Consider the following 44,523-nt stretch of genomic DNA (forward strand, 5'->3'; position numbering starts at 1 on the left):
CTGCTCGGCGGGGGTCTGCGGGGTGGAGGCGGAGTTGTCCGGCTGGTCGGCGACCTGTTCGCGCGGCCTGGACGGCTTCGTCGGCTCCGTGCTCTCGGTCGGCTCCTCGGCGACCTCCTCCTCGTCCTCGACGGGCGTGTCCTCGGGGAACGCCGACTCGGAGGGTGCGCTCACCTCCCCGACGCTCGCGCACCGGCCGCCCGCGCAGGGGTCGTCGGCGGAGGTGCCGGTGAGCATCCAGCCGACGCCCACGCCGACCGCCACCACCGCGGCCGCGGCGACCAGCAGCGTCCTGGTACGGCGGCGCACCTCACGCTCGCCGCGCGGGTGCTCCTCGTAGGAGTCGTCGGACCAGCCCGAGCCCAGGAACCCGCGGCGGGGCCGGTCGTCGTCATCGGCGTCGTAGCCGCGGTCGAGCGGGAGGTAGTGCGGCTCACCCTCCACCGGGTACGCCCCGCTGTCCTCGTCGCGCCGCCCGGACTCGCGGGAGTCGCCGGGGTCGTGGCCCGCGCCCGGCATCATGCTCGTGCCGAGCACGTCGTCGTTCCCCGCGCCCCGCACGTCATGGGGCCCGCTCGGCCCGTCATGAGCTCCGCCGGCGCCGCCCAGGACGTCATGGGACGGGTTCCCTCCGCTCAGCACGTCGGGAGAGGAGCTCGCACCGCTCAGCACGTCGTGAGAGGAATTGCCACCGCCCAGGACGTCATGCGACGCGCTCCCGCCGCCCAGCACGTCGTGGGACGAACTTCCGCCCCCCAGCACGTCGTACGGCGCCGGGCCGTCGAGCACGTCGCGCACACCCTCACCCGGACGCGGCTCGGCCGGCTTGTCCGGCGGCAGGATGTAGGTCTCGTTGCCGGAGACCTGGATGGCGGGCTGCTCGTCGGTGTCCTCGGTGCTCCACCGCGGCGACAGCACGTCCCCCGTCATGTCGGGGTTCGACGACCTACCCTGCCCATCCTCGTACGACCTGTCGTTCTCGTCGCGCGCCACGATGGAACCTCTCTCACACGTATTCGGACAGCGCCCTTTCCTAGCAGAATCAACCACACATTGTCCGGAATTTTCACTTGTTTCCCTAAAGTCACTCTCCGTAACACACGCCCCAATGGCATGGGTTTCGTGTGGCATGACGGAGACGTGCCCGATCAGCGCCCCGCGACCGAGGTCACAGGCAGGGATTGGTGCTGGTGTCGACGACCTTGTCCTTGAGCGAGTCGGGGATCGCCGACTGCACCCGCACGCCCGGCCAGTCGGCGCCGATGACGAGCTGGACGACCGGCCCGCCGGGCGCCTTGGCCGCCTTCGCCCCGTACGGCTCCATGGTGAGCGGCTTGATCTTGCCCTCCACCGGCGTGCGCTTGTCCTTCGACAGCCGCGCCGCCACCGCGTCGCCGTACGCGGGCCCGTCCTGGGCGTCCTTCTTGGCGTAGCGGATCGTCGTGGTCGCGGCCGGGGCGGCGTTGCCCACGTGGGTGACGACGAAGCCCTGGGCGGCCAGTTCCTCGGCCACCTGCCCGGCCTTGCCCTGCTCGCCGGTGGCGTTGAGGACCTGCACCCGCACCTGGCTGTGCTCGATCTTGGGCGCGGCGGACTTGCCGGGGACCGGGGCGGCGGTGACCTCGACGTCGTTGCGCACGTTCTCGAAGAAGTTGTCGGCGGCCGGCTGCGCGAACTGCACCCGGTCGGTGTCCGGCGGGTACGGCTCGACGGGCACCGTGATGCCCTTGAGCTCCTTGGCGGTCAGGCCGCGGACGCTGTTGGCGATCTCCAGCATGCGGTCGACCGTGAGCTCCTCGTCCACGGTGACGGCCCCGATGGCGGCCTGGAGGAAGCCGTTCAGCCTGACGGGGTCGGTGAGCAGGCCGCCGTCGGTGACCTTCTCGGCCACCTTGGTGAGAAAGACCTGCTGGCGCTGGATCCGGCTCAGGTCGCTGCCGTCGCCGAGGGAGTAGCGGGTACGGACGTAGCCGAGCGCCTGCTCGCCGTTGACCACGTGCTTGCCGGCGGCGAGCTGGAGCTTGGCCTGCGGGTCGTTGACCGCCTTGGGCAGGCAGATCTCGATGCCGCCGATGGCGTCGATGATCGACTTGAAGCCGGTGAAGTCGACCTTCACGAAATGGTTGATCTTGATGTTGGTGAGCGACTCGAGGGTCTTGATCGTGCAGTTGATGCCGCCGTCGTTGAAGGCGGAGTTGATCTGCCGGATGCCGGCCGGCAGCACGGCGCCGCTCCGGCCCTCGCACTCGGGGATCTGCACCATGGTGTCGCGGGGGAAGCTGATGACCGTGGCGTTGTCGCGGTTGGGGGCGATGTGCAGCAGCATGATCGTGTCGGTGCGCTCGCCCGTGCCCTGTGACTTGGCGCCGTACACCTTGTTGTCGCCGTCGCGGGAGTCGGAGCCGACGAGCAGCACGTTGAGCGCGCCGGTCTCGGGCGGACGGTTCGAGCCCGGCTCGATCGGCACGGTGACCAGGCCGCTCAGGAGGTAGCGGTAGTAGCCGTACGCGCCGAGCAGGCCGGCCACCAGCACGACCGTCATCACCACGCTCACCCACCCGAGCGGGGTCAGCCGGTTGCGCGGCGGCCCGGGTCGGCCTCTGCCCCGTCGCTCCGGCGGCGCAGGCGGTGGAGCGACCCGGCGGCCGAGGTCCGCGTCGTCCCGCTGCCCTCTCACGCTGTCCACTCCTCGAACCATGATCGCGAAGCATACTCACCGGCCGGAGCGCGCGAGGGCGACTCCGGCGACAAAGCCGGCCCGCCGCTCCGTCATCACCAGGAACGTGGCTGCCCGGACACCCCTCCGTCACCAGGTCCGAAGGGAAGTCCCCCCGCGCCGATGGTAGACGCGCGCCGCGCGATCAGCGAGGGCTCCATGCAAAGCCGACGAATTCCAGGCGCCATGACACACGGTGACGTCATCATGACGTTCATGCTGTTGACCGAGATGACGCCCCTCCCCGGCGCCCGCGACGTCGCCGGCCTGCGGGCCGGGGCCGACGCCGCCCGCCGCCGAGCCTTCGTCGCCGTCATCGCCTCGATCGCGCTGCTGGCCACCACCCAGTTACTGGCCGAGCGGGCCCCGACCAGGGAGCAGACGCTGCCGCTGGCCGTGCTGGCGCTGGCCGTCTTCGCCGCCGCGCTCCCGGCGCTGGCCGTCACCCAGTACGTCTGGGGCCTGCGCGCCCGCCGGGTCCGGCGGCGCGAACACGAGCTGTACGGCATGGCCCGTTCGGGCCGGGCCCGCCCGCTGACCCGGCTGGCCGTCGCCTGCGGCTGGACGGTGACGCTGCTGCTCGGCTGGACCCTGCCGCGCTTCTTCCACGAGTCCGCCCTGCACACCTTCGCCGACGCGCTGAGCTGGGCCGTCGAGGCCCTGTCGGTCGTCAGCGTCGGCGCGGGGGTGTCGTTCGCGCTGTGGTGGGCACGGGACGTCGTGGGGATACTGGCGCGTGCCGTGCGCTCGGACGGATCACCTGGCGATCCGTGGGATCCGGGTCGCGGCGCGCGCCCCCGCGTGGGCCCGGCACTCAGGACGGGCGCGGTCCTCGTGGTCGCGGCCCTGGTCGCGGCCCGCGCGCACCTCTGGGAGCCGGCCTCGTGGCTGGTCTACCTGCTGGTCACGGCGGCCCTCGTCTGCGCGGTAGTTACCGACGAGTAGCATTGGGCGCGGAACCACATCCAGCAACGAGGAGCGAATCCGTGCCTTCCTCTCGTGACGTCGTGTTCGTCGACGGCGTTCGCACGCCTTTCGGCAGGTCGGGGCCGAAGGGGCTGTACGCCGAGACCCGCGCCGACGACCTGGTCGTCCGGGTCATCCGCGAGCTCATCCGGCGTAACCCCAACCTGCCGCCCGAGCGGGTGGACGAGGTCGCCATCGCCGCGACCACCCAGATCGGCGACCAGGGACTGACCATCGGACGCTCGGCGGCGGTGCTGGCCGGGCTGCCCAAGACCGTGCCCGGCTACGCCATCGACCGCATGTGCGCGGGCGCGATGACCGCCGTCACCACGGTCGCGGGCGGCATCGCGTTCGGCGCGTACGACGTCGCCATCGCGGGCGGCGTCGAGCACATGGGCCGCCACCCGATGGGCGAGGGCGTCGACCCCAACCCGCGCTTCCTGTCGGAGAAGCTCGTCGACCCGAGCGCGCTGGTCATGGGCATGACCGCGGAGAACCTGCACGACCGCTACCCGCAGATCACCAAGGAGCGCGCGGACGCGTACGCGGTGCTGTCGCAGGAGAGGGCGGCCAAGGCGTACGCCGACGGCAAGATCCAGCCGGACCTGGTGCCGACCGCGATCCGGACGGCCGAGAAGGGCTGGGGTCTGGCGGTCGAGGACGAGGCGCCGCGACCCGGCACCACGATGGAGGCGCTGAGCGGGCTGAAGACGCCGTTCCGGCCGCACGGCCACGTCACGGCGGGCAACTCCTCGGGCATCAACGACGGCGCCACCGGCTGCGTCGTGGCCGCCGCCGACGTCGCGGCCGAACTGGGCCTCACGCCGAAGATGCGGCTGGTGTCGTACGCGTTCGCGGGCGTGGACCCGGAGGTCATGGGCGTGGGGCCGATCCCGTCCACGGAGCGGGCGCTCCGCCTGGCGGGTCTTGATATTTCGGATATCGGGCTGTTCGAGATCAACGAGGCGTTCGCCGTTCAGGTGCTGGCATTCCTCGACCACTTCGGCATCGCCGAGGACGACCCCCGCGTCAACCCGTACGGCGGCGCGATCGCCTACGGCCACCCGCTCGCCTCCTCCGGCGTGCGGCTGATGACGCAGCTCGCCCGGCAGTTCGGCGAGCGTCCCGACGTGCGCTACGGCATCACCACCATGTGCGTCGGCATGGGCATGGGCGGCACTGTGATCTGGGAGAACCTGGCATGAGCGGTATCGAGACCTGGCGCGCGCTGCTCGGCGAGCGCAACCCCGACGAAGTCGTCACCACGGCGCTGGTGCGCGACGTGCAGCTGCCCGGCGGGGCCGGCACGATGGCGCTGATCACGCTGGACAACGGCTTCGACCACACCAAGCCCAACACGTTCGGCACGCGCGGTCTGCTCGCGCTGAACGGCGCGCTGTCGGAGATCGCCACCCGCACCGACCTGGCCGCGGTCGGCGTGACGGGCAAGCCGTTCGTCTTCGCCGTCGGCGCCGACCTCAAGGGCGCGGCCGAGGTGACCTCCCGCGAGGAGGCGCTGGCCATCGCGCAGCTCGGCCACCATGTGTTCCGGCGGCTGGGCGAGCTGCCGATCCCGTCGTTCGCGTTCGTCAACGGCGCGGCCATGGGCGGCGGCCTGGAGGTCGCGCTGCACTGCGCGTACCGGACGATCTCCTCGGGCGTGCCGGCGCTGGCGCTGCCGGAGTGCTCGCTCGGCCTGGTGCCGGGCTGGGGAGGCACGCAGCTGCTGCCCCGCCTGATCGGCCCGGCGAACGCGATCAAGCTGATCATCGAGAACCCGCTGGCGCAGAACCGCATGATCAAGGGCGCGCAGGCGTACGAGCTGGGCATCGCCGACGCGATGTTCGAGCCGGCCGACTTCCTGGAGGAGTCGCTGCGCTGGGCCGCCCGGGTGCTCAAGGGCGAGGTGAGCGTCGAGCGGCCGTCCCACGACGGGTGGGAGAAGGCGGTCGCCGACGCCCGTTTCCTGGTGGACATGAAGCTGCACGGGGCCGCGCCGGCGCCGTACCGGGCGCTCGACCTCATCGCGCTGGCCGAGACCGCCACCCCTGACGAGGGCTTCGCCGCCGAGGACGAGGCGCTGGCCGACCTGCTCATGAGCGACGAGCTGCGGGCCGGGCTCTACGCCTTCGACCTGGTGCAGCGCCGCGCCAAGCGGCCGGTGGGCGCGCCGGACAGGTCGCTGGCCCGCAAGGTCGGCAAGGTCGGCGTGGTGGGCGCGGGCCTGATGGCCTCGCAGATGGCGCTGCTGTTCGCCCGCCGGCTGGAGGTCCCGGTCGTGCTGACCGACCTCGACCAGGCCCGGCTCGACAAGGGCGTCGGCTACGTGCACGCCGAGGTCGACAAGCTGCTGGCCAAGGGCCGCGTCTCGGCCGACCAGGCCAACCGGCTCAAGGCGCTGGTGACCGGCTCGCTGACAAAGGACGCCTTCGCCGACGCCGACTTCGTCATCGAGGCCGTCTTCGAGGACATGGCGGTCAAGAAGCAGGTGTTCGCCGAGGTCGAGGCGGTGGTGTCGGCGGAGTGCGTGCTCGCCACCAACACCTCCTCGTTGTCGCTCACCGAGATGGGCGCCGACCTCGCCCGCCCGGAACGGCTCGTCGGCTTCCACTTCTTCAACCCGGTCGCCGTCATGCCGCTGCTGGAGATCATCCGCGGCGCCGCGACCGACGACGCCACGCTGGCCACGGCGTTCGCGGTCGGCAAGTCGCTGAAGAAGTCGTCGGTGCTGGTCAAGGACGCCCCGGCGTTCGTGGTGAACCGGCTGCTGACCCGCTTCATGGGCGAGGTCATCAGCGCCGTGGACGAGGGCACTCCGCTGGAGACGGCCGAGCACGCGCTCGACGGGCTCGGGCTGCCGATGACGCCGTTCGCGCTGCTGCAGCTCGTCGGCCCGGCGGTCGGCCTGCACGTGGCCGAGACGCTGCACGAGGCGTTCCCCGACCGCTTCGGCCTGTCGGAGAACCTCGCCAAGCTGGTCGCGGCGGGCAAGCCGGGCGTCTACCGGCCGGACTTCACGCTCGACCCGGAGGCGGTGGCGCTGTTCGAGGGCGGCGCGGCCCCGTCCACCGCCGAGCAGGTGCGCGAGCGGGTGCTGCGCGCGCTGGCCACGGAGATCCGCATCATGCTGGACGAAGGCGTAGTGGCCGCGCCGGAGGACATCGACCTGTGCATGATCCTCGGCGCCGGCTGGCCGTTCCACCTGGGCGGGATCACGCCGTACCTGGACAGGACGGGCATCTCCCAGCCCCGTTTCCTCGCGCCCGGGGTGGCGTCCGTCCCCGCCTGATCTGGGGCTCCCGGTTTTGGAGGCTCGCGCGGCGGGCCTCCGCTCCGGGTTGTGTACTCTCTCGTAGCGTTCCGTGCCGACCTACGAACGGAGAGTAACCATGCTGAGAGCAGCCGGTGCGATCGCGATCTGCGGAGCCGTCCTGCTGGGCTCGTCCCCCGCCCTGGCCGCGCCGCCGCCGAAGGTGCAGGTCAAGGTCGTCTACGCGGTCAAGGGCGGGGAGACCAAGTCGGTCTGGCTGCACTGCGGGCCCACCGGCGGCGACCACCCCCACGCCCGCGCGGCCTGCCGTCTGCTGGAGAAGGTCAAGGGCCAGCCGGGCGAGCTCAACCTCAAGACGGCCGCGGCCTGCAAGAAGGAGCTCAAGCCGCACGCCGCCGCGGTCGTCGGCCGGTGGAACGGCCAGGTGCTGAAGTGGGGCAAGGTCTACGCCAACGCCTGCCACATGCGGGCGGCCACCGGGGCGCTCTTCGCGCTCTGACGCGGGCCGGGCGCCCCCCGGTTCTCCCCCCGGGGCGGGCGCCGGCCCGTCGTCATGAGCACGGCGTCATGAGCACGGCGTCATGAGCACGGCGTCATGGGCACGGCGTCATGAGCGCGTCTTCTGCCACGGCATCGCCGTCCGGCTGTGCCAGTAGCCGTAGGTGAAGTAGAGCACCACGCCGATGACCATCCACACGAGGAACCTCACCCACGTCTGCGCCGGCAGGTTGAGCATCAGATAGAGGCAGGCCAGCACCGACAGGATCGGCAGCAGCGGCACCAGCGGCGCCTTGAACGCCCGCGGCAGGTCGGGGCGCGTCTTCCGCAACACGATCACCCCCGCCGAGACCACCACGAACGCGAACAACGTCCCGATGTTGACCAGCTCGGCGAGCTCCCCGAACGACACGAACCCGGCCAGCGCCATGGTGACCGCCCCGATGATGATCGTGAGGCGGGCCGGGGTGCCGAAGCGCGGGTTGACGGTGGCCAGCGAGCGCGGCAGCAGCCCGTCGCGGCACATCGCGAACAACACCCGGGTCTGGCCGAGCAGCAGCACCAGCACCACGGTCGTCAGACCCGCGATCGCGCCGACGCTGATGATCGTGGCCAGCCAGGCGTGGCCCACCGCGGTGAACGCGTCCGACAGCGGCGCGGACGTGCTCAGCTCGGTGTAGCGCTGCATGCCGACGACGACGAGGGAGACGGCGACGTACAGGACGGTGCAGATGGCCAGGGAGCCGAGGATGCCGCGCGGCACGTCACGCTGCGGCTCGATGGTCTCCTCCGCGGCCGTGGCCACGATGTCGAAGCCGATGAACGCGAAGAACACGATCGCGGCGGCGGAGAAGATGCCGATGACGCCGAACGCGACCGGCGTGATGCCGAACAGCAGCTGGATGAGCGGCGCCTTGAGGCCCTCCACGCGCTGCGTGGCCACCGCCTCGGGGATGAACGGGGTGTAGTTGGCGGCCTTGACGAAGAACAGGCCGGCGACGATGACCAGCAGCACCACCGCGATCTTCGTGATCACCAGGATGAGGTTGACCCGCGAGGACAGCTTGATCCCGGCCACCAGGATCACGGTGAGGGCGAGCACGATCAGCATGGCCGGCACGTTGACGACCGGGTTCTCGCCCGCGATGGAGGCGGGCAGGTCGAGGCCGATGGACGACAACATGGAGGCGACGTAGCCGGACCAGCCGACCGACACCACGGCGGCGGCCAGCGCCAGCTCCAGCAGCAGGTCCCAGCCGATGATCCAGGCGGGGAACTCGCCCAGCGTGGCGAAGGAGAAGGTGTAGGCGGAACCGGCGACGGGGATGGTGGAGGCGAATTCCGCGTAGCACAGGGCGGCCAGCCCGCACACGACGCCGGCGACGATGAACGAGATCGCCACGGCGGGCCCGGCCAGCTCTTTGGCGACCTGCCCCGTGAGCACGAAGATTCCGGTGCCGACGATCACACCGATGCCGAAGACGGTGAGGTCGGTGGCGGTCAGGCGCTTTCGCAGCTGGTGCTCGGGGTCTTCTGTGTCGCGGATCGACTGTTCGACGGTCTTCGTGCGAAAGATGTCCACGCTCGGCGATCCTTCCCACACCGGGGGTGATCATTCCCTTGGGAGCGCGGGATTCCCTTGTCTCTCGGGGATCCGAGACCGGGACCGGTCGGACCGGCCCCGGCTGGTTCGTCAGCTGCGGGCGGGCTCCACGGGGGAGGTGCGCTTGGCGACGGCCTCGGTGATCTGACGGGCGAGGTCCTGCCCGGTCAGCCCGATGCGGCCGAGGATCGCGGCCCGCTTGGCGTGGTCGAGGAAGCGCTGCGGGATGCCGAAGGTGCGCACGGGCACGTCGACGTCGGCGTCGCGCAGCAGGCGGGCCACCGCGTCGCCCACGCCGCCCACGCGGCCGTTGTCCTCCACCACGGCCACCAGCTTGTGGGCTCCGGCGGCCAGGGCGAGCGCGTCGTCGAGCGGCTTGACCCAGCGCGGGTCGACCACGGTGGCGGCGATGCCCTGGGCGTCGAGCAGGACCGCGGCGTCCATGCAGACCTGCGCCATGGGGCCGACGCCCACCAGCAGCACGTCGGGCTCGGCCTCGGCGGCGCGCAGGAGGTCCATCTCCCCCAGCTTGCCGACGGCCTCGAGAGGCTCGCCGACGGGGCCCTTGGGGAAGCGCACGACGGTCGGGCCGTCGGAGACCGCCACGGCCTCGCGCAGCAGCTCGGTCAGCCGGTCGCCGTCGCGCGGCACCGCGATCTTGAGCCCCGGCACGACCTGGAGGATCGACAGGTCCCACATGCCGTTGTGGCTGGCGCCGTCGTCGCCCGTGACGCCGGCCCGGTCGAGCACCACCGTGACGGGCAGCCGGTGCAGGGCGACGTCCATCAGCAGCTGGTCGAAGGCGCGGTTGAGGAACGTGGCGTAGACGCCGACGACCGGGTGCATGCCGCCGAGGGCGAGCCCGGCGGCGCTGGTCAGCGCGTGCTGCTCGGCGATGCCGACGTCGTAGATGCGATCGGGGAACGCCTCGGCGAACGCGTTGAGGCCGGTCGGGTGGAGCATGGCGGCGGTGATCGCCACGAGGTCGTCGCGCTCCTTGCCGAGCCGGACGAGCTCCTCGCTGAAGACGTTGGTCCAGCTGCGGCCCTTGGGCTTCTCCGCCCCGGTGGCGCGGTCGAAGGCGCCCGGGGAGTGGAACTGGTCCTCGTCGTGGTTCTCGGCGGGCGTGTAGCCGCGACCCTTCTGGGTGAGGGCGTGCACGATGACGGGGCCGCGGAAGTCGCGGGCCTTGCGCAGCGCCGCCTCCATCGCCTGCTCGTCGTGGCCGTCGATGGGGCCGACGTATTTGAGCCCGAGGTCCTCGAACATCACCTGCGGCGCCAGGACGTCCTTGACGCCCTTCTTGAAGCCGTGCAGGGCGTCGTAGATGACGGGGACGTTGCCGAGCTTGTCCTTGACGTACTCGAGGACGTCCTCGTAGCGGCGGTTGACGCGCAGGGAGGACAGGTGGGAGGCCAGGCCGCCGATCGTGGGCGAGTAGGAGCGGCCGTTGTCGTTGACGACGATGACGACGGGCAGGTCCTTGATCGCGGCGATGTTGTTGAGCGCCTCCCAGGCCATGCCGCCGGTCAGGGCGCCGTCGCCGATGATCGCGACGACCGTGCGGTCGCGCTCGCCGCGCAGCTTGTAGGCCTTGGCCAGGCCGTCGGCGTAGGACAGCGCGGTGGAGGCGTGGGAGTTCTCGACGAAGTCGTGCTCGGACTCGGCCTGGCTCGGGTAGCCGGACAGGCCGCCCTCCTGCTTGAGCGCCTCGAAGCCGGCGGCGCGGCCGGTGAGCAGCTTGTGCACGTACGCCTGGTGGCCGGTGTCCCACACGACGGGGTCGTACGGCGAGTCGAAGACGCGGTGGACGGCGATGGTGAGCTCCACCACGCCGAGGTTGGGCCCCAGGTGGCCGCCGAACCTGGCGCAGGAGTCGACGAGCAGGTCACGGATCTCCCCCGCGAGCCGCGGCAACTCCTCGACAGTCAGCCGTTTGACGTCCTGCGGTCCCTTGATCGAGCCCAGCAACCCGCTCACGGATCCGACTCCCCTCTGCTCTTGTTCGCCGACCTCCCAGAGTCTAGTTCGCAAAGACCCCGTTGACTCCATCGCGTCAAAGTGCGCACACGTATGTCCGATCTTGACCTAGTCTTGCGGACCATATGAATTCCGTCACCAAGGGCAAACTGGCAGCAATCGTGGCCGCCGTCGCGGCTCTGGCCGTGGCGTCGGCCGCCCTGGTGGTGGTGCTGGCCGACGTGATGGCCAACGGGGCCACGACCTCGGCCGCGGGCCCGTCGGCCGCGGCCGGGCAGTCCGCCGCACCGCCCCCGCAGCACCCGGCGGGGCAGAGGCAGGGGGGCGGCGCCGCGCAGGGCGCGCAGGTCGCGAAGGCGAACCCCCTCTACCGGACCGGCCGGCTCACGGACGTGAACTGCCGGCCGGGCGACCTGCCGGCCGGCAGCATGACGGCGTACCGGCGGTTCCTGACCCGGGTGACGCAGTGCCTGAACAAGGCGTGGGGCGCGCAGTTCCGCAAGGCCGGGCTGCCGTTCACCAAGCCGAAGCTGCGCATCATCACCAGCCGGGTCAGGACGCTCTGCGGGACGTGGAACACCGGCGCCGACGGCGTCTACTGCTCCACCGACCGCACGATCTACCTGATGATCGGCAAGGACCAGTTACGCAACCCCTTCCCGCTCGGCATCAGCCGCCTGGTCGCCCACGAGTACGGCCACCACGTGCAGCAGGTCTCCGGCATCTGGGGCTACTACTGGGCCGCGCGCACGATCGCCGGCAAGGCCAGGCGGCTGCAGCTGTCGCGCAACTCCGAGCTGCAGGCCGAGTGCTTCTCGGCGGTCTTCATGAGCACCATGAAGGGCACGCCGCTGGTCACCGACGCCGACTGGGCGTACACGGTCGACTGGTTCAGGAAGAACGGCGCCAAGGGCTGGCCGCAGAACGACCACGGCAAGGGCCCCACGCAGGCGGCGTGGATGACGCGCGGCTTCAACCGGGGCACGCCCGGCGCCTGCAACACCTGGGCCGCCAGCCCCCGCAACGTGACGTGAGCCGCCCGCTCCACGATCGGCCGGGAAACGTCTAAGATCCGCGATCGTGCGCACCTTCCTCCTGGCGCCGCTCCTGTGCCGATCCGCGACCTTGGGCGCGATCCTGTCGGTGATCTTGAGCGTGACCGTGCCCGCGCCGGCCCTGGCGGCCCCCGGGCCCGGGCGCGGCGGCGGGCTGATGGGCGTGATGGGCGGGGAGGTGGTCCCGCAGGACTGCGCGGTCCCCGCGATCCGGGCGGGCCGGATGACCTCGCTCCGGTCCTTCCACCGGGCGATGGCCGAGTGCGCCGACCGTTTCTGGGCGGGGCGGTTCGCCGCGGCCGGGCTGGCGTACACGCCGCCCGCGGTGCAGATCACGACCGGGGACGACTCGGTCTGCGGGGCGATCACCGGCAGCGGCGCGCAGTACTGCCCGCAGCAGCGCACGATCGTGATCCGCGTCACCGAGGAGGACGTGCGCGAGCCGTTCAGGATGAACCTGGCGCATTCGGTCGCCCACGAGTGGGGCCACCACGTGCAGGGCCTCATCGGGGTGTTGTCCGCGCAGAGCGCCCTGTACGGCGCCGCCTCCGACGACGCCCGCCGGCTGCTGAACCACCGGCTGGAGATGCAGGCCGAGTGCTTCGCCGGCGTCTTCTACAGTGCCGCGCTCGACTCGATCGACCCCGGCATCGGGTGGGAGGCGTGGATGGACGCGGTCCGCCTGGCCGACGAGAGCGACATCCACGGCAAGCCGCGCAACCTGGCGTTCTGGCAGAACCGCGGCTACCGGGGCGGTGCCACGGGCTTCTGCAACACGTGGACGGCCGGCCGCGACAAGATCACCTGAGATCTCAGGCGTGCGCCCGCGCCAGCACCTCCAGCGGGTCGGACAGCACGTTGGAGAAGGCCAGCTCGGCGGCGCCCACGAGGGTGGCGGCGTCGCCCAGCGAGGAGGTGCGCAGGCGCAGGCGCTCGCGCTGCGGCGCCATCGCGTGCAGAGCCAGCTGGCTGCGGACCTGGGCCGCCGAGCCGAGGTAGATCTCCCGCAGCATGCCCCCGAAGACGACCATCTCGGGGTTGAAGATGTTCACCAGGTTCGCCACCCCGAGGCCGAGCCACTCGCCGACCCGGTTGAGCGCCTCCTGGGCCACGATGTCGCCGCGGTCGGCGGCCTCCACGACGGCCCGGACGGCGTCGCGGCCCTGCTGCCGGCCGAAGCGGCCGGCCGACTCCAGCAGCGCCCGCTCCCCCACCTCGGCCTCCAGGCAGCCGTGGGAGCCGCAGCCGCAGGCCCGGCCGCCGGGGTTGACCACCATGTGGCCGACCTCGCCGCCGTAGCCCTCGTGTCCGCCGAGCAGGTGGCCGCCCGCGATGATGCCGCCGCCGATGCCCACGTCGCCGTGCAGGTAGATGAGGTCGCGCACGGCCGCCCCGACGCCGCGGCTGTGCTCGGCCAGGGCGCCCAGGTTGGCGTCGTTGCCGACGCTGACCGGCAGGCCGAGGCCGAGCCGGCGGGCGAGCTCCTCCCCGAACGGCACCTCCTCGGCCTTCAGGTTGGGCCCGAACCGCACCACGCCGTCGCCCTTGCGGACCCCGCCCGACACGGCGGCCGCCGCGCCCACGCAGACGGTGTCGGCGGTGGTCTTGCGCCGCATCTGGCGGGCGAAGCCGGCCAGCACCTCGGTCAGCTCGTCCAGCTCGAACGCGCCCCGCTCGCGCACGGCCTCGCGGCGGTCGAGGATCACCCCGCCGAGCCCGACGCGGGCGGCGGCCAGCCGGTCGGGGCCCACGTCGAAGGCGAACACGTAGACCCGGGCCGACTCCGGGCGCACCACGAGCGAGGGCCGCCCGGCGCGGCCCGTCTCGCGCGGCAGCTCCTCGCGCACCAGCCCGGCGGCGGTGAGGTCGGAGGTCAGCGCCATGATCGTGCTGCGGTTGAGCCCCATCCGGTTGGTCAGCTCGGAGCGCGAGATCGGCCCGCCGAGGTGGACATGGCGGAGCAGAGCGCCGAGATTGTGGCGCCTGATGTCCTCCTGCGAGGGGCCGGCACGCATGGTCTGGGGTTCCTTGAAGGGCCGTGGGTCGCTGATCACCTTAGCCCGGCGGCGGACGCCCGTTTGCGCGCCAGGGCGTCGACGCCCGCGGCGAGCAGCAGGACCGACCCGGTGACCAGGTATTTCACGCTGGCACCGTACCCCATGAGGCCCATGCCGTTCTCGATGACGGCCACCACGGCGCCGCCCATCACGGCGTCGAGCACCCGGCCCTTGCCGCCGAACAGGCTCGTGCCGCCGATGACGGCCGCGCCGACGGCGTACAGCAGGACGGAGCTGCCGCCGGTGTTCGGGTCGACGGAGCTGGCCCTGGAGGCGGCCACGATGCCGCCGATCGCGGCCATCGAGGAGCAGATCACGAACGCCATGATCTTGATCCGGTCCACCGGGATGCCCGCCCGGCGGGCCGCCTCGGTGTTGCCGCCCACCGCGTACAGATGACGGCCGAACGAGGTGCGGCGCAGCACCACCGTCCACAGGACCAGCAGCGCCAGGATGATCGGCACCACGATCGGCACGCCGGTCAGCGAGACGAGGTTGGGGTTGCGGCTGCGCTCGAGGTTGAGCGCGGCGACCGCGAGCCCGGCGATGAGCGCCAGCGCGCCGACGCGGACGCCGATCAGCCACGGCGGGTCGGCCACCAGCCCCCGCCTGGTACGGCTCCTGGCGCGGCGGAGCTGGACGGCGGCGTAGATCGCCACGCAGACGAGGTAGAGCGCCCAGCCGAGCCAGGGCGGCAGGTTCCTGTTGGCGATGGCGACGATCATCTCGTCGCGGATGGAGATGTTCGTGCCCTCGTCCACCAGCACCAGCACCAGGCCCTGGAAGGCGAGGAAGGCGGCCAGCGTGACGACGAACGACGGGATGCCGACCTTGGCGACCAGCGTGCCCAGCACGGTGCCGATGACGACGCCGGTGAGGACGGCGGCCAGCATGCACACGTACCAGGGCAGGCCGGCGCTGGTGAGCGTGACGGCGAGCACCGCCGCGCAGACGCCGCTGGCGAAGCCGGCCGACAGGTCGATCTCGCCGATCAGCAGCACGAACACCAGGCCCATGGCGATGAGCGTGACCGCGGCGCCCTGCGTGAACAGGTTGGCGAAGTTGATCGCGGTGAAGAAGGACGGCCGGGCCGTGGTGAAGACCGCGCAGAGCACGACCAGGCCGAGCACGGCCGGCAGCGCTCCCATGTCGCCGCCGCGCACCCGCTGGACGTACGCGACGACGGTGTTCCTGACCGAGGGGGCCTGCGTCGCGGCGACGATGGCCTCACCGGGGAGTTCCTTGACCTTGCTCATGGGGTGACCCCGTTCTTGAGGCCCAGGTCGCCGCTCCGGCCGGAGGTGATGAGCTCGACCACCTGCGCGTGCGTCACGTCGGCGGTCCTGACCTGCGCGGCCATCCTGCCGAGGTAGAGCGCCGCGATCCGGTCGGAGACGGCGAACACGTCGTTCATGTTGTGCGAGATGAGGACCACGGCCAGGCCGGTGTCGGCCAGCCTGCGCACCAGCTCCAGGACCTGCGCGGTCTGGGCGACGCCGAGCGCCGCGGTGGGCTCGTCGAGGATGACGACCTTGCTGTTCCACAGCACGGCCTTGGCGATGGCCACGGTCTGCCGCTGCCCGCCGGACAGGCTGGAGACCTGCTGCCTGATGGACTTGACCGTGCGCACGGACAGCCCGCTGAGGGTGCGCTCGGCCAGCTCCTCCATGGTGTCCTCGTCGAGGAGGAGGCCGTTCTTGCGTTCGCGGCCGAGGAACATGTTCTGGACGATGTCGAGGTTGTCGCACAGGGCGAGGTCCTGGTAGACGATCTCGATGCCCAGCTCGGCCGCGTCGCGCGGGCTGTGCACGTGGACCTCGCGGCCGTCGAAGAACAGCCGGCCCGCGTCGATCGGGTAGATGCCGCCGACGCACTTGACCAGCGTCGACTTGCCCGCGCCGTTGTCGCCGACGAGCGCGGTGACCTCGCCGGCGTAGGCGGAGAACCCGACGTCGTGCAGGACCTTCACCGGACCGAAGCTCTTGTCGATCCCGCGCAGTTCAAGGAGGGGGGTCATGTGGCTCCCTAAACAATGGGTACGGCCCCGCTCGTGGCGCGGGCCGTACCCATGACTGTCATTGAATTCCCGCCTCGGTGCACATCTCGGCGAACTCACCCGTGCACAGTTCCTCCTTGGTGACGTAACCGTCGGCCACCACGTCCTTGACGTTGTCGGCGTAGATGGCCTGCGGCTCCATCAGCTCGGCCGGCACGTCCTGTCCCGTCTCCGGGTCCTTGACGCTGCTGGACGCCGCCGGCTTCTCGCCCTTGGCCAGCGCCACCGCGAGCTTGGCCGCGGCGTCGGCCTCCTTCTTGATCGCCTTGTAGACGGTCATGCACTGGTCGCCCGCGAGGATGTTCTGCAGGCCCTGGACGGTGGCGTCCTGGCCGGTGACCGGGATCTTGCCGTTCAGGTTGTTCTTCTTCAGCACCGTGATGGCGGCGTTGCCGAGGCCGTCGTTGGCGGCCAGCACCCCGGCGATGTCGGGCTCCTCGGTCAGCATCTGCTCGAAGATGGTGCCGGCCTGGGTGTTGTCCCAGTCGGGCACGGACTGCTCGGGGCCCTTGACGTACTCGCCGGCGTCGAACTTCGGCTTGAGCACGCCGTCGTAGCCGTTCTTGAACAGGGTGGCGTTGTTGTCGGTCGGCGAGCCGTTCAGGTAGGCCACGATCGGCTTGTCGGCGTTCTTGTCGGTCAGGCACTTGACCAGGCCCTCGCCCTGGAGCTGGCCGACCTTGGTGTTGTCGAAGCTGACGTAGTACTCGGCGCCGCCGCCGAGCGTCAGGCGGTCGTAGTCGATCGTGGCCACGCCCTGCGACCTGGCCTTGTCGATGACGGTCTTGCCGGTGCCGCTGTCCAGGTTCACGATCATCAGCACCGTGGCGCCGTTCGTGATCATCTGGTCGGCGATGGTCTGGAACTGCGTCTTGTCGTTCTGCGCGTTCTGGATGTCGTATTCCACACCGGCGGCTTCGAAGGCCTCCTGGAGGTACTTGCGGTCCGCCGTCTCCCACCGGTCGGAGGACTTGCTGTCCGGCAGGATGACGCCGACCTTGCCCACCGGCGCCGAGGCCGGGGCGGACGAGGTCGTTGTCGTGGTCTGACCGCTTTCGCCCCCGCAGGCGGTGAGACCGAGGGCGAGCGCTGCCGCCGCGGCGGTCGTGCTGAGGATCCCCTTGCGCATGGTGCAGGGTCCTTTCTTCCGGAGGGGCCCGGATGAATGTTGTTTGCGGCAACGTATTCCGGGACGGCCTCCTTGGGAAGGGCGCCTTTTGTTGTTTCGGGTAACAATCCAGAAACGTCGCCTCAACCTGCGTGACTCGGGCGTTCTGTGACGACGAAGCCCGTGCGCGGGGATGGTGGATCGGGTACCGGCGGGTCAGGCGTGCTCGGAGGTCCGCCCGGCGCTCTCCTCGCGCGAGGCACGAGTCGCCCAGAGGTAGACCAGCGCGCCGAGGAACAGCACGATCGAGGTCCACTGGTTGATCCGCAGCCCGAGGACGGTCACCGCGTGGTCCACCCCGCCGACCGGGTCGATCCGCAGCCCCTCGATCCAGAACCGCCCGAACGTGTAACCGGCGACGTAGACGGCGAACAGGCGGCCGTGGCCCAGCGAGAATCGCCGGCCGGCCAGGATCAGCGCGAACCCGAGCGCCGCGGTCCACAACGACTCGTACAGGAACGTCGGGTGGTAGAGCACGCCCGGCTCGCCGCCGTGCGCCTGGTCGATCTCCAGGCCCCACGGCAACGTGGTCGGGCTGCCGTACAGCTCCTGGTTGAACCAGTTGCCCCAGCGGGCGATCGCCTGGCCGAACGCGATGCCGGGCGCGACCGTGTCGGCCACGGCGCCGAGGGACAGCCGCCGGCGGCGGCAGGCCAGCCACACGCCCACGCCGCCCAGGGCGACCGCGCCCCAGATGCTGAGCCCGCCCTCCCAGATGAACAGCGCCTGGTAGGGCTCCTTGATCGCGCGCGGGCCGAAGTAGGTCTGCCAGTCGGTGATGACGTGGTAGAGGCGAGCGCCGATCAGGCCGAAGACGACCGCGGGGACCGCGATGTCGCTGATCACGCCCTTCTCGCCGCCGCGGGCGCGCCAGCGGCGCTCGCTGAGCCAGACGCCGAAGACGATCGCGACGATGAAGCACAGCGCGTAGGCCCGGATGGGGATGAAGCCGAGATGCCAGACCGCTTCGGAAGGGCTGGGAATCGCGGCAAGGGCCATGCGGGTGAGGCTAGCCGACGCGCGGCCGCCCGGCCGGCTTCGTGACCCGATCGGGACGGGACGGCGGCCCCGGTGACGCAGGTGGTTCAGCCGCGGTCGAGCAGGGCGCGGGCGACCTCGACGTCGGTGATGAGGATGTTGACCCAGCCGCCGCGGACCGCTCCCCGGATCGCGGCGATCTTCGACTCGCCCCCGGCGACGCCGATCCGCCGCTCGACCGCGCGGAGCTGGTCGGGCGAGATGCCGATGAGGCGGTTGTTGAAGTCGGCCTCGACGGGCCGGCCGTCGGCGTCGAAGTAGCGGGTGCACACGTCGCCGACCGCGCCGAGCTCCTCCAGCTGACGCTGGTCCGCGGGTGCTATCGCGTTGCCGGAACGGCGCAGCAGGGGCGAGGGCTCCAGCGTGCCGATGCCGAGCAGGGCCAGGGTGAGCCGTGACCACGACTTCATCACCTCGGCCATGGCCGGTTCCTTCGACAGCAGGTCGCGCAGCTCGCGGCTGTGCACCAGGGCGGCCGACGGCGCGAACACCGGCCGCGCCCCGGTGAGCTCGGCGAGCCTGCTGGTGAGGCGGGTCGCGTGCAGCTGCACCTCGGGGCTGCCCGACCCGCCGACGATCTGCACGACCTCCTCGGCGACCGGGACCGTCTTGGCGCGCATGGCGTTGACCGCCTCCAGGAGCGTCGCGCTCCAGGAGGAGATGCCGATGACGTCGCCGCCTTTGAGGGTGGCGTCGAGATAGGTGGCCGTCGCGGCGGCGAGGGCGGGGATGACGTCGGGGCCGACGCCGTCGGTGTCGACCACCACGGCGTCGCGCAGGCCGTACTGCTCGACCAGCGCCTCCTCCATCTCGGCGTGCACGCCATCGGGAGAGACCACGACGGTGCGCACGACGCCGCGGGCGACGGCCTCCTTGAGCAGACGCGAGACCCGGGGCTGGGACAGGTTGAGCTGCGAGGCGATCTCCGGCTGGCGCAGGCCGCGCTCGTGGTACATGCGGGCCACCTTGACCAGCAGCCGCAGATGGTCGGGGCTGGGAGTCGAAGCGATCGCCACGGGTTCGTCCTGTCTCCTCTTGCTCCGGCGGACGCCCCCGAAGGCACCCGTGGAGCGTCCGGTCTGCATGGTAGACGGTGGAACGGCCGAGGGGAGACGCGGGCGTCCTGCCTCACCCCCTCGGCCGTCACGGCTCACAGCTTCGCGAAGACGCCGTACTGGTCGGCATTGTCCTTCGTGATGAGCTCGCAGTCGATGGCCTGCTTCTCCGGCTGGCCCGTGGAGCCCGTCTTGATGAACTTGTCGGCCTGCTCGACGGCGCGTTCGGCGCCCAGGGCGGCCGGTTGCAGCGCGGTCGCCAGCATGGTCCCCGCCTTGATCTGGGCGATGGCGTCGGGGCTGCCGTCGAAGCCGACCACGATGACGTCGGTCTTCTTGGCGGCCTTGAGCGCCGCGACGGCGCCGAGGGCCATCGTGTCGTTGCCCGCGATCACGCCCTGGATGTCGGGGTTGCGCTGCAGGATCGTCTCCATCTTGGAGAAGGCCTCCTGCTGGTCCCAGTTCGCGGTCTGCACCGCGACCTTCTTCATGTCGGGGTACTGCGAGATGACGTCGTTGAACCCCTTGGACCGCACGCCCGCGTTGGTGTCGGACTCCTTTCCGGTGAGCTCGACGTAGTTGCCCTTGCCGTCCATGCCCTTCACGAACTCCTGGGCGGCCAGCTGCGCGCCCTGGGAGTTGTTGGAGACGATCTGGGCCTTGGCGATGCCGGTCTGGTTGATCTCCCGGTCGATGAGGAAGACCGGGACGCCCGCGTCGGTGGCCTTCTTCACCGGGCCGATGGAGGCGTCGGCGCCGGCGTTGTCGAGGATGATCGCCGCGGCCTTGCGCGAGATGGCGGCGTCGATGAGCTCGCTCTGCTTGTTGGGGTCGTCGTCGTGCGAGGCGACCGAGGTCTCGTAGCCGAGGCTCTCGGCCTTCTTCTTGGCGGCGTCGGCCTCGGCCTTGAAGAACGGGTTGTCCGGCGACGGCGTGATGATGGCGATCAGATTGCTGCCGGCCGAGGAGCCGCCGGCCGAGGCCGAGGCCCCCTCCGGCGCCTCGGACGAGGATGATCCGCACGCGGTGAGCGACAGCATTCCTGCTGCCATGACCGCTACGGCCTGGACGACCAGGCGACGGCCGGGGTGGTTCATCGTTACCTCCATTGGGTGCCTCGCCGTCGGCTCGGCAAGGGGATCAGGCTGGGCATGGAACGTGCCGGTGAAGGGACGGGGTCAGCGGTCGGATCTCGCCGCGGCGGCCGGTTCCGGCTCGGCCGCGGCGGCCACGGCGACCGCCGACGCGGCGGCTCCGCGCCGCTGGAAGCGCTGCTGGCTCTGGTCGAGGATGACGGCGACCACGATGACCGTGCCCTTGATGACGATCTGCCAGAACGTCGAAACGCCCAGGATGACCAGGCCGTCGGCGAGGAAGCCGATCACGAAGGCGCCGACCAGCGTGCCGCGCACGGTGCCCCGCCCACCCGACAGGGCGGCGCCGCCGATCACCACGGCCGCGATGGCGTTCAGCTCGAAGCTGTCGCCCGCCTGCGGCGCGGCCGAGGTGAGCTCGGAGGCGATGATCAGGCCGGACATCGCGGCGCAGGCGCCGGAGACCATGTAAACGATCGTCTTGACCCGCTGCACGGGGACGCCGCTGAGCTGGGTGGCCCGCTCGTTGCCACCGGTGGCGTACAGCCAGCGGCCGAAGGCCGTCGAGCGGAGCAGCACGGCGATCAGCACCGCCAGGATGATCATGATCCAGATCGCCACCGGCAGACCCAGCGGCCGGCCGCCGCCGATCCAGTCGAAGCCGGTGTTGTGCGTGCTGGGATCGCCCGCGAGATCCGGGTACGTCGTGCCGCCCGAGATCAGCAGGGCCGCGCCGCGGGCGACGTACAACATGCCGAGGGTCGCGATGAAGGGCGCGACGTTCAGGCGGGTGACGAGGATCCCGTTGACCGTGCCGACCACGGCCCCGGCCGCGACGCACAGGATGACCACGGCCCACACCGGTGGGTAGGCGATGACGCCGAAGAGGCTCAGGTGCACGCCCTGGAGCAGCTCGCCGGCGATCACCCCCGACAGGCCGACGATGGAGCCGACCGACAGGTCGATGCCGCCCTTGAGGATCACCAGCAGCATGCCGAGCGCGAGCACCGCGTTGATGGCCACGTGCTTGGTCATCGTGATCAGGTTGTCGACCGTCAGGAACGAGTCCGACAACAGGGAGAACACGATGATCAGGACGCCGAGCGCGATGAACGCGCGCAGCTCGAAGATGGTGTTGAGGGTCTTGAGCCGGCGGGCCTCGGCGGCCGCCTGCCGGCGTTGACCCGCCAGGGCCGCGTGGTCGTTGGTCAGTGTGTCAGACATGGCTGGTCTCTTCGCTGGTGTCGGCGCCGTCGGCCAGGCTCATCAGCCGGTCGCGGGTGATCTCGCCCGCCCGCAGGTCGGCGACCAGACGGCCGCGGACCAGGACGAGCAGGCGGTCGGGAATGTGCAGGGCCTCTTCGGCCTCTGAGGTGGTGAACAGGACGGCCAGGCCGCGCTCGGCCTGCCGCGCCATCAGCTCGAAGACGTCGGCCTTGGCGGCGACGTCCACGCCGCGGGACGGCTCGTCGAGCAGCAGCACGCGGGGGCCGGTCATCAGCGCCTTGCCGATGACCACCTTCTGCTGGTTGCCTCCGCTGAGCGAGCCGATCGGGGCGTCCGGCCCCGCCGTCTTCACCGTGACGTCGGAGATCATCGACTGCACGGCCTGGCGCTCACCGCCGCGGTCGACGATGAGCCGCCGGACGAACCTGGTCACCGCGGCCAGGGACAGGTTCTGGCCGACGCTCATGGTCTGCACCAGACCGTCGCGCTGGCGGTCCTCCGGCACCAGGGCGAGCCCGGCCCGGATGCGCTGCCGGACGCTGCCCGTGACCGGCTCGCCATGCAGGCGGACCTCGCCGGACGCGGCCGGCAGCCGCCCGGCCAGGCATTCCATGAGCTCGGTACGGCCGCTGCCCATCAGCCCGTAGACGCCGACCGTCTCCCCCGCCCGCACGGTCAGCGAGACGCCGTCGACGGCCAGCCGGTCGGGGTTGGCCGGGTCGGCGACCGACAGCTCGACGGTCTCCAGCGCCACCGGCCCGAGCTTGGGGTCGCGGACGGGGAAGAGGTCGTCCTGCTCGCGCCCGACCATCTTGCGGACCACCCAGGCCAGGTCCACGTCGGCGGCCCGGGCCGTCGCCACCATGGACCCGTCGCGCAGCACCGCCACGTCGTCGGCGATGTCGAGCGCCTCCTCCAGGTGGTGGGAGATGTAGACGATCGCCACACCGTGCGCCTTGAGCTCGTGGATGACCTGGAAGAGCACCTCCACCTCGGGCGCGCTGAGCGCCGACGTGGGCTCGTCCATGATCAGGATCCGGGCGTTCTGCAGCAGCGCCCGGGCGATCTCGACCAGCTGCTGCTGGCCGAGGCGCAGCTCGCTGACCGGCAGGTCGGGGTTGAGCGCGTCGTCGAGCCGGCCGAGCACCTGCGCGGCGGCCGAGCGCTGTGCCCGCCGGTCGACGAAGAGGCCGCGATGGGTGCGCTCGCGGCCCAGGAACAGGTTGTCCTGGATGCTGAGGTTGGGGCAGAGGCTGAGCTCCTGATGGATGATGGAGATCCCCCGGTCGGCCGCGTCGCGCGCGCTGCCGAACTCCACCACCTGCCCGTCGAGCTGCACCTGGCCGGTCGTGGGCGACTCCACGGCGCTGAGGATCTTCATGAGCGTGGACTTGCCGGCGCCGTTCTCGCCGAACAGCACGGTGACCCGGCCGGGCAGGATGTCGAGCGAGACGCCCTTGAGCGCCTGCGTCCCGCCGTACACCTTGGTGACGTCGACGGCGCGCAGGACGGGGGCGGGCGGGGCGGTCACGAGGCGGCCTCGATCGAGATCGGGGTCACCGTCAGCACGTCGGCGGTCAGCGGCGTCATCGCGCCCACCACGGTGACCTTCTTCCCCTCCAGCGCGTCGGGGTCGAGCGAGGCCAGCACCTTGGCCTTGACCTGGTTGTTCAGGGCCGTGGCGGCGTCGGCGTACTCGACCTGGTTGGTGAACTGGCCGAACTTGATGAAGCCGACGGCGTCGCGCAGCGCCGTGCCGTTGATCGCGGGGCCGATCTGCACCGACACCCTGGTGTCGTCGTCCAGCTCGGGCACCTTGACCTCCAGCAGGCCGCTCTCCGGCTTGCCGGCGGTGCCGGTCAGCGAGACCGCGAAGCTGTAGGGGCCGGTGCCGTCGCGGGCGCCGTACTTCTGGCCGGCCGCGTCGGGGTCGGCGGCGATCGCCTTCTGCAGCGTGACGATGTCGACGGCCTTCTCCTGGATCGCCGGCACCACCTTCGGCTCGTACGTCTGCGCGCCGTACTTCGCCGGGTCGAACTTGGCCTGCTCGCCCGCCCGCGGCGCGGTGTCCGGCCGGTACGTCGTGCTCGTCAGGATCGCGATGATCACGAGGACGAGCACGATGAGGCTGACGCGGCCGAGGGTGATCGGGCCGCGGCGGGCGGGGGCGCTCCAGCCGGGTGGCTGATCCTGCGCAATTGTCATGACGTACTCCCGTTAGCTCCCGTTAGCGCGTGCGCCCAGGTCTCTGGCGACCGTGAGGCGCTGGTGCCACCTCGCGACGGCGCGCTCTCTCCGCTCGTCGTCCCAGGCAGGGGTGAAGACCTCCAGGTCGCGGTCGGCTCGCGCCTCCAGGTCGGCGATGCTCCACAGGCCCAGGCCGAGCCCGGCCAGCCCGGCCGCGCCGGCGGCGGACAGCTCGGGATGCGCGGTGCGGGCCACCTCGACGCCGGTGAGGTCGGCTTGCAGCTGCATGAGGGCGGCGCTGCGGGTCAGACCGCCGTCGGCGACCAGCCTGCGCAGCCCGGGAAGGGCGGCCAGCACGTCGGCGACCTGGTGGGCCACCGACTCCAGAGCGGCCCGCGCGAGCTGCGCGCGCGAGGTCCCGAGGTCGAAACCGGCGATCAGCGGCACCGCCCCGGGGTCCCACCAGGGCGCTCCGAGCCCGCCGAAGGCCGGCACCAGGGTCACGTCTCCCGCCTCGGAGCCGGCCGCGAGGTCGACGATCCGGTCGGCGGGAACGTCGAGCAGATCGGCCAGCCAGGTCAGGGTCCGCCCGCTGGAGCGGATGTTGGCCTCCAGGGCGAACGACGGGCTCCCGTCCGACCAGGCGATCGTGTCGCACAGGGCGCCCGCCGGCCCGCCCGGTTCGGCGACCGTCATCACCGACGACCCGGTGCCGTAGGTGGCCTTGACCACCCCCGGCCGCCAGCCCGCGTGCGCGAACAACGCGGCGTGCGAGTCGCCGAGCACCGCCGTCACCGGGACCCCGTCGGACAACGGCCCGAGGCCACGGATCTCGCCGAAGGGGCCGGTGGAGGCCACGACCCGGCCCAGCGCGGCCCGCGGCACGTCGAAGAGGTCGAGCAGCTCGTCGTCCCAGTCGCCGGTCGCGAGGTCCAGCAGCTGGGTGCGGGAGGCGTTGCCGACCTCCGTGACGAACTGCCCGGTCAGCGAGTCCAGCAGCCACGCGTCGACGGTGCCGAGCCGCAGCTCGCCACGGCGGCTGCGGCGGCGCGCCGGGTCGTGCCGGTCGAGCAGGGCCGCCATCTTCGACGCCGAGAACATCGGGTCGAGCGGGAGGCCGGTACGGCGCCTGACCAGGTCGCCGTACCCCTTCTCGGCCAGTCCGGCGGTCAGCGCCGCGCCCCGCTGGTCCTGCCAGCCGGCCAGCGGCGCGACCGGCAGGCCGGTCCTCGCCTCCCACAACACCACCGACTCGCGCTGGGTGCTCAGCCCGACGCCGCGCACCGCGACCGGGCCGGCCTCGCGCAGGCAGCCGGCCACCGCGTCGCGGACGCTATCGAGCAGCTCGGCGGCGTCCTGCTCGGCCAGCCCGGGGCCGGGATGGGTCTGGGACAGCGGCGCGCTCGCCCGGGCGACGATCGCGCCCGAGGCGTTGACCAGCAGCGCCTTCGTGGAACTCGTGCCCTGGTCGACGGCGAGGACGAGCGGTTCCATCAGGACCGTCCCAGGGCCTCGCGGGCAGCCTTGGCGATGCCGTCGGCGTTCAGACCGAAGTGGTCGAGCAGGAAGGACGTGCTGCCGGTCGGCGCGAACGTGGGCACGCCCACCATGCGCACGGGCACGGGCCGGTGCTCGGCGACGACCTTGGCCACGGCGGCGCCCAGGCCGCCTGAGAGGAGGCCCTCCTCGGCCGTGACGATCACGCCGGTCTCCTCGGCGGCGGCCACGACCTCGGCCACGTCGAGCGGCTCGACGAACGTCATGTTGACCACGCGGGCCTCGACGCCCTGCTCGCGCAGCAACGCCGCGGCGTCCAGGGCGCGCGAGACCATGGTGCCGACGGCGATCACGGTCAGGTCGCCGCCCTCGGCCAGCCTCGTCGCCCGGCCCGTTTCGAAGACGGCGCCGGCGGGGGTCACCGCGGGGACCTTGAAGCGGGGGATGCGCAGGTAGGCGGGGCGTCCCGACGCGGCGGCCCAGCGGACGGCGGCGCGGGTCTGGGCCGGGTCGGCGGGCACCACGACCGGCAGGCCGGGGACGGCCCGCATCCACGAGATGTCCTCGATGGAGTGGTGGGTCGGGCCCAGCTCGCCGTACGCCATGCCGGGGCTCTGCCCGCACAGCACCACGTGCCGGTCGCTGTAGGCGACGTCGGCCTTGATCTGCTCCAGCGCCCGGCCGGTGAGGAACGGCGCGGCGGCCGACACGAACGGGATGAAACCGGCGTTGGCCAGACCGGCCGCGACGCCGACGAGATCCTGCTCGGCGATGCCGACGTTGACCAGGCGGTGCGGGAACTCCTCGCGGAACTTGACGAGGTTGCTGGACCCCACCGAGTCGTTGCACACGGCCACGATGCGCTCGTCGGCGCGGGCCAGCGTGATCAGCTCGTCGGCGAAGTCGATCCGGCAGTCGAAGGTGGGGGTCTGCTCGGCCACGGCGGTCATCGGCTCAGCTCTTCGAGTGCGAGGCGGACCTGCTCGTCCGTGGGCACCTTGTGGTGCCACTCGACGCGGTCTTCCATGAACGAGACTCCCTTGCCCTTGACGGTGTTGGCGACGACGGCCACGGGCCGGCCGGTCGTCGACGGCGCGTACGCCTCCTTGATCGCCTGGTGGTCGTGTCCGTCGATGACGCGCACCTCCCACCCGAACGCCGCCCACTTGTCGTCGAGCGGTTCGAGCTTCTTGGTGTCCTCGGTGCGGGCGCCCTGCTGCAGGCGGTTGCGGTCGACCACGGCGGTGAGGTTGTCCAGGCCGTAGTGCGCGGCCGTCATGGCGGCCTCCCAGTTGCTGCCCTCCTGCATCTCGCCGTCGCCGAGCACGACGATGGTGCGCCAGGTCTCCCCGCGCAGCTTCGCGCCGAGCGCGCACCCGGTGGCGACCGGGAACCCGTGCCCGAGCGGACCGGTGTTGGTCTCCACGCCGGGCACCTTGACGCGGTTGGGGTGGCCGTTCAGCGGTGACAGGGGCGCCATGAACTCCGACAGCCGTTCGCGGGAGAAGAAGCCGCAGGAGGCGAGCGTCGAGTAGAGAGCGGCGGCGCAGTGGCCCTTGCTGAGGATGAACCTGTCGCGTCCGGGGTTGGCCGGGTCGAACGGATCCAGTTCGAGCGTCCCCCACATGGCGGTGACGAGCAGGTCGGTCACCGAAAGGTCGCCGCCGACGTGGCCCATCCGGGCCGCCTGGATGGTGGTCAGGACGTCACGGCGGATGCCGGTGGCGATCGTCGCGAGTTCGGGGGCCGCCTCGGCCGGAGTGGCCGCGCGCAGGCGTGCGCCACGCTCGACGTAGGCGCGGGCGGCGGCCTCGTCGAGTTCGAGCGGCCGAGGGGCGATGTCCAGGGCGGTCATGCGGATTCGCTCTCGGCGAGCGCGCGGTAGAGGGCGCGCTTGGCGACCCGCTGGGCGGCCAGCGCGTCCTGGGCGGACTGGGCGGCGGCCAGCTCGTCGCGGTCGAGGTAGTCGAGCGCGTGGTGGAAGGCGCGCATCGTGCGGATGCCGGCGCGGGCGGCCTCGACGGAGTCCTCCCTGAACGGGAACTGGTCGAGCTGCCAGACGCCCTGCCAGCCGGCGTCGCGCAGGGCGAAGAAGAACTCGAAGGTCTCCAGCAGGTGCACGGAACCGACGACCATGTCGTCGTCCCAGCCGCGGAAGTTGTCGTTGACGTCGATCGCGAAGAGCTTGCCGCGGCTCATCGCCATCTTCGCGGCCTCGGCCGGGGTCTCGCCGCCGTACAGCGAGTGGCCGAAGTCGAGCAGGACGCCGACGTTGTCGACGCCCATGTCCTCGATCGCGAGGAGAGTGCGGGCCACGGAGGAGAACACCATGCGGTTGCGCGGTTCGCGCGGTTTGTACTCGATGGCGAACTTGAGGTCGGGGAATGCCTGGGCCAGCTCCCTGACCGCGTCGACGGACTTGTCCCAAAGATCGGAGTAGTCGGCCTGGAAGGGGTAGTCGTAGCCGTCCTGGCCGGGCCACAGCTTGACGTAGTCGATGCCCAGCTCACGGCCCACCTCGGCGGCGGCGGCGACCAGCTCGATGGCGTCGCGGCGGAGCGCCGGGTCGGGGTTGGTGAAGCCGCCCTTCATGAACTTGCCGGTGTAGAACTCCGGCGTCACGGCGATCGCCCGCAGGTTCTGCTCGGCCAGCGCGTCCTTCACCTCGGCGGTGCTGATGCCGCCGGGCGGGAACGGCCAGTTGAGGTCCACGACGGACAGGTCCCCCACGGCCCCCGCCAGCTTGATCGCGTCAAGGACGGTCCGGGGCTCGCCGTACCCGTCGGTGGCGTACCGGTCGACGTAGGTGGCGAAGTGCCAGATGCCCGCACCGTAGATCGGCTCATCGTGGGAGTGAATGTTTATGCGATGACGATCAGACATGCATGCACGTTAAGGGAGGATTAATTCGAGTGTCAATGGCCACTCAGCCCGGTACGGGGCCTGGCCACGGCCGGGACCGCCTCCGTGGCCCTTGATGCCGCTCGACGCCTGGCGATCTGTCACATTTTGGAAACCTTGACGAGATCCTCCGGTAAAGCGGATACTCCCCTTCAGTTCAGTCGCTAGCGAATAAATATGCACAGAAGGGTTGCCGTGCCTCCAACCAAGCCCTCAGTCCCCTGGCGCCGGCGCACCGGCGTACTCGCCTGTGCGATCGCGGCCCTGGCCGGGATGCTCAGCGTGACCGGCGGCGCGCTTCCCGCCGCGGCCGACTCCCGGGGAGACGACCGGCCGCGAACGGTCGTCACCACGGACATGGAGCAGGACGACTACGCCTCGCTCATCCGCTACCTGCTCTACACCGACGAGCTCGACACCCAGGGCATCGTCTACACCAGCAGCAAATTCCACTGGTCGGGGGACGGCAAGGGCACGGAGTTCTTCCTGCCCGACCGCGAGTACTCCACGCCGCAGACGTCGTGGCGGTGGACCGGCACGCGGACCATCCAGGACCAGGCCCTGAGCGCGTACGCCGAGGTCTATCCCAATCTGCGCAGGCACGACCCGCACTACCCCGCCCCGGACGAGCTGCTGTCCAAGGTCAAGATCGGCAACATCGAGTTCGAGGGCGAGATGGCCGAGGACACCGAGGGGTCGGACCTGATCCGCGACCTGCTGCTCGACCGTGACGCCCGCCCCCTCTACCTCCAGGCGTGGGGCGGCACCAACACCATCGCCCGTGCCCTCAAGTCGATCGAGGAGCGGTTCGCCGGCACGGAGCAGTGGCCCCGCGTCAAGGACCAGGTGTCCAGGAAGGCGGTGATCCTCGCCAGTGGCCTCCAGGACGAGACCTACGCGAAATACATCGCCCCCGTCTGGCCGGACATCCGCGTGCAGAACATGGCGGCCGGTTACGCCACCTGGGGCTACAACTGTTCACGGGGGCAGGGCAACGTCCGAGGTCTCCCGGCCGACCGCGTCTACTTCAGCGGCGCGTGGATCAAGCAGAACATCCAGATCGGGCCGCTGGGCTCGCTCTACCGATCCTGGCTCGACGGTCAGTCGATGCCGGGCGACCCGCTCGACATCTTCGGCGACCCCGAGCGCGCCCCGTCCGGCTGGTGCAAGCCGCTGGAGCCGTACGACTTCCTCTCCGAGGGCGACAACGTCGCCTTCAACCCCCTGCTCGACACCGGCATCCAGGACCCGGACAACCCGCTGCTCGGCAGCTGGGGCGGCCGGGCGACCCGGACCAGCACCACGCCCAACCTGTGGACCATGGTGGACACGGAGAAGGACGGCGCCGGCGACGACGCCAGCGACTACACGACGCTGCGGTGGGCCGGGGCCGCGCAGAACGACTTCGCGGCCCGCATGCGCTGGACCCTGACCCCCAGGTACGGGGACGGAGACCACGCCCCCACCGTGCAGATCCTCGGCGGCGACACGGTCCGGGCACGCCCCGGCTCCACGGTCGCCCTCACCGGCCGCGCCGGTGATCCCGACCGCACCCCCGTGCGGCTCAGCTGGTGGCAGTACCGGGAGGAAGGCACCTATCCCGGCACCGTGACCATCACCGACCGCGGCCACGGCCGAGCCGCCGTCACCGTCCCGTCGGACGCCACACCGGGCCAGACCATCTCGGTCATCCTCCAGGGCACCGACCAGGGTACGTTCCCCCTTACGCGGTACGACCGGGTCATCATCCGGGTCGTCTGACACCACACGACACCACCCGGCGGGCGTGACGGTTCGCCGGGTGGTGTCACGCTTCAGCAGAGGATCAACGTCATGGAATACCGTCAACTAGGCCGGTCAGGCCTGCGGATATCGGTGCTCACGATGGGCACCATGAGCTTCGGCGGCACGGGCAAGTTCGCCTACGTCGGCACCACCGGTGTGGAGGAGGCGCGCCGCCAGATCGACCTGTGCATGGACGCCGGGGTGAACCTCATCGACACGGCCGATGTCTACTCCGCCGGCCTGTCCGAGGAGATCGTCGGCAAGGCGATCGAGGGGCGCCGCGACGAGGTGCTGCTCGCCACCAAGGTGCGCATGTCGATGGGCGACGGCCCCAACGACGCCGGGCTGTCCCGGCACCACGTCATCACCGGCGCCGAGGCGAGCCTGCGCCGTCTCGGCACCGACCACATCGACCTCTACCAGGTGCACGAGTGGGACGGCAGCACCCCGCTGGAGGAGACCCTGGCCGCCCTGGACCACCTGGTGACCTCCGGCAAGGTCCGTTACGTGGGCGTCTCCAACTACGCCGGCTGGCAGCTCATGAAGGCGCTGGGCATCGCCGACAGGCTCGGCCTGCCGCGCTTCGTCAGCCAGCAGATCTACTACTCCCTGCAGGCCCGCGACGCCGAGTACGAGCTGATCCCGGCCGCCGTCGACCAGGGCCTCGGCGTGCTGGTGTGGAGCCCGCTGGCCGGGGGCCTGCTGTCCGGCCGCTACCGCCGGGGCGTGCGACCGGCCGAAGGCCGCCAGCTCACCGACTGGAACGAACCGCCGGTCCGCGACGAGGAGCAGCTCTACGACACGGTGGAGGTGCTGCTCGACATCGCGGCGGGACACGGCGTCTCGGCGGCGCAGGTGGCGCTGGCGTACCTGCTGGGCAGACCGGCGGTCACCTCGCTGGTGATCGGCGCCCGCACCACGGAGCAGTTGGCCGACAACCTGGCCGCGGCCGACCTGAAGCTGTCGGACGAGGAGCGCGCCCGGCTGGACGAGGTCAGCCGCCAGCCGCTGCTCTACCCCTACTGGCACCAGGCGGCGACCGCGTCCGACCGCCTCTCACCGGCCGACCTCACGCTGCTCCAGCCGCACCTGTAGCGGGGGCACTCCTCATCCCTTGGTGGCGCCGGCGGTCAGGCCGGCGACGATCCACCGCTGGAGCAGGGTGTACGCGAGGAGGATCGGCACGACCGCGATGAGGATCCCCGCGGCCAGGCCGGTGGTGTTGTTGGAGAACTGGCCCTGGAAGTTGAGCAGCCCGACGGGAAGGGTCTTGTTCGCGTCGGAGTTCAGCAGGATCAAGGCGAACAGGAACTCGTTCCACGTGGCCACGGCGTCCAGGATCAGCACCGTGACGAGGGCGGGCGCGGACAGCGGCAGCACGACGGTCCAGAAGATCCGCCAGTCGCCCGCCCCGTCCACGCGCGCCGCCTCGATGATCTCGTTCGGGATCTGCCGGAAGAACGACTGCAGGACGAGGACCTCGAACGGGATGCCGAAGGCGAGGTAGGGGCCGATCAGGCCGATGACGCTGTCGGTCGCGCCGGCGGTGCGCATCATGATGAACACCGGGACGATCGCGATGTAGATCGGGATCGTCAGCCCGAGGAAGACCGAGAACATCACGGTCCGGCGGAATTTCATCCGGAGCTTCGCCAGGGCGAATCCGAGCATGGCCGAGATCAGCACGCCGAGCGGCACCTTGAGGATCAGCAGCAGGGCGCTGTTGCCGTACGTGGTGGCGAAGTTCCCGATGTCCCAGGCGTCGGAGAAGTTCTCCCAGGTGAACGCCGACGGCCAGGAGAGCGGGCCGTTGCCGATGAAGTCCGGCAGCGGCCGGATCGCGGTCACGACGAGCAACGCCAGCGGCGAGATCCAGAAGACGGCCACCAGGCCCGTCACGACCGTCAGGACGAGGCCGCCTCTGACGGTGTCCTTGGCGGTGTCCTTAGAGGGGCGCGCCGTCTTCGACGGGGCGGCGGCCGGGGTCGTGGTGATGGGGGTGACCGAGGTCATGTCGCACGCTCCCGGGTCTGCGACCGCACGTAGGGGATGCCCACCGCGATCGCGATGAGGGTGATCACGACGGCGATGGCCGTGCCGTAACCGGCCTGGTAGTACTGGAAGACGTTCGCGTACATCCAGGTCCCCATCACCTGGGTGGCCGTGCCGGGGCCGCCGTACGTCATGGCGTAGATCATGTCGAAGACCTTGAAGGAGTCGATCAGGGACAGCGCCAGCACGATGTAGTGCGCTGAACGCAGGCTCGGCATGGTGACGTGCCAGAACTGCCGCCACCGGCTCGCCCCGTCCACCCGCGCCGCCTCGTACAGCTCCGCGGGGATGCTCTGCAGGGCGGCGATGTAGAGCAACATCGGGAACCCCGTCCGCAGCCACACCGCCGGCACCATCACGGCCCACAGCGCGGTGGAGTCCTGCCCGAGCCACGGCTGGGCCAGGTCACCGAGGCCGATCAGGCTCAGGAAGGAGTTGATGGCGCCGTACTGGGGGTTGTAGAGCCACCCCCAGATCGAGGCGATCGAGACCAGCGGGAGCACGCCCGGCGCGTAGAAGACCAGCCGGAGCACGGGCTTGGCGCGGACCTTCCCGTTCAGCAGCAACGCCAGCGCCAGGCCGAGGGTCACCGGGAAGACGATCGTCACCAACGACCAGATCAGGTTGTTCTTCCCCGCGGTCAGCACCACCGGGTCCTCGAGCATGCGCGCGTAGTTGTCCAGCCCGACGACGTTGTACGCCGGGCTGAGTCCGTCCCAGTCGGTGAAGCTGAACCACAGGGATGACACGGCCGGATAGACGAGGAAGACGACATAGACCGTCAACGCGGGCAGGGCGAACAACCATGGCCGCCATCGCCCGCCCCGACGCCGAGGTGAGAGGGATGTCATGAGCCCGCCCGTGTCAGTTGCCGGCCCAGGCGGCGACGATCTCCTGCATCTTCTCGGCCGCCGCGGCCGGCGTCATCGAGCCCTGGAGAAGATCGCTCTGGATGCTGAAGTACTGGTCCGCCTCCTTCTTGGGGAAGGCCTGGTCCTGGATCGTGTAGAACGGGCTGTCGCCGTATTTCTCCGCCCATTCCGCCGCCAGCGGCGTCGTCGCGGGGTCGGGCTCGGCGCCCTTGACCGTGGACGAGCCGATCTGCATGGCCTTCTGGCTCTCCGGTGTCAGCAGGAAGTCGAGCAGGGCCGCGGCCTTGTCCTTGTTGCCCGAATTGGCGTTGATCATGTAGCCCTCGACGAACCCGGAGTGCCGGGCCGGGGACTGGTCGGTCGGCAGTTGGAAGACCCCGAAGTCCTTGGGGTCCTTGTCGGCCGCCAGGATGGCCGCCGTCTCCGTCCACTGCCCCTCGATGTCGTAGGCGACCTTGCCCTGCACGTACCAGGTGCCGACGTCGGCGGGGTCGAGGCCGAGCGCGCCCTCGGGCAGCCACTTCTTGTCCTGCCACTTCTTGAACAGGGTGAACGCCTCGACGACCTCCGGCCGGTCCCAGCTGTCCTGGCCGAGCAGCAGCCGGTCGTGGAGCTCGGGGCCCGCGGTGTGCTCCAGCAGGTACTCGAACAGGCGCATGATGTGCCAGCCGTACTTGCCGCCCAGCCCGCACGGCGTGATGCCGGCGGCCACGAGCTTGTCGTTCATCTCCTCGAGCTCGGCGTACGTCGTGGGCACGTCGGTGACGCCGGCCTTGGCCAGCAGTTCCTTGTTGTACCAGGCGCCCAGCGCGCGTGCGGTGAACGGGACACCGGCCTTGACGCCGTCGAAGGTCATGCCCTGCACGGCCGCGGTGTTGATGGAGGAGTCCCAGCCGTACTTCTGGTAGTACGGCGCGAGATCCGCCGCCTGCTTCGCCTTCGCGAACGGCGCACCGATCTGCCCGCCCCAAATGCGCCAGACGTCGGGGCCGCTGCCGCCCAGCAGTTCCGTCCGGAGCTTGTCGGGATACTGGGCGGCGCCCGATCCGGGGAGGCTGTCGATCGTGGTGGTCGTGCCGTTCTGCTCGTCGAACTTCTTCACCTGGGCCTTCAGCGACCCGATGGTCGTGTCGTCCTCGTAGGTGAACAGGCGCAGCTTGTTCGACGCGGGCGCGGTCGCGCCCCCACCGCTGATGGACGCCCCGGTGCAGGCGCTGATCCCCAGCCCGGTGACCGCGACGGAGGAAAGGGCGAGGAATCCCCGACGGGTGTACGACCTGCCAGTCATGTCGATCTCCTTTGTCAGCAGGACAGCTGATTCCCCCGAGGAACGTGTGCGTCAGCGGTGCTCGCGTCCGAAGGCCCGGATCTTGGCGAACATGTCCGCCAGGAGGAACCGCACGTCGACCTCCTCGCAAACCCGGATCGGGTGGTTGGAACCGGGCAGGTAGGAGCCGTCCGCGCCGAAGCGGGGAGCGGGTCGCACGCGCAGGTTTCCGCTCTGCGGGAAGAGCATCAGCGCGATGGCCGGCGAGTCGCCCAGCGAGCGCGACTCGATCGGCTCGGGGTGGTGGGCGGCGTTCCACTCGCGCAGCTGCTCGATCAGGTAGCGGCCCAGCGGGCCGGCGTCGCCGATCTCCTCCTCCAGCTCGGCATAGCTCACCGAGACCTTGGTGTAGACGTCCCTGGGCACCTGCCAGACGGTGATGCCGGAGCCGAACACGAGGTTGGCGGCGTGGATGTCGTTGGAGAGGTTGAACTCGACCTGCGGGCCCTCGGCGTAGCCGCGGTATCCCGGGCCGCCGATCCAGATCACGACCACCGGCCGCCGGACGAGCTCGGGGTCGAGGAGGATCGCGGAGGCCATGTCGGTCAGCGGCCCGAGGAAGGCCACATGGAGCGGATCGTCCTGGCTCGCTAGCTTCGACTCCTCCATGATCAGCCGTGCGCCCGGTGAGTCCACCGGGGTGTGCTCGTCCGGCAGTGCCGTCGGCGCGCCGTCGGCGACGGGGACGGAGCCGGTCATCCCGAGCAGGTCGAGCAGGAGGTCGATCTCCTCGCGGGACTCCTCCATGCTCCGCTTCGTCCGCCGGGTGCCGAAGTGGGCCGGGATCAGCCCCCGCAGGTCGAAGGTGGGCGACAGTAATCCGTGGACGATGGCGAACTGGTCGTCGGCCTCGTTCTTGGCATCGGTGTTGATGATCACTCTGCGTCGGCGCATCACAGCCTCCAACTGCATAATTATGCGATGCCGCATAATCCGTGCCCGTAGATTGGCCGATCCGCGCAGTGCTGTCAATAACTTCGCGCGACGTTCGGCGTGAGGAGTGCTTCTCGCGCGCGTACGACGGTGTGAGGGCGGGGCGGCCGAGCGGACATTCGGGCCGCGCGAGGAACGACACCGCCATGGACAATGTGGTGCGACGGGATTCCGCGACGGTGAAGAGGACGGGGCCTGATGACTGTGCACGCGAGCGGCGCCGGCCGGTCCGTCTCCGACGGGCGGGTACGGCTGATCACCAAGGTCGCGCACATGTACTACGAACAAGGCATTCGCCAGGCCGACATCGCGGACGCGCTGCACATCTCGCAGACGAAGGTGTCCCGGCTGCTCAAGCGGGCGAGCGAGATCGGCATCGTGCGGACGGTGGTCATCGCCACCCAAGGGGTGCACCTGGCACTCGAACAGGCGCTGGAGAGCCGATACGGCCTGCAGGAGGCCGTCGTCGTGGACGTCGACGGCGACGAGTCGGAGATCATCGCCGGTATCGGCTCGGCGGGAGCCGCCTATCTCGAATCCACCCTCGCCGGCGGGGAGCGGATCGGCATCTCCCCCTGGAGCCAGACGCTCCTGTCGGTCGTCGACAGGCTGCGCCCCCTCCGCGTGACCGGCGCCGATCGTGTGGTCCAACTCCTCGGCGGCGTCGGGGAGCGCGCCGTGCAGGCCAAGGCCAACCGCCTGCTGAGTCATCTCGCCGAACTGATCGGCGCCGAACCGACCTACGTCCAGGCTCCGGGCCTGGTCGGCACGGCCGACATCCGCCAGAGCCTGATCACCGACGCGGCCATGCAGTCGGTGGCCGAGGAGTGGCGGAACCTCACGATGGCGCTCGTCGGCATCGGCAGCGTGCAGCCGTCGCCGTTACTGCGCGACAGCGGCAACGCCATCGACCCCGCCGACCAGGATCAGCTGATCGCCGCGCACGCGGTCGGCGACGTCTGCCAGCGCTTTTTCGACTCGACCGGCGAGCTGATCCACAGCGACCTGAACAGCCGGGTCGTCGGCATCGACCCCGAGGTCTTCCGGACGATCCCGCGCCGGATCGGCATGGCCGGCGGCGAGCGCAAGCACGCGGCCATCCGCGCGGCGATCACCGGAGGCTGGGTCAACGTCATCATCACCGACGTCACGACGGCCAACGCGCTCCTCAACGAGAATCCGCCCACAGCGCCGTGAAGCCGATGGTGCCGGCCTTGCTCGGTTCCGGGCTGGTCGTCCTCGCGCTGGGTCTCCATCTCGGCCGTTGCGACTCCTTCGGGCTCCTCACGCTCGAAGTGATGGCATTCCTCGCGGGCACGGCCCTTGTCGGAGCGGCCGTCGTCCTGCGGCTCAGGCCCGGCGTGGCGATGTCGGTGCTGATCCTCATCGGGATCGCCGCGATCGCCTTCCTCGTCGCCTCTCTGGCGATCGCCGCCTCCTTCTCCCGCTGTTACGAACTCTGACGTCCACGCGGCTCAGGCGGGCCACATCCGGGTGGCCAGGTTCTGGGCGAGCAGCCACACGGCGGAGCCGGCCGCCACCGTCAGCACCGCCACGCGCACCTTTCCGCCGTCGAGGTAGCGCCGCAGCGGCCCCGACACCGCGAACCCGAGCACCATGGGAACGATCAGCGCCGCCCCGGTGGCCAGCGCGGAGGCGGGCAACTCCCCCACGACGGCGAGGATGACCAGCGACTGCGCGGCGCTGAGGAAGAAGAACATCGCCAGCGTGGCCCTGATCTGGGCGCCCTTGGCGTTCTGGTAGACGAGCGCGATCGGCGGGCCGCCGATGCCGGTGGCGGTGCCGGTGACCCCCGACACGAAGCCGGCCGAGGTGATCGTCAGGCCGTTGCGCGGCACGCTCAGCGCCCTGGCCGTCAGCACCACGGCGACCAGCACCATGACGGCGACGAAGACGCCGCGCGCGTGGACGGAGACGTAGACGATGACGACCGCGCCGATGATGCTCCCCGGCAGCCTGCCCAGGGTGGCGAACCCGACGCCGCACCAGTCCACCCTGCGCCACTCGGTCGCCAGCGTGAACAGCGGGAGCGTCATGTTGACCACCTGGATCGCCCCCGGCATGGCGTCAGGGTCCAGCATCGTCAGCACGGGCGCCGCGACCAGCCCCACCCCGAACCCCACGCTGCCCTGCACCACCGCCCCGACAAAAACCGCCAGACCGCCCACCATCAGCACCAACGCCACATCAGTCATGCAGGGAGTCAATCACCTTTACTTTCCGTTGCCCTCAGACGCACGAGAGTGACGGCGCGCGCCGACCGGCACACACCGTCACCCGAAGAGGCACGTACGGTCGCCCGGCCGCCCTTCCGCGGCCGCAGCCTTACTGTCATGACCAGTAAGGAAACCTTCCACGGACGCCTGCTCATCGGCTCGACGGGATCGGCGGCCGTCGCCACGCTGCCGATGTACATCGGCGCCCTGCGCTCCGTCTTCCAGGGCACGATCACCGTTCTGATGACGCACACCGCGTCGGTCTTCCTGCCGCCGCACACCGTCGGCCTGTTCGCCGACCGCGTCGTCACGGGAGAGCCGGCCGCCACCTGGCCGGCGGCGAACCACGCGACGCTGGCCGCGGAGCACGACATGACGGTGGTGCTGCCGGCGACCGCGCACACGCTGCACGTGACCGCCGCGGGCGGGGCGCCCAACATGCTCGCGACCACGATCCTGGCGGCCACCCATCCCGTCGTGTTCTTCCCGGTGATGACCGGTGACATGTGGAACAAGCCGGCCGTCCAGCGCAACGTGACCCAGCTGCGCTCCGACGGCTACCACGTGGTCGATCCCGCCTGGGGCCCGCGGTACGACGTCACGCTCGGCCGGTTCGTCGAAAGCCCGCAGCCGCCGCCCCCGCCGCTGTTCATCGACATGGTGCGGCAGCTGATGCCTCAGAACGAGGCCGTGAGCCCGCTCTCCCCGGCCCGGTAGGCCCCCGGCGTCGTGCCGGTGACCGAGCGGAACGCGCGGTGCAGTTGCGCCGTGCGGCGAACCCGCACTCCAGGGCCACGACGGCCAGCGGGAGATCCGGCCGGGCACGCAGGAGTCGCTGGGCGCGGGCCACGCGAAGGCGCCGGAGCAACGCGCTCAGCGGTTCGCCGTCGGCGGCCAGCACACGGAAGAGCGAGCGCCGCGACATCCCGCAGCCGGCGGCCACGGCCGCGGCGTCGAGGCCGGGGTCGTGCGCGTGCCGCTGGACGAACCGGTGGACGCGTTCCCTGGCCAGGGCCGTGGCGGAGGGACGCGGCCTGCTCTCCCGCGCGGCGAGGCCGAGGAGCGAATCCAGCAGGCCCACCGCGTGCGGCACCAGAGCGACCGCCGCCACGGGGTCCTCGCGCTGCTGCCGCTCGAGGCCCATGAGGAAGTCGGCGACCAGCCGGCCCGGCCCGTGGGGGCCGAGCGCGAGCGCCGTCACGCCGCCCAGCGACCTGCCGGGCAGCAGGGACCGGGGCACCTGCACGACGACCTGCGAGAACGGGCCGCCGAACTCCAGGGTGTAGGGGCGCGTGCTGTCCAGGAAGGTCATCGATCCCGGCGCGAGCGCGGCGGCGCGCCCGTCCTGCCGGACCGTGGCCTGGCCCGCGGTCTGGATGTTGACCAGCAGGAACTCGTCCTGATCCCGCACGATCATCCGGCCCGTGCGCGTCACCTGCTGGGGGCCCGCGGACAGTGTCGACCATCCGATGCCGTCGAGGACGGTGTGGTCGATCCATCCCTGGAACGGCTCCCGCCCGGTCGGCCGGGCCGCGACGCGCACGAGCGTGTCACAGATGACGTCGGACCAGTAGGCGAAGGCGTCCGGGGCAGCCACGTCCTCGGTGGAGCGGATCGTACGCTGTTGCACTCCTTCATGGTGTCACTCGCCGCCTGGAGCGTTTCCCCGGCCCCGTGAGCCTTCCGCGCCCTTATGCTGCCGGTCGTGGCATTCGCACCCCTCAGCCGTGTTCTCGCGCTAGTCGTCGCGGTCACCCTCTCCTGCGGCCAGATCGCCCACGCCGCTCCCGTCGCCGATCCGTTCCCGGAGAAGGCGGGGAAGCTGGGGGCGGTGTCGTGTCCGGAGACGCCGATCGTCCAGGGCGGGATCCCTCGGCCGCGCCAGTACCTCCAGGCGGTCATGAAATGTCTGGATAAATCATGGAAGGCGTACGTAGCCCGCGCCGGGCGGGACTTCACCAAGCCCGTCGCCCACTACTACGACGAGCCGGCGGAGACCATGTGCGGCCTGCCGTGGCCCGGGCACGTGGAGGCCGCCTACTGCCCCGGGAACGCCACCATCGTCTTCTCCCTCACCGGCCGCTGGATCGACGACCGCACCGACCTCTACCCCATGAAGGTGGCCGCCCACGAGTACGCGCACCACGCGCAGAGCCTGCTCGGCGTCCGCCGCGCCTACGACAAGGCGTACAAGCGCGCCGCGGACGACCGCAAGCGTGAGCTCCAGCGCCGCTACGAGCTCCAGGCCGACTGCCTGTCCGGGGTGTTCCTGGGCAGCGCGTGGCGCTCCCTGACGCGTACGCCCGAGGACTGGGCCGAGCTGCTCGTCGCCACCCGCGCGTCCGGCGACGAGGACGGCCCGCGCACCCACGGTACGGGCGCCTCCCGGGTCGCGTGGCTCCAGCGCGGCTACCGCGCACAGTCGCCGGCCGCCTGCGACACCTGGTCGGCCCCCGCCTCCAAGGTGTCCTGACCGGACCGACCGGGACAGCGCGCGAGCCACCAGTCGACCGCCGCGCGCGCCGGCAAAAGGGAGAGCCGCCCGTCCGGTGGTTCCCGGACGGGCGGCTCTCGCGGAATTCGGGTGGTTCCCCCGATGCGGGCGCGTGAGGATCACGCCCAACCCCCGGCGCCAGGCCAAGGGCTCCCGCCGCCTCCCGCCCGGCTCATGACCGGACGGGAGCGCGGGAAGACCTAGCGGCTCACTTGGCGAGCAGCGAGCGCAGGACGTACTGCATGATGCCGCCGTGGCGGTAGTAGTCGGCCTCGCCCGGCGTGTCGATGCGGACCACCGCGTCGAACTCGACGTCGCCCGCCTTGACGTGGACCGTCTGCGGGATGCCGCCCTTGTTGAGCTCCTCGACACCGGTGATGTCGAACGTCTCCTCGCCGGTCAGGCCCAGCGCCTCGGCCGAGGCGCCCTCGGGGAATTGCAGCGGCAGCACGCCCATGCCGATCAGGTTGGAGCGGTGGATGCGCTCGTAGGACTCGGCGATGACGGCGCGGACGCCGAGCAGCGCCGTGCCCTTGGCCGCCCAGTCGCGCGAGGAGCCGGAGCCGTACTCCTTGCCCGCCAGCACGACCAGCGGCGTGCCGGCCGCGGCGTAGTTGACCGAGGCGTCGTAGATGAACGACACGGGGCCGTCGGGCCGGGTGAAGTCGCGGGTGTAGCCGCCCTCGGTGCCGGGCGCGATCTGGTTGCGCAGCCGGATGTTGGCGAACGTGCCGCGGATCATCACCTCGTGGTTGCCGCGCCGCGAGCCGTAGGAGTTGAAGTCCTTCACCTCGACGCCGTTGGCCTGCAGGTACTGCGCGGCCGGGGTGCCGACCTTGATGGAGCCGGCCGGCGAGATGTGGTCGGTGGTGACCGAGTCGCCCACCTTGACCAGCACGCGCGCCCCGGTGATGTCGGTGACGGGCTCCGGCTTCTCCGGCATGCCGTCGAAGTACGGGGCCTTGCGCACGTAGGTGGACTGCGGGTCCCACTCGAAGGTGTCGCCGGTCGGGATCGGCAGCGAACGCCAGTGGTCGTCGCCCTTGAACACGTCGGCGTAGTCGCGCTCGAACATGTCGCGGCCGATCGAGGAGGTGACCACGTCCGCGATCTCCTCCGGCGAGGGCCAGATGTCGCGCAGGTAGACCGGCGCGCCGTCGGCGCCGAGGCCGAGCGGCTCGTTGTCGAGGTCGATGTCCATCGTCCCGGCCAGCGCGTACGCCACCACCAGCGGCGGCGAGGCCAGGTAGTTCATCTTGACGTCGGGGTTGATGCGGCCCTCGAAGTTGCGGTTGCCGGACAGCACCGCGGTCACCGCGAGGTCGTTGGCCTGGACGGCCTCGGAGATCTCCGGAGGCAGCGGGCCGGAGTTGCCGATGCAGGTGGTGCAGCCGTAGCCGACGAGGTTGAACCCGATCTTGTCGAGGTACGGCTGGAGCCCCGAGCGCTCGAAGTAGCCGGTGACGACCTGCGAGCCGGGGGCGAGCGAGGTCTTGACCCACGGCTTGCGGGTCAGGCCCTTCTCCACGGCGTTGCGGGCCAGCAGCGCCGCGCCCAGCATGACGTACGGGTTGGAGGTGTTGGTGCACGAGGTGATCGCGGCGATCGAGACGATGCCGTGGTCGATCTCGAACGAGGTGCCGTCGGCCAGCGTGACGGGCACCGGCTTGTGCGGCCGCCCGCCGTTGGCGCTGGAGTTGGAGGCCGGCGCGTCGGAGGCCGGGAAGGTCTCCTCGACCGCCTCGTCGACGCCGTCGCTGACGTAGTTCTGCACGTCGTGGCGCCAGGTGGTCTTGGCGGCCGACAGGGCGATGCGGTCCTGCGGGCGCTTGGGGCCGGCGATCGACGGGACGACGGTGCCGAGGTCGAGCTCGATGTATTCGGAGTAGGCCGGCTCGGGCGCGGACGGGTCGAGCCAGAGGCCCTGGGTCTTGGCGTACGCCTCGACGAGGGCGATCTGCTCCTCGGAGCGGCCGGTCAGGCGCAGGTAGTCGACGGTCTGGCCGTCGATCGGGAAGATCGCGCAGGTGGAGCCGAACTCGGGGCTCATGTTGCCGATCGTGGCCCGGTCGGCCACCGGCACGGACGCGACGCCCTCGCCGTAGAACTCCACGAACTTGCCGACCACGCCGTGCTTGCGCAGGATCTCGGTGATGGTCAGCACCAGGTCGGTCGCGGTGGCGCCGGCCGGCAGGCGGCCGTTGAGCTTGAAGCCGACCACGCGCGGGATGAGCATGGAGATCGGCTGGCCGAGCATGGCGGCCTCGGCCTCGATGCCGCCGACGCCCCAGCCGAGCACGCCGATGCCGTTCTCCATCGTGGTGTGGGAGTCGGTGCCGACGCAGGTGTCGGGGTAGGCCTTACCGTCGCGGGTCATGACGACCCGGGCGAGGTGCTCGATGTTGACCTGGTGGACGATGCCGGTGCCGGGCGGGACGACCTTGAACTCGTCGAAGGCGGTCTGGCCCCAGCGCAGGAACTGGTAGCGCTCGTGGTTGCGCTCGTACTCGCGCTCGACGTTGCGCTGGAAGGCGTCCGGGTGACCGAAGTAGTCGACGATGACCGAGTGGTCGATGACCATCTCGGCGGGCGCCAGCGGGTTGATGCGCGCCGGGTCGCCGCCGAGGTCGCGCACGGCCTCGCGCATGGTGGCGAGGTCCACGACGCACGGCACGCCGGTGAAGTCCTGCATGATGACGCGGCCGGGCGTGAACTGGATCTCCACGCTGGGCGCGGCCTGCGGGTCCCATCCGCCGAGCGCGCGGATGTGGTCGGCGGTGATGTTGGCGCCGTCCTCGGTGCGCAGGAGGTTCTCCAGCAGGATCTTCAGGCTGTACGGGAGGCGTCCGGCGCCGTCGACGGCGTCCAACCGGAAGATCTCGTATGACGCGTCGCCGACGCGTAGCGTGTCACGGCTGCCGAAGCTGTTCGCGGACACGGTGTTCGCCTCCTCGATAGACAAGTGTTCAGTCCAAATCCTGCCGCAAGCCCGGAGCGCGAAACACGTTAGGTGAGCCTAAGTCTCAGGCCGCGACAGATGTCTCGATGTCAAGATATCTCTCCGGTATCTCGACATCAAGTTAAACGGGCGCCAGCCGCCAGAAGAGCAGCCCGATGATGGCCACCGACAGGATCGGGGCGAGGATCTTCTGCTCGAACTTCCTGCCGGTCTTGATGCCGATCTTCCACGGCAGCACGAACTTCGCCGACAGCGGCCAGAGCACCGGGCAGCCCTTCTCCGTCATGCAGTCGCCGACGACGTGGGCCAGGCAGCCGATCCCCACGACGAGCCCCAGCCAGGCGTAACCGACGTCGAGGGAGAGGAAGACGGCGTACAGGCCGGCGGTGAGGCCGATGTTGATCATCGCGGACCCGAGCTTGTTGCCGGGGATGCCGACGCCGATGGCCCGCAGGGCCAGGCCGATGAGCAGCACGACCATGATGTCGCGCCCGATCGGGTAGGCGTTGGCCAGCCAGTGCGCCGCGAAGCCCATCGCGACGGCGAAGGCCAGCGAGTGGGTCGCCCCGCGGTGGCCCCCGCTGAGCCAGTTCACGACCTTGCTGAGCGCCCAGGTGACGGGCCCGAACGTCTGCGCGATCGTCGCGCTCGGATGGTCGAGGTCGGGCAGCATCGCCGCGCCCGCGCAGATGATCGCTCCGGCGATCAGCTCGGCGGGATTGAGCGCGGTGGCCATGATCCCGGTCTCGATGAAGCGGGAGGGCGCGTCGTTCAGCAGTGGCAGAGCGGCCAGGGGCGGAGCGAGCCCCAGCCAGGCGATGGCCCCCGTCATCGCATGCGTGTGCCCCATCATGATCGGGACTGTACGGCAAAGAAGACCTTTACGCGTCCCGGCATGCCCAGGCCCTACGGGACCGGGATCAGGGATGTGACCGTCCGGCGAACCGGGCCGCCGGACATCGGAGGTTCAAGCTCCGGGAAACCGGGCGCAAAACGCAGACGAGGCCGTCTCCACGGCGACAGCACCCCCCAGCCCTGCCGACGCGGAACGACCTCGTCCGATGTGTAGAACGCGCGCCGCTTCCGATCCTGTTCCCCAATTCCGCAACTTTTTCGTGATCTGCCTCACTCTGACACCGCCCTTGATGACAGCGTTCTATCGATATATCGTTGACGCATCGAGAACAGATCGCGATATAGGAGGACAGACATGAGTCACCCTCTGGCGGCGGGCCTCCCCTGGCTCGGCGCACACGCCTGCCGGCGCGCGGCCCGCGAGGCGCTGCGCGGCATGGCCGGCGCGTTCGACATCGGCGGCCCCCACGGTGCACATCACGGTGGACATCACAGTGGACATCACAGTGAGCACCACGGCGGGCACCATGGGGGCCACCACGACCGGCGGGAGCGCGGCATGCGGGGGCCGGGTCCGTTCCCGTTCGACTTCGGGCGCGGCCCGTGGGGGCCGCCGGGCGGGCCCTGGGGCGGCGGCCAC

38 protein-coding genes and 1 pseudogene are annotated in these 44,523 nt (G+C 70.7%); 13 read left to right on the forward strand and 26 right to left on the reverse strand.

Annotated elements, in window-relative coordinates; translation table 11 throughout:
• Both C1J01_RS13120 and C1J01_RS13125 read right to left on the reverse strand, forming a co-directional pair.
• Positions 1-993 (reverse strand): hypothetical protein (locus C1J01_RS13120; protein WP_220039889.1); only part of this gene is annotated, 993 nt, incomplete at its 3' end.
• Positions 994-1,168: 175 nt separating this feature from the next.
• Entirely contained in the window at positions 1,169-2,677 is a 1,509-nt protein-coding gene (locus C1J01_RS13125) for an LCP family protein (protein WP_235854411.1), read from the reverse strand.
• A gap of 255 nt (positions 2,678-2,932) precedes the next feature.
• On the opposite strand from C1J01_RS13125, the gene C1J01_RS13130 reads away from it, so the two are divergent.
• The 4 genes from C1J01_RS13130 (at position 2,933) to C1J01_RS13145 (ending at position 7,452) form a co-directional block, all read left to right on the forward strand.
• Positions 2,933-3,661, forward strand: a complete 729-nt coding sequence (locus tag C1J01_RS13130; protein WP_146615580.1) for a hypothetical protein — start codon at positions 2,933-2,935, stop codon at positions 3,659-3,661.
• Positions 3,662-3,723: 62 nt separating this feature from the next.
• Positions 3,724-4,887 carry a thiolase family protein gene (locus tag C1J01_RS13135; RefSeq protein WP_438943113.1) on the forward strand — a complete coding sequence of 388 codons (1,164 nt, stop codon included), beginning with the start codon at positions 3,724-3,726 and terminating at the stop codon, positions 4,885-4,887.
• Complete coding sequence (locus tag C1J01_RS13140) at positions 4,884-6,971, forward strand: 3-hydroxyacyl-CoA dehydrogenase NAD-binding domain-containing protein (RefSeq protein ID WP_111179229.1); 2,088 nt, start codon at positions 4,884-4,886, stop codon at positions 6,969-6,971. Before C1J01_RS13135 ends, C1J01_RS13140 begins: the two co-directional genes overlap by 4 nt.
• 100 nt (positions 6,972-7,071) lie before the next feature.
• On the forward strand, positions 7,072-7,452 hold the full coding sequence (locus tag C1J01_RS13145; protein ID WP_111179230.1) for an SSI family serine proteinase inhibitor: 381 nt from the start codon (positions 7,072-7,074) through the stop codon (positions 7,450-7,452).
• Between the two features lie 108 nt (positions 7,453-7,560).
• Here C1J01_RS13145 and C1J01_RS13150 read toward each other — a convergent pair whose 3' ends face one another.
• On the reverse strand, positions 7,561-9,033 hold the full coding sequence (locus C1J01_RS13150) for an amino acid permease (RefSeq protein ID WP_111179231.1): 1,473 nt from the start codon (positions 9,031-9,033) through the stop codon (positions 7,561-7,563).
• A 111-nt stretch (positions 9,034-9,144) separates the two neighbouring features.
• Positions 9,145-11,025, reverse strand: coding sequence for a 1-deoxy-D-xylulose-5-phosphate synthase (dxs, locus tag C1J01_RS13155; protein ID WP_111179232.1), 1,881 nt, complete (start codon positions 11,023-11,025; stop codon positions 9,145-9,147).
• A 134-nt stretch (positions 11,026-11,159) separates the two neighbouring features.
• Here dxs and C1J01_RS13160 point away from each other — a divergent pair, with 134 nt between their 5' ends.
• Entirely contained in the window at positions 11,160-12,068 is a 909-nt protein-coding gene (locus C1J01_RS13160) for a neutral zinc metallopeptidase (RefSeq protein WP_111179233.1), read from the forward strand.
• A 46-nt stretch (positions 12,069-12,114) separates the two neighbouring features.
• Positions 12,115-12,897 carry a neutral zinc metallopeptidase gene (locus C1J01_RS13165; protein WP_111179234.1) on the forward strand — a complete coding sequence of 261 codons (783 nt, stop codon included), beginning with the start codon at positions 12,115-12,117 and terminating at the stop codon, positions 12,895-12,897.
• 4 nt (positions 12,898-12,901) lie between these two features.
• Here the strand turns inward: C1J01_RS13165 and C1J01_RS13170 are convergent, their stop codons facing one another.
• The 14 genes from C1J01_RS13170 to C1J01_RS13235 all read right to left on the reverse strand — a co-directional run bounded on the left by C1J01_RS13170 (position 12,902) and on the right by C1J01_RS13235 (position 28,351).
• A complete protein-coding gene (locus C1J01_RS13170; protein WP_111179235.1) occupies positions 12,902-14,104 on the reverse strand; it encodes an ROK family transcriptional regulator in 1,203 nt (400 codons plus the stop codon).
• 35 nt (positions 14,105-14,139) lie between these two features.
• Complete coding sequence (locus C1J01_RS13175) at positions 14,140-15,402, reverse strand: sugar ABC transporter permease (RefSeq protein WP_111179236.1); 1,263 nt, start codon at positions 15,400-15,402, stop codon at positions 14,140-14,142.
• Positions 15,399-16,163 carry an ATP-binding cassette domain-containing protein gene (locus tag C1J01_RS13180; RefSeq protein WP_111179237.1) on the reverse strand — a complete coding sequence of 255 codons (765 nt, stop codon included), beginning with the start codon at positions 16,161-16,163 and terminating at the stop codon, positions 15,399-15,401. The genes C1J01_RS13175 and C1J01_RS13180 overlap by 4 nt, the downstream gene beginning before the upstream one ends.
• 58 nt (positions 16,164-16,221) lie before the next feature.
• Complete coding sequence (locus tag C1J01_RS13185) at positions 16,222-17,331, reverse strand: sugar ABC transporter substrate-binding protein (protein ID WP_111179238.1); 1,110 nt, start codon at positions 17,329-17,331, stop codon at positions 16,222-16,224.
• Positions 17,332-17,526: 195 nt separating this feature from the next.
• A complete protein-coding gene (gene lgt, locus C1J01_RS13190; RefSeq protein WP_111179239.1) occupies positions 17,527-18,369 on the reverse strand; it encodes a prolipoprotein diacylglyceryl transferase in 843 nt (280 codons plus the stop codon).
• An 86-nt stretch (positions 18,370-18,455) separates the two neighbouring features.
• On the reverse strand, positions 18,456-19,424 hold the full coding sequence (locus tag C1J01_RS13195) for a sugar-binding transcriptional regulator (protein WP_235854412.1): 969 nt from the start codon (positions 19,422-19,424) through the stop codon (positions 18,456-18,458).
• A gap of 134 nt (positions 19,425-19,558) precedes the next feature.
• Positions 19,559-20,560, reverse strand: coding sequence for a D-ribose ABC transporter substrate-binding protein (locus tag C1J01_RS13200; RefSeq protein ID WP_220039890.1), 1,002 nt, complete (start codon positions 20,558-20,560; stop codon positions 19,559-19,561).
• 81 nt (positions 20,561-20,641) lie between these two features.
• The gene (locus C1J01_RS13205) at positions 20,642-21,781 is read right to left on the reverse strand and encodes an ABC transporter permease (RefSeq protein ID WP_111179241.1); all 1,140 of its coding nucleotides are present in this window, start codon (positions 21,779-21,781) and stop codon (positions 20,642-20,644) included.
• Positions 21,774-23,315: a sugar ABC transporter ATP-binding protein gene (locus tag C1J01_RS13210; RefSeq protein ID WP_111179242.1), complete on the reverse strand. Its 1,542-nt coding sequence runs from the start codon at positions 23,313-23,315 to the stop codon at positions 21,774-21,776. The genes C1J01_RS13205 and C1J01_RS13210 overlap by 8 nt, the downstream gene beginning before the upstream one ends.
• Positions 23,312-23,989 carry a DUF2291 domain-containing protein gene (locus C1J01_RS13215; RefSeq protein WP_111179243.1) on the reverse strand — a complete coding sequence of 226 codons (678 nt, stop codon included), beginning with the start codon at positions 23,987-23,989 and terminating at the stop codon, positions 23,312-23,314. Before C1J01_RS13215 ends, C1J01_RS13210 begins: the two co-directional genes overlap by 4 nt.
• A 12-nt stretch (positions 23,990-24,001) precedes the next feature.
• On the reverse strand, positions 24,002-25,465 hold the full coding sequence (locus C1J01_RS13220; protein WP_111179244.1) for an FGGY family carbohydrate kinase: 1,464 nt from the start codon (positions 25,463-25,465) through the stop codon (positions 24,002-24,004).
• A complete protein-coding gene (locus C1J01_RS13225) occupies positions 25,465-26,418 on the reverse strand; it encodes a transketolase family protein (protein WP_111179245.1) in 954 nt (317 codons plus the stop codon). Before C1J01_RS13225 ends, C1J01_RS13220 begins: the two co-directional genes overlap by 1 nt.
• Positions 26,415-27,323, reverse strand: coding sequence for a transketolase (locus C1J01_RS13230; RefSeq protein ID WP_111179246.1), 909 nt, complete (start codon positions 27,321-27,323; stop codon positions 26,415-26,417). Before C1J01_RS13230 ends, C1J01_RS13225 begins: the two co-directional genes overlap by 4 nt.
• Complete coding sequence (locus C1J01_RS13235) at positions 27,320-28,351, reverse strand: sugar phosphate isomerase/epimerase family protein (protein ID WP_111179247.1); 1,032 nt, start codon at positions 28,349-28,351, stop codon at positions 27,320-27,322. The genes C1J01_RS13230 and C1J01_RS13235 overlap by 4 nt, the downstream gene beginning before the upstream one ends.
• A gap of 213 nt (positions 28,352-28,564) precedes the next feature.
• Between C1J01_RS13235 and C1J01_RS13240 the strand changes: the two genes are divergently transcribed.
• Both C1J01_RS13240 and C1J01_RS13245 read left to right on the forward strand, forming a co-directional pair.
• Positions 28,565-30,130: a DUF1593 domain-containing protein gene (locus C1J01_RS13240; protein ID WP_181448732.1), complete on the forward strand. Its 1,566-nt coding sequence runs from the start codon at positions 28,565-28,567 to the stop codon at positions 30,128-30,130.
• Between the two features lie 72 nt (positions 30,131-30,202).
• Complete coding sequence (locus tag C1J01_RS13245; protein WP_111179249.1) at positions 30,203-31,249, forward strand: aldo/keto reductase; 1,047 nt, start codon at positions 30,203-30,205, stop codon at positions 31,247-31,249.
• 12 nt (positions 31,250-31,261) lie between these two features.
• On the opposite strand, the gene C1J01_RS13250 is transcribed toward C1J01_RS13245, so the two are convergent.
• The 4 genes from C1J01_RS13250 to C1J01_RS13265 form a co-directional block, all read right to left on the reverse strand.
• Entirely contained in the window at positions 31,262-32,167 is a 906-nt protein-coding gene (locus C1J01_RS13250; RefSeq protein WP_111179250.1) for a carbohydrate ABC transporter permease, read from the reverse strand.
• The gene (locus C1J01_RS13255; RefSeq protein WP_220039891.1) at positions 32,164-32,991 is read right to left on the reverse strand and encodes a carbohydrate ABC transporter permease; all 828 of its coding nucleotides are present in this window, start codon (positions 32,989-32,991) and stop codon (positions 32,164-32,166) included. The genes C1J01_RS13250 and C1J01_RS13255 overlap by 4 nt, the downstream gene beginning before the upstream one ends.
• Before the next feature lie 79 nt (positions 32,992-33,070).
• Positions 33,071-34,366, reverse strand: a complete 1,296-nt coding sequence (locus C1J01_RS13260; protein ID WP_111179252.1) for an ABC transporter substrate-binding protein — start codon at positions 34,364-34,366, stop codon at positions 33,071-33,073.
• A 51-nt stretch (positions 34,367-34,417) separates the two neighbouring features.
• Positions 34,418-35,299, reverse strand: coding sequence for a nucleoside hydrolase (locus C1J01_RS13265; protein ID WP_220039892.1), 882 nt, complete (start codon positions 35,297-35,299; stop codon positions 34,418-34,420).
• A gap of 237 nt (positions 35,300-35,536) precedes the next feature.
• Between C1J01_RS13265 and C1J01_RS13270 the strand changes: the two genes are divergently transcribed.
• Together C1J01_RS13270 and C1J01_RS13275 are read left to right on the forward strand one after the other, a co-directional pair.
• The gene (locus tag C1J01_RS13270) at positions 35,537-36,535 is read left to right on the forward strand and encodes a sugar-binding transcriptional regulator (protein ID WP_111179254.1); all 999 of its coding nucleotides are present in this window, start codon (positions 35,537-35,539) and stop codon (positions 36,533-36,535) included.
• Between the two features lie 17 nt (positions 36,536-36,552).
• Positions 36,553-36,801 carry a hypothetical protein gene (locus tag C1J01_RS13275; protein ID WP_146615581.1) on the forward strand — a complete coding sequence of 83 codons (249 nt, stop codon included), beginning with the start codon at positions 36,553-36,555 and terminating at the stop codon, positions 36,799-36,801.
• Between the two features lie 12 nt (positions 36,802-36,813).
• On the opposite strand, the gene C1J01_RS13280 is transcribed toward C1J01_RS13275, so the two are convergent.
• The gene (locus C1J01_RS13280; protein ID WP_235854414.1) at positions 36,814-37,554 is read right to left on the reverse strand and encodes a sulfite exporter TauE/SafE family protein; all 741 of its coding nucleotides are present in this window, start codon (positions 37,552-37,554) and stop codon (positions 36,814-36,816) included.
• Positions 37,555-37,692: 138 nt separating this feature from the next.
• Here C1J01_RS13280 and C1J01_RS13285 point away from each other — a divergent pair, with 138 nt between their 5' ends.
• Complete coding sequence (locus C1J01_RS13285; protein WP_111179256.1) at positions 37,693-38,292, forward strand: flavoprotein; 600 nt, start codon at positions 37,693-37,695, stop codon at positions 38,290-38,292.
• Here C1J01_RS13285 and C1J01_RS13290 read toward each other — a convergent pair.
• Positions 38,225-39,205, reverse strand: coding sequence for an AraC family transcriptional regulator (locus C1J01_RS13290; RefSeq protein WP_220039893.1), 981 nt, complete (start codon positions 39,203-39,205; stop codon positions 38,225-38,227). The genes C1J01_RS13285 and C1J01_RS13290 overlap by 68 nt on opposite strands.
• Positions 39,206-39,280: 75 nt before the next feature.
• Between C1J01_RS13290 and C1J01_RS13295 the strand changes: the two genes are divergently transcribed.
• Positions 39,281-40,048, forward strand: a complete 768-nt coding sequence (locus C1J01_RS13295) for a neutral zinc metallopeptidase (RefSeq protein WP_235854415.1) — start codon at positions 39,281-39,283, stop codon at positions 40,046-40,048.
• Positions 40,049-40,277: 229 nt separating this feature from the next.
• On the opposite strand, the gene acnA is transcribed toward C1J01_RS13295, so the two are convergent.
• Both acnA and C1J01_RS13305 read right to left on the reverse strand, forming a co-directional pair.
• On the reverse strand, positions 40,278-43,007 hold the full coding sequence (acnA, locus tag C1J01_RS13300; RefSeq protein WP_111179258.1) for an aconitate hydratase AcnA: 2,730 nt from the start codon (positions 43,005-43,007) through the stop codon (positions 40,278-40,280).
• Between the two features lie 142 nt (positions 43,008-43,149).
• Positions 43,150-43,881 carry a metal-dependent hydrolase gene (locus tag C1J01_RS13305; RefSeq protein WP_111179259.1) on the reverse strand — a complete coding sequence of 244 codons (732 nt, stop codon included), beginning with the start codon at positions 43,879-43,881 and terminating at the stop codon, positions 43,150-43,152.
• 357 nt (positions 43,882-44,238) lie between these two features.
• On the opposite strand from C1J01_RS13305, the pseudogene C1J01_RS49100 reads away from it, so the two are divergent.
• A pseudogene (locus C1J01_RS49100) lies at positions 44,239-44,523 on the forward strand (hypothetical protein); the annotation flags it as partial.

The organism is Nonomuraea aridisoli, assembly GCF_003236395.1.
In the GTDB taxonomy this organism is placed as follows: domain Bacteria; phylum Actinomycetota; class Actinomycetes; order Streptosporangiales; family Streptosporangiaceae; genus Nonomuraea; species Nonomuraea aridisoli.

What these genes read in the sequence shown, in the direction of transcription:
- C1J01_RS13270 (WP_111179254.1), top strand. Translation starts at nt 35,537, where the DNA reads ATGACTGTGCACGCGAGCGGCGCCGGCCGGTCCGTCTCCGACGGGCGG.
- C1J01_RS13215 (WP_111179243.1), bottom strand. Translation starts at nt 23,989, where the DNA reads ATGACAATTGCGCAGGATCAGCCACCCGGCTGGAGCGCCCCCGCCCGC.
- C1J01_RS13245 (WP_111179249.1), top strand. Translation starts at nt 30,203, where the DNA reads ATGGAATACCGTCAACTAGGCCGGTCAGGCCTGCGGATATCGGTGCTC.
- C1J01_RS13265 (WP_220039892.1), bottom strand. Translation starts at nt 35,299, where the DNA reads ATGCGCCGACGCAGAGTGATCATCAACACCGATGCCAAGAACGAGGCC.
- C1J01_RS13200 (WP_220039890.1), bottom strand. Translation starts at nt 20,560, where the DNA reads ATGAACCACCCCGGCCGTCGCCTGGTCGTCCAGGCCGTAGCGGTCATG.
- C1J01_RS13140 (WP_111179229.1), top strand. Translation starts at nt 4,884, where the DNA reads ATGAGCGGTATCGAGACCTGGCGCGCGCTGCTCGGCGAGCGCAACCCC.
- C1J01_RS13185 (WP_111179238.1), bottom strand. Translation starts at nt 17,331, where the DNA reads ATGCGCAAGGGGATCCTCAGCACGACCGCCGCGGCGGCAGCGCTCGCC.
- C1J01_RS13285 (WP_111179256.1), top strand. Translation starts at nt 37,693, where the DNA reads ATGACCAGTAAGGAAACCTTCCACGGACGCCTGCTCATCGGCTCGACG.
- C1J01_RS13230 (WP_111179246.1), bottom strand. Translation starts at nt 27,323, where the DNA reads ATGACCGCCCTGGACATCGCCCCTCGGCCGCTCGAACTCGACGAGGCC.
- C1J01_RS13250 (WP_111179250.1), bottom strand. Translation starts at nt 32,167, where the DNA reads ATGACCTCGGTCACCCCCATCACCACGACCCCGGCCGCCGCCCCGTCG.
- C1J01_RS13205 (WP_111179241.1), bottom strand. Translation starts at nt 21,781, where the DNA reads ATGTCTGACACACTGACCAACGACCACGCGGCCCTGGCGGGTCAACGC.
- C1J01_RS13170 (WP_111179235.1), bottom strand. Translation starts at nt 14,104, where the DNA reads ATGCGTGCCGGCCCCTCGCAGGAGGACATCAGGCGCCACAATCTCGGC.
- C1J01_RS13225 (WP_111179245.1), bottom strand. Translation starts at nt 26,418, where the DNA reads ATGACCGCCGTGGCCGAGCAGACCCCCACCTTCGACTGCCGGATCGAC.
- C1J01_RS13280 (WP_235854414.1), bottom strand. Translation starts at nt 37,554, where the DNA reads ATGACTGATGTGGCGTTGGTGCTGATGGTGGGCGGTCTGGCGGTTTTT.
- C1J01_RS13180 (WP_111179237.1), bottom strand. Translation starts at nt 16,163, where the DNA reads ATGACCCCCCTCCTTGAACTGCGCGGGATCGACAAGAGCTTCGGTCCG.
- C1J01_RS13235 (WP_111179247.1), bottom strand. Translation starts at nt 28,351, where the DNA reads ATGTCTGATCGTCATCGCATAAACATTCACTCCCACGATGAGCCGATC.
- C1J01_RS13145 (WP_111179230.1), top strand. Translation starts at nt 7,072, where the DNA reads ATGCTGAGAGCAGCCGGTGCGATCGCGATCTGCGGAGCCGTCCTGCTG.
- C1J01_RS13160 (WP_111179233.1), top strand. Translation starts at nt 11,160, where the DNA reads ATGAATTCCGTCACCAAGGGCAAACTGGCAGCAATCGTGGCCGCCGTC.
- C1J01_RS13175 (WP_111179236.1), bottom strand. Translation starts at nt 15,402, where the DNA reads ATGAGCAAGGTCAAGGAACTCCCCGGTGAGGCCATCGTCGCCGCGACG.
- C1J01_RS13220 (WP_111179244.1), bottom strand. Translation starts at nt 25,465, where the DNA reads ATGGAACCGCTCGTCCTCGCCGTCGACCAGGGCACGAGTTCCACGAAG.
- C1J01_RS13305 (WP_111179259.1), bottom strand. Translation starts at nt 43,881, where the DNA reads ATGATGGGGCACACGCATGCGATGACGGGGGCCATCGCCTGGCTGGGG.
- C1J01_RS13130 (WP_146615580.1), top strand. Translation starts at nt 2,933, where the DNA reads ATGCTGTTGACCGAGATGACGCCCCTCCCCGGCGCCCGCGACGTCGCC.
- C1J01_RS13260 (WP_111179252.1), bottom strand. Translation starts at nt 34,366, where the DNA reads ATGACTGGCAGGTCGTACACCCGTCGGGGATTCCTCGCCCTTTCCTCC.
- lgt (WP_111179239.1), bottom strand. Translation starts at nt 18,369, where the DNA reads ATGGCCCTTGCCGCGATTCCCAGCCCTTCCGAAGCGGTCTGGCATCTC.